We start from the raw sequence: 57,671 nt of genomic DNA, 5'->3' as shown, positions 1-57,671 counted from the left end.
TACAAGCCCCAACTTTTGACCGCCCAGACTATATTCTCAGCACATTAAATGATTTCTTCATAGAATATCCGAAGATAACTGTTACCTCTGAGGGAGAGAGCTACACTGCCGAAGGTGCAGGATACCATGCCAAAGTTGAAGGCGAAATTCTCACCATAACCGGTGAAGGAGAAGAACCCGATGCTTGGAGAGTCGCATGTGCTGCATGGTGGACTGCTTACCCTCAAGAAAGAGAAAGTCACCAACCGAAAGAAATTATTCGTGGCAAACGATAATTCACCCAACGGACTTTCCCTAGAAGAAGCGGAAAGATTAGATTCTTCCTACGTAGAACACTTTATGCATCAGCTGCAACAGGCTGACACAATAAATACTATGAACCAAAAAACTCAAGAACTTTGGTCTTTGGTTCATGGGCTAGAAGACTATCTTAAAAAGGGTGAGTCCTCCGAGTGAGACTCGATAAAGAACTCGTAAATCGTGCTTTAGCACGTTCACGCACCCTTGCTCAGAAACTCATTAACGATGGTTTTGTCTCGGTCAACGGGGTAGTTATCACAAAAAGCTCCTATGACGTACTACCTCAAGACACCATCACAGTGGATGATAACGACCATATACAGTATGTTTCCCGTGCCGGACATAAACTGATGGGCGCACTAAAAATCTTTTCCGAAGTCACAGCAGCTGATAAAAATTGTCTTGACGCTGGAGCTTCCACCGGAGGATTTACAGATGTCTTACTACAACAAGGTGCAGCACACGTTGCTGCCGTTGACGTAGGACACAATCAGCTCGTTTCCACGCTACGAGAAGACCCACGAGTTAGCGTTTACGAGGGCATGAACGTTAGATATCTACGTCCAGAACATATCGGAGGAGTCGTAGATCTTACCGTCTCTGACCTCTCTTTTATCTCCTTAACACTGGTCATGGATGCACTAGCTCAAGCAACTAGAACAGGCGGAGACCTCCTCCTGATGATTAAACCTCAATTTGAAGTAGGCCAACACAACATTGGACGTGGGGGAGTTGTCACCGACCCGATAGCTCATCAAGAAGCCATTAAGAAAGTCTCGTTGAGCGCTCAAGAATGTGGACTTAACATTGCTGGCGTTGAAAAAAGTCCATTACCGGGACAAGACGGAAATCAAGAATTTTTCCTGTGGTGCACTAAATAGTGAAAGCCAACTCAACCTCAACGCAAAAGTACCATAAGATTTATAACGTGAGCACCTCAACAAAAAAGAACTCTTCTTCTCGAAAAATTCTCGTCTTCGCCCATACCGGCCGTGAAGAAGCCCGCAAGGCAGCACGTACTGTCTGCCGTCAACTACATGAATCGGGGCTAGTTCCCGTCCTTGAACGTAGCGACCTCGAATGTCTAGTTGAGGGGTGGCAAAATCCCGTCCCTGTAGCTGTTGCTCGTGAAGCAGTAGCACTCGTTGACGTCGAACTAGGAATTGTGCTTGGTGGCGACGGCTCTATTCTGCGTGCAGCAGAGAAAGTGCGTCATACAGATATTCCACTTGTCGGTGTTAACCTTGGGCACGTCGGATTTCTAGCTGAATCTGAAGAATCAGATCTTCAAGAGACCGTGCAATGCATCGTTGAAAATAATTACACCGTCGAAGAACGCATGGCCATTGACGTAAAAGCATGGCACGGGCATCAAAAACTAGTCGAAACATGGGCCCTGAACGAAGCGAGTGTCGAAAAAGGTAACCGCGCAAAAATGATTGAGGTAGTTATCGAAGTCGACAAACGTCCGTTGAGCACCTTTGGGTGTGACGGGGTTGTTATGGCAACGCCCACGGGGTCAACAGCCTACGCTTTCTCCGGTGGTGGGCCTATCGTCTGGCCAGAAGTAGAAGCCATGCTCATGGTTCCACTATCCGCACACGCCCTTTTTGCTCGTCCTCTTGTCACTGCCCCGACATCTTCCTTAGCTGTTGAACTATTACCCCATAATGGGGTGACTGGCGTACTGTGGTGCGATGGGCGTCGAACCATCGACTTACCTGCTGGTGCAAGAATTGAAGTCTCACGATCAGAAAAGTACGTTCGTCTAGCAAGAATACATACAGCACCATTCTCCGAACGTCTTGTCGCAAAATTTGAGCTTCCTATTCGTGGCTGGCGCGGTCCAGAAAACACTACTCAAGACGAAAAAACAGCCTCATAAGGATAAGAGAGACACTAATTCTATGATTGAAGAAATTCATCTGCGTGACGTGGGCGTCATTACGGATGCTCGTTTGCCGCTAGAACCGGGGTTCTCTGTGCTTACTGGTGAAACTGGAGCCGGAAAAACAATGGTTGTCACTGCTCTTGGCATGTTACTTGGTGCACGCAGTGACGCTGGAACGGTACGAAGCGGCGCGAAGAACGCTTTAGCTGAAGCTGTGATGCGCCTACCTAAAAACCATAAAGCTCTTGCTCTAGCAGAAGACGCCGGCGGTAGTTTCGACCATATTGATCAAGAACAATGTGAACTATTACTGGCACGTACTGTCTCTGCCCAAGGACGTTCACGTGCACACGTTGGAGGCTGTTCGGCACCGATTGGAAAATTAGCTGAAATTGGGCAAACACTAGTGGCAGTACACGGACAATCGGATCAGATTCGTTTGAAATCTTCTGCCGAACAACGACGAGCTCTTGACTCCTACGCTGGAGACGAACTAAGCAAGATACAGCAGAACTATCAGCAACATTATGAGCGTTATCGTCATCTTGCAACGGAGCTACGCCACGTTCGTGAAAATACTCGTGAAAGAGCTCTTGAAGCGCAAACATTAGAAAGAGCTTTAGCTGAGATTAACACGATAGAACCCATCCTCGGAGAAGACGAAAAATTATCTCAAGAAAGTCTACGGCTGACGAACATTGAGTCTTTACGTTCTGCCGCGCATACGGCTTTAGGCGCTTTGACCGGATCAGAATATCTTGAAGCTGATAGCGCTAACGTTTTAGCACTATTAGATACAGCCCGTTCTGCTCTAGAGATGGAATCCTCTTCTGACGAACAATTAGCAACACTCGTTCAACGACTCAATGATGCGCTGATACAGATTACAGATATTGCTGAGGAGCTGTCATCATACACCTCAAATCTAGACAGTGAAGGGCCGCATCGCTTAGCTCAAGTTCAAGAACGTTTAGCACAGCTTAAAACTCTTACTCGCAAATATGGTTCAGATATTGCTGAAGTACTCCAATGGGCAGAAGAATCTCAAGAACGTCTTGTGTCTTTGAACGACGACCCTCACCGTATTGAAGAGCTTGAAGAGGAACTACAAGACCTTCGAGAACGTCTTCAACAACAAGCCGAGCAGATGTTGCAGATTAGGCAACGTACAGCGAAGAAACTTGCTCATGCTGTTTCTGAAGAGTTAAGCGCGTTAGCCATGCCCCATGCCGAACTCGTTGTTGACGTTCAAGAGAATGCAAAATTCACTCCTTCTGGCAAAGACACTATTGAGTTTTTACTTAAGCCACATGAAAAGGCAACGGCTCGTCCCTTAGGAAAAGGTGCTTCTGGAGGTGAACTTTCTCGCGTAATGTTAGCGCTTGAAGTTGTCTTAGCAGAAGTCGATCCCGTCCCTACTTTTATTTTTGACGAGGTAGACTCGGGTGTGGGTGGTAAAGCCGCCGTCGAAATTGGTCGGCGACTAGCGATGCTCGCTCAACATGTTCAGGTTCTGGTGGTCACACATTTGCCTCAAGTTGCCGCTTTTGCCGATCAACATATTCTGGTCATGAAGAACGACGACGCTTCACTCTCTAAAGTCAAAGTGCTTGACGAACAAGAACGTGTCGTAGAGCTGGCTCGTATGCTAGCCGGACATGACGAATCTCTCTCTGCTCAAGAACATGCAAGAGAACTATTGAAAAATGGGAAGAACATCTCACGACCTACTCGCACGCAATAGGTGAGTGGTGTTGGCTCAGAAGAATATCAATGATAAGGTGGAATTCCGTGGCGAATGAAAAAAAGACTTCAGATAACGGCAAAGTAACACACCAGATTTTTGTAACTGGTGGTGTAGCTTCATCCCTCGGTAAAGGACTTTCAGCATCTTCTCTAGGGCGTCTGCTACGCTCTCGCGGTCTATCCGTGACGATGCAAAAGTTTGACCCTTACCTCAACGTAGACCCCGGTACGATGAACCCCTTCCAACACGGAGAAGTTTTCGTAACAGACGATGGGGCAGAAACAGACCTCGACATCGGTCACTACGAACGTTTCCTTGACGAAAATCTCGACCAGTCTTCCAACGTAACAACCGGACAAGTCTATTCTACTGTTATCGCTAAAGAGCGCCGTGGTGAATACCTTGGCGATACCGTTCAGGTCATCCCCCATATTACCGATGAAATTAAACGTCGTATGAGAGTGCCTGCAACACGTGAAGACGCACCAGATATTATCATTACTGAAATTGGTGGAACTGTCGGTGATATTGAGTCTCAGCCGTTCCTTGAAGCTGCCCGACAAGTCCGCCGAGACGTTGGACGAAATAACGTCTTCTTTCTACACGTGTCTCTAGTGCCTTTTATTGGGCCTTCCGGAGAACTCAAAACTAAACCTACTCAGCATTCAGTTGCTGCGCTTCGTGGTTTGGGCATTATTCCTGATGGGCTCGTCCTTCGATGCGAACGAGAAGTTCCAGAATCTCATAAGAAGAAAATTGGGAACGCTTGCGACGTTGACCCTGCGGCAGTTATCTCTTGCGCTGATGCACCTAGCATCTATGACATCCCTAAAACTCTTCACAGCCAAGGGCTAGACACATATATCCTCGATTATCTTGGTCTTGACTATCAAGAGGCTGACTTTACCGAATGGAACAAAGTTCTCACCGCTGTACACCAGCCTCAAGCTGAGGTTAATGTTGCCCTCGTCGGAAAATACATTGACCTACCTGACGCGTATCTTTCTGTCTCTGAAGCCTTACGCGCTGGAGGCTTTGCAAACAACGCTAAAGTGAACGTCAAATGGGTAGCGGCTGACCTCTGCGCCACCGACGAAGATGCTGCACACCAGCTACGCGAGATGGACGCCGTTCTTGTCCCTGGTGGATTCGGTATCCGCGGTCTCGACGGTAAAATTGGGGCACTCAAATATGCACGTGAACACCATATTCCAACACTGGGTATCTGCCTAGGTCTACAGTCAATGGTGATCGAATACGCGCGCAATGTGCTAGAAATTCGTGACGCATCGTCAACAGAATTTGACCCTGAAACACCGTCACCACTCATCGCTACAATTAAAGAACAACAACAATTTGTTGAGGGCGCCGGAGACCTTGGCGGAACGATGCGTCTTGGACTGTACCCCGCAACCTTAAACGCTGATTCTGTCGTGGCGAAGACCTATGGTGCTACTGAAGTTTCAGAACGTCACCGCCACCGTTATGAAGTTAACAATGAATATCGTGAACAGCTAGAAAAAGCTGGTCTCGTTATTAGTGGCGTATCTCCTGACGGCAATCTTGTAGAATACGTTGAACTTCCTGAAAACGTACACCCTTATTACGTTGCGACACAGGCGCATCCTGAATACCGTTCTCGCCCAACACGACCACACCCCTTGTTTGTTGGGCTGATTCGGGCAGCGCTCGCACAACGTGCAAAGTAACGAGGGAACGATATACATTAGTTCTTGAGCCATAGAAAGTCGGGTGTCAGAGGTCATCTCTGACACCCGACTTTCTCTAGCTGGTGTATCTTGGAACCTCACATAACAAGCTTCGGTTGTAGACTGATACATGTTTGAGACAACCTTAGGAAGGCTCCACCATGCAATTCCCATTAGAAGAACTTGCCGACTCTATCGATCCGAGAACCACACATAATAGAACCCTTCTATGTGGCGGGCGTATTTGGGATGTCGTACGAGAGAAGGTCTCACTCACAGAAGAGTCAGCACCTTTTGAACGGGATTTTCTCGAACACCCAGGAGCCGTAGCTATTGCGGTGCTGAACGAAGACCAACAGATTCTTTTAATCCGCCAATACCGTCACCCAGTACGTGCAAACCTTTGGGAGATACCTGCTGGATTATTAGATGTGGCAGGAGAAACTCCTCTCGAAGCAGCACAACGAGAACTTGCCGAAGAAACATCTCTATGCGCTAAACAATGGGACACGTTAATGGAATTCTATAATTCTCCAGGAGGAAGTACCGAGGCCTGTCGAGTATTCTTAGCACGGGACATTGCCCCTGTTGATAAAGAACATCAGCACATTCGAGAAGATGAAGAATCTGAGATTATTATGCGATGGGTAAATCTTAAGGACGCAGTTTCTGCTGTATTATCAGGGTACATACATAACCCTAGTGCGACTAACGCGATTCTTGCTACCTATATCGCTCACCAGCAGAATTTTAGTAGCCTTTATTCTGCTCACTCACCATTTGAAGCACATCCTCGGTACAGAACAAAAGATTGTACAGGGCCTATCTGTCCAGCGAAAAACTCATAAGCCGATATCTCTATGACAACAACTTCAACACAAACAGCTTTACAACGTGGCATAGAACAATATCTGCAATTTCTCACTATCGAACGATCCCTGAGTAAAAATACGGTGGAATCATATCGTCGTGATCTTCATCGGTACGAAATATTTTTGGTACAGAATGCAATCATCTCTCCTCGCTCTATCACCTCAAAACACATTCGTGATTTTGTGACTCAACTAGCCACCGGAGTTTACCCAGAACAGAAGCCACTGAGCGTACGGAGCGTAGCAAGAGCTGTCGTTGCGGTGAGAGGAGTTCACCGTTTTTGGTTCAAAGAAGGTACTACCTCAGACGATCCCGCCTCTCATATCCAGCCACCTAAAATAGCGTCAAGACTTCCCAAAGGTATCTCCTATGAAGATGTCAAGGCTCTTTTAGAAAGCCCCGATCAACATTCTGCAACAGGTCTTCGCGACCGTGCTATGTTGGAATTTTTATACTCAACAGGGGCGCGTATTTCTGAAGTCCTGAATCTTGACCTTGATGATATCTCTGTCCAAGAGCCTGCTTCTGAATCTTCTGAACAAAAACACCGTACTGGTATGGTAAGGCTATGGGGCAAAGGCTCTAAAGAAAGAATTGTTCCCCTCGGCTCATATGCTGTGCACGCTCTGGAAGAATATTTGGTGCGTGCACGCCCAACCCTTGCTCAACAAGGTAAAGGAATACCCGCACTATTTTTGAACGCTCGTGGTGGAAGGCTCGGACGTCAGGGTGCATGGCTCATCATCAAAAATGCTGCTGAACGTGCAGGTATTGTGTCGGATATTTCTCCACATACGCTAAGACACTCGTATGCTACGCACCTGTTAGAAGGTGGGGCGGATATTCGTGTTGTCCAAGAACTTTTAGGGCATGCTTCACTGACAACAACCCAGATTTACACTAAAGTTACGGCAGAAACGTTACGCGAAGTCTTCGCGGCAACGCATCCACGAGCTCTTTAACCAGAGATAATTTGACTCTAGGCTGTACTCTAGAGGGAGAACAATTTTCGGTTTCATAAAGGTAATGCATATGAATAAATCTTTTGATGATCATTCACAGACTGGTCCAACGGGTCGTCCTGTACGGATATATCCTGATCCTGCGCCACTGCAGACTCATGGGCCAGCTCGTATTATTTCTATGGTCAACCAAAAAGGTGGAGTCGGTAAAACCACCTCGACTATTAACCTCGGTGCTGCTCTTGCCGAATGCGGACGACGCGTTCTACTCGTTGATTTTGATCCGCAAGGTGCGTTATCCGCTGGGTTTGGTGCCAACCCACACGAACTGGACCTGACAGTATATAACGTTATGATGGACCGTAACGTTGATATTCGTGAGGTTATTCAAAGTACTAACGTCGAAAATATTGACTTACTTCCTGCAAATATTGACCTTTCGGCTGCAGAAGTTCAGCTCGTCAACGAGGTTGCTCGTGAACAGGTTCTAAGTAGCGCTCTACGTAAAGTTGCTCATGAATATGATGTGATTTTGATTGACTGCCAGCCTTCTTTAGGACTGCTGACAGTCAATGCGTTGACAGCTAGCGACGGTGTCATCATTCCACTTATTTGTGAGTTTTTCGCTCTACGTGCGGTTGCACTATTGGTGGATTCGATTGAGAAAGTTCAAGAACGTCTCAACCCTAAACTTCAAATTGATGGGGTTCTTGCCACGATGTTTGATTCTCGCACTTTACATTCTAAGGAAGTTCTAGCTCGTATCATTGACGCTTTTGGAGATAAAGTTTTCGATACCGTCATCAAACGAACCGTGAAATTCCCCGATGCAAGTGTCTCTGCAGAACCTATTTTGTCGTATGCCACAACTCATCCTGGCGCAGAAGCATACCGCCAATTAGCACGTGAACTCATTAGCCGTGGTGGTGCCGCTTAAACGTGGGCAAAGCTACCTGCTAAGACCCTTGCACTTTTCTTCTGTCCTAGGGCAGAATCGTGATAAGGGAATGACCTATATCTTTTTTCAGAAGGACCTGCTACATCTATGACAACAGAGCCGGTCGCTGCCGTGATGGCACCGACACCCCATACCTCAGACGAGAGAACACCAACGCCTTTTAACCTCACACTAGAGAACTTTGAAGGCCCTTTTGACCTTTTACTCTCTTTGATTACTCGCCGTAAACTCGACATCACAGATATTGCCTTATCTGAAGTAACCGATGAGTTTATCGAATATATTTCGGCTCTCTACCAACAACATCATCGTCAAGCGCTAGATACTGCCAGCGATTTTTTGGTTACCGCAGCAACACTTCTAGAACTTAAAGCTGCCCGATTATTACCGCAAGAGAGTACCTCTGAAAATAACTATGATGCAGCATTACTAGAAGCTCGAGACTTACTCTTTGCACGGCTTTTACAATATCGTGCCTATCGAGAAGTCTCAGAATACCTGAACGCTCGATACGAACAAGAATCACAACGTTTCACACGAGAAGTCGCTCTTGAACCTCACCTTGCAAAAGTTCTTCCCGAACTCGTTTTTAACACGGGAGCTGAAGAATTTGCACGTATCGCCGCCCAAGCACTACAGCTTAAAAAACGAGAAACTACTGGCATACCAGAGCCAACGGTCAATACCGAACATCTGCAAGAACCGCTCACCACTATCGCCACAGAAGAACAACATGTTCAAGAACTTCTACAAGACAGAGAAGAAGCATCCCTCCTTGAACTTCTTCAAGATGCCGGCGTATATGAAATAGCCATTGTTCGTTTTCTCGCTCTTCTTGGGTTATATCAGCAAGGTGCCATTACCTTACACCAAGAAAAGCCTTTAGGAACAATTCGTGTGATAGCTCAACAGCTCCACGAAGGTACAACACACAAACTAGTAGAGCAGGAGCAGTGACGATGTCTGAACGCTCAGAAGAATACGATTACACTGCAGAAGACCTTGCACTTCTGACTTCTGGAGCATGGAGCCCAGATACAGAAGATCACGACCACAACAACGCAGAACAATGCTCTTTCGACAATGCAGATAAGAGTGTTCAAGCTCCTGAGAACCCTTGGGAAGAACCAGAAAAAGCTGAAGAATACGCAGCACAAAAAACTCGACAGAAACCCGTAGTTCTTCTTAACGATGAGGATATCCCCAGCGTTGAACTTCAACCAGGAGGAACAAAAGCAGCTATTGAAGCCATACTTTTAATCGCGCACAAGCCGGTACGAACCCGAGAACTGTCAGAAGCTCTGCTCCTCCCTGAAGATGTGATAGAGAGCGCTTTAGACCAGCTATATCGAGAATATAATGGTTATGTAGAACAAGATACCGTGTATGAACCTCGTGGACTAGAGCTTAGACGTGTAGCAGGGGGATGGCGCATCTATTCACGTTCAGACTTTAGTCCTTGGGTAGGGCGATTCATCGGGTCAAAAGCAAATTCAAAATTGCCAAAAGCCGTGATGGAAACACTCGCAATTATTGCGTATCAACAGCCCGTAACACGAGCATATATTGCCGGCGTCCGAGGAACTAACGCTGACTCTGCGGTACGAACTCTTCTTCAACGAGAACTCATCGTAGAAACCACACCAGAACCCCAAACCCGAGCGCAACAATATATCACTACAGAACTTTTTCTGGAAAAAATCGGTTTAGATTCTTTAGACGAATTACCGCCGTTAGCCCCCTATCTACCCGATGAAAACGACCTAGAAATAGCAACAGAAAACTTTTAAAGAGTAGAAGAAAACAGCGCTATACGGCGTTGAAACACTCTTCACCTCACAATCCATTAACTCAACACACAACGTGCTACTACAGCACGAACAGGAGAAAAACACATGAGTGCACAGAAACCATCCGGTCGTTCACAGAACCGAACCGGAGCTAAAAATAATCGCGGAACAACTCACCGTAAAGGCGGTATTCCCAAAGGCGGTAAAGGTAACGGCGGAAAACGATTCCGTTCTGGAAAACCTTTCGCACAAGAACGTGGAGAATACAGACCACAACGTAACAACTCTAATTACGCTGGGCCACACCGCCCCCGCCGTCCTCGTGCAGAACCAGTAGACCATTACGATTTCTACGAACAAGACGGTGTACGACTACAAAAAGTGATGGCTCAAGCCGGTGTCGCAAGCCGACGAGTCTGCGAACAGATGATTACCGAAGGCCGAGTGACCGTCAACGACGAACTCGTCACCGAATTAGGGGTACGCGTCAACCCCGAAGAAGTCAACATCCGTGTTGATGGAATCACCATTCAAACCGACGAACGTAAAATCTATATGGCGTTAAATAAACCGGCAGGTGTTGTCTCTACTATGGAAGACCCCGACGGGCGCCCCTGCATTAACGACTTCCTACGTTCTTCTATGAGCCAACGTGTCTTCCACGTCGGCCGCCTCGACGTAGAAACTGAAGGGCTGCTACTTCTCACCAACGACGGCGAACTCACCAACCGCCTGACACACCCCAGCTACGAGATTCCTAAAACATACCTAGTTCAAGTTCACGGGCCTGTAGAAGCTGGCGTAGGTGCACAGATGAAGAAGGGCATCCGCCTTGAAGATGGTGTCTCCCGAGTAGATAGCTTCAAACTCGTAGATTCTACTCCCGGGCACGTACTCATTGAGGTAACTATCCACTCCGGTAAGAACCGTATTGTACGACGTCTCTTTGACGCAGCCGGATACCCCGTAGAAAAGCTCGTTCGTGTACAAATGGGGCCAGTTCGTATCGGATCTCAAAAACAAGGAACTATTCGCAATTTATCTAAAGTGGAAATTGGGCAGCTCCTTGCTTCTGTAGGCTTATAAAAGAGAAATATATGATGAGTCATTCACCTCAGGCAGAGACGCACTCGCTCCCACCGGTTCTTATTGTTGGAACCGGACTCTTGGGTGCCTCCGTAGGGCTCTGTCTTCGTAGCCAAGGACGAGACGTCTACCTCGTAGACGTCTCTCCTACGGTGGAAGCTATTGCTGAAGATATTGGTGCCGGAATATCTGTTCATAAACGTGCTCAAGAGCGCGGTCTTAAAAATGTGCCACTTCCACAACTGATACCTGAGGCGCCGTATCTTGTGGTTGTAGCTGCTCCGCCAGATGTTGTGGCGCAAATCGTCATAGAACAATTACAGTGGTGGCCTCATACAACGGTAGTAGACCTGGCCTCAGTGAAAGCACCCATCGCCGAAACCGTGATTGCTTCTTCGTCAGAAGCACACCGTTATGTGGGTGCACACCCTATGGCTGGACGAGAACGATCAGGGCCTGTTGCTGCTCGCGCAGAACTATTTACGTCACGTCCATTTGTTGTGTGTCCGCATCATAGTTCCTGCGAAGAATCCATCAAAATTGCTCATCATCTAGGCATGGAACTTGGTTCTCTTGTGACCATCATGGATGCTCAAGAACATGACCGTTCTGTTGCCCGTATTTCACATGTGCCGCAGGTGATGAGCTCTCTGCTCGCCTCCCGTTTGCAAGAAACTCCTTTACACGCATTATCGTTAGCGGGGCAGGGGTTACGAGACACTGTTCGTATTGCAGGCTCTGAACCAACCTTATGGACCCAGATTTTGTCGGCTAATGCTGAGCACGTTCGAGAGACGCTGCTTGAGATTCGACAGGAACTAGATCGTATTATCTGTAGTCTTGAAGACCCACAAGGGCAGGGCGCTCGCTTGAGTATCGCGCAGATGATGCGTGATGGTAATGCTGGTGTGGCGCGTATTCCTGGAAAACATGGAGGTGCGCCTTCTGCCTTCTCCCAGATTGTAGTATTGGTTGAAGACACCCCGGGGACTCTTGCTCAACTCTTGCAGGAAATTGGTCAGTTAGGGGTGAACCTTGAGGACTTACGTCTTGAGCATTCTCCGGGGCAGCCGGTCGGTATGGTGGAGCTTTCGGTAAATCCTCATGAGCATGAGAAATTAATTGAAGATTTGACGAACGCCGGCTGGAAGGTTGTTCGATAAAGATGAAAGAAGACAAGACGATGAAAGAACTTGTAATCGCGATTGATGGGCCTTCTGGTTCTGGAAAATCATCGGTATCTGAGCAGATTGCACGCCACTATCAGCTGGCATACCTCGATACTGGCGCCATGTACCGTGCCTTGACATGGTACTGTCTAGAAGAGCACGTTGACCTCAACGATACATCAGCAGTGATTGAAGCTGCGCAGCGTTTTCCCTTAGAACAAAGCACCACTGTCGATGAAAAATTCTTGCGGGTCGGCGGTACAGATGTTTCTGCGCAGATTCGTTCTCCACGTATTTCAGAGTCTGTTTCTGCTATTGCTTCTGTGCCTGAGGTCCGTTCTTTGTTGGTTGCCCAACAGCGTCAAATGATTGAAGACTGTGCACGGCGTATTGTTGTTGAAGGTCGAGACATCACCACAGTTGTCGCCCCAGATGCTCATGCGCGTGTGCTGTTAACGGCGTCTGAAGAGGTTCGAATGGCTCGTCGTGGTATTCAGCTTGGTGGAACACAAAATCAGCAGCAGCTACAGAAACAGGTTGCTGAACGTGACGCTAAAGATTCCCGAGTCAATAATTTTATGGAAGCTGCTGAGGGCGTAACTTTGGTTGATTCATCTGAATTAGATTTTGAACAGACGATTCTTGCTGTGCGTGAAGCTATCGAAGACCAAATTCACTCCGATAGTGCATTAGACTTGAACTAAATAGATTATACGAGCGAAGAGAAAAGAATTTTTATGGTAGAGAATACGACGCCAGAGCGCGATGAGTATGAGAAGAAATATTTAGGTGACGGTAACGATAACGTTTCAGAGCGTTTAGCGCAGATCGATGACGAAACCGCTGAACAACGAGCTGAGGCCTTGCGTGCAGGTCTTGAAGACTATGCTCTAGAAGAGGAAGACCGCCAGCTACTTGGTGCATGGGGCTTCGATATTAACGAAGATGAAAGTGAAGAAGCTGACCCCGTTGTCGCTATCGTTGGACGCCCAAACGTCGGTAAATCCACTATTATCAACCGTATTTTGGGTCGTCGTGAAGCCGTTGTTGAAGACAAACCTGGTGTGACGCGTGACCGTGTTTCTTATAAAGCAGAGTGGAACGGAAAAGACTTCACTCTCGTTGATACCGGCGGTTGGGAAGCTGACGCTAAGGGCATTGATGCGCAGGTGGCTGCTCAAGCAGAGATTGCTGTAGCGCACGCTGATGTTGTGTTGTTAGTGGTGGACGCAATGGTTGGTATTTCTGCAACCGACGAAGCGATTGTTCGTATGTTGCGTCGTATTAATAAGCCTCTTTTGCTGATCGCTAACAAGGTAGACGCTGAACATCAAGAAGCTGAAATTCATAGCTTGTGGTCTTTGGGTATGGGCCAGCCCTATCCTGTGTCGGGTCTGCACGGCCGTGGGCTTGCTGACCTTCTTGACGCCTTATACGAAGTGATGCCGGAGCATTCTCAATATGCTGAGCCAGAGGCTTTAGGTGGTCCTCGTCGTGTAGCTCTGGTGGGTCGCCCCAACGTGGGTAAGTCCTCGTTACTAAACAAGCTCGCCGGTGAAGAACGTGCCGTAGTTAATGATCTTGCAGGTACGACACGTGACCCTGTGGATGAGATCGTTGAGCTAGGGGGGCGTCCTTGGCGTTTTGTGGATACGGCAGGTATTCGTCGTCGTGTGCATATGGCAAAAGGCGCAGATTTCTATGCTTCTCTAAGAACCCAAACTGCTATTGAACGTTCTGAAGTATGTGTTGTTCTTCTCGATGTTTCAGAGACCATCTCTGAACAGGACATTCGGATTATTCAGCAGGTTGTTGATTCGGGGCGTGCTCTAGTGCTGGCCTTTAATAAGTGGGACACTCTTGATGAAGAGCGTCGAGATCAGCTAGAACGAGAAATTGACCGTGACCTTGCGCATGTTGCGTGGGCTCCTCGTGTAAATATCTCTGCGCGTACTGGCTGGCATAAAGATAAGCTTGTACCAGCTTTGGAAACTGCTCTTGAATCATGGGATTCTCGTATTCCTACAGGACGTCTTAACGCTTTCTTGGGCGAGATTGTTGCTGCGCATCCGCATCCTTTACGTGGCGGTAAGCAGCCTCGTATTCTCTTTGGTACGCAAGTGTCTTCTCGTCCTCCAAAGTTTGTTCTCTTTACGACAGGTTTCTTGGATCCTGGATACCGTCGTTTTATTATGCGTCGTTTGCGTGAGACTTTCGAATACACAGGTACTCCACTTGAAATTTCGATGCGTGTACGTGAACGTCGTCAGCTTGATAAGAAACGTCAGTCCTCTAAAGGCTCTCGACGCTAAATAGTATTTGTGGTGTGTGTTGTGCGTTGACGACACGGTTGCGACGTGCAGCGCACCTCCATAAGTGTGAGCTAAGACTCTCAAGTTTTTAGGTTGTGAGTTTGTCTTCGCTCTTGTCGGTGCTGTATAGTTGTCTAGGTGCTAGAAACCTTCAGGTTTTCTATACAGCATTTTCGGGTTGTGGCGCAGCTTGGTAGCGCACTTGACTGGGGGTCAAGGGGTCGCAGGTTCAAATCCTGTCAACCCGACCAACAAAGCCGTGATAAAAACAATAAGTTTTTATCACGGCTTTATTTTTATACGATATCTGATGTCTTAGAAAAGACGATCACCTGCTAGATTCTGGGACCGTTCTAACTCTAATAACCACTGTTTTGCAGAAAGACCTCCTGCATAACCGGTTATTTTTCCTCCCGCCCCAAGAACCCTATGACAAGGAATAAAAATAATACAAGGGTTTCGGCCTACCGCTTGGCCTACGGCCTGAGCAGGAGCACCAGGACCAACAACACGGCTAATAGCACCGTACGTATCTGTATACCCGTAACGGATGTCTGAGACGAGATTCCACACTGCTAGTTGAAAATCTGTTCCTTCAGGGCGAAGAGGAATCTCAAAGACAGTACGTTGACCTCGAAAATATTCTTCTAACTCTTGTACAGCCTGAGAAAGAACACTATTCTCATGAGCTTCAACGAACTTTCCCAGACGCTCTTTTTCAGGAAAATGCTTTTGCTTCTCTAACCACGCACCAACAAGAGCGCCCTCTTCAACGCAAAGAAAAATAGTCCCAATCTTCGTAGCACAAGTGGTATAGACACGTGAGAGAACATCATCACCGGCTGCTTCTTCAATCGCGTTGGAAACAGACTCAGTCATAATAAAAACCTTCCGCACCACATAATGATGACAAGTAGAGAAGACACATAACAATATCTCTAGGATAGCGTTATCTTAAGACTGCACTGAACGTACGATTGCTTCTGCTAATGTTAAATCTTCCCAACCCATACCTGATGTTTTAAAAACAATAGGGCGTTCAGACCTTACTTTAAGATCTCCTGAAACAATCTTACACAGAGGATACAACTTGTCTTCTGCCAAGACACCGTCTTCAATTGCGCAGATAACATCACCGCATTCGCGAAGAGCAGTTGCTATATCTTCAACAATCACTTCAGCAACTTCCATCACTGAAGAACTCACTTCTCGTGCCTGCGGAGTATGAGAACCCACCGCAACAATAACAGCGTGAGGGCTAATATCTTCTACCTCAAAAAGGGGAGTGGATGAAGTCGTGGTACAAAGAATGAGTTCTGCCTGTTTGAGGACATCAGCAGCATCCTGAGAATCAGCCTGAACCCACTGTGTTATATCTTCTGGCTGGGTACGGCTAATAAAAGTATGCTCTACTGGACGTATTGCCTCGAGCGTATTTTCGAGGGTCTTAAGGTGGGCGCGTCCTTGTGCACCACAGCCAAAAATGACGGTTTTTAGTGGTTCTGAAGAACCAGAAATATAAGGGTAAACACCGGCAATAGAAACCGCTGACGTGCGGATATCAGTTAGTGCCACGCCATCAAGAACATGTGTTGGTGCAAGGGTCTGCGCATTGAATAGAAGATAAGACCCTTGAATCAACGGCACATCAGGACGTACCGAAGTATCTGCGCAGCTGAGGACTTTCATTCCGAAACTATCACGAGTATAAGAAGGCATCATGAGCAGCTGAGCGTAGGGCATATCCATTTTCTGACGAGGATAATCACAACTTGGATCATAACCATTTTTTAAAGTTTCTCGGAGCGCATGTACTGCTTGTGCAGGAGAAAAATGTTCGAGGATATTCTGATACGAAAGATAAGTAATGCTCATCTTCTCACCCTCTCAAAAACTGGTATAAAAATCTGCTATTAAGCCTAACGCTGAGCCATAAGCGTCATAAATACTCCCATGGAGTACATACAACACCTATGACTCAGCGTTAGTGAAAGTTAGCTATTGAAGAGTGAAAACGACAATAGCTTTAGTCTTGGTCTACATCCTCATCGACCCAGTCGAGAGTCTTTACTACAGCCTTCTTCCAAAGACGGTATTGACGTTCGACTTCGTCAGTTGGCATTTGCGGAGTCCAACGCTGGTCCTCAGCCCAGTTTGCGGTGACATCTTCTTCACCACTCCAGAAACCAACTGCGATACCTGCAGCATAAGCAGCACCCAATGCGGTAGTTTCGATAACTTTTGGACGGATCACAGGTACGCCCAAGATATCTGCCTGGAATTGCATGAGGAATTCGTTTGCCGTCATGCCGCCATCAACACGTAGCTCAGAAAGATCAACGTTAGTTCCTGCAGCTTGCGCATCAGCATTCATTGCGTCGAGAACCTCACGAGTCTGCCAAGCAGTAGATTCAAGAGCAGCACGAACAATATGTGCACGGTTAACATAACGGGTCAGACCCACGATAACGCCACGTGCGTCTGGTCGCCAATGTGGTGCAAAGAGACCAGAGAAAGCGGGGACAACATAGCATCCGCCAGAATCTTCAACGCTTGTCGCAAGAGCTTCTGAATCTGCCGCATTATCAATCATTTTCAGATTATCGCGAAGCCACTGAATCAGTGAACCAGAAACAGCGACGGAGCCTTCCAATGCGTAGACAGGTGCTTGATCGCCAATCTTATACGCAACAGTTGTGAGCAACCCATTCTCAGAGATGACGGGCTCCTCACCGGTATTCATCAACATGAAGTTACCGGTTCCGTAAGTATTCTTTGCCATGCCCTTTTCAAAGCAAGCTTGACCGAAAGTTGCTGCCTGCTGGTCACCGAGAATACCCGCGATAGGGGTGCCGTTGAGAAGTCCTTGAGAACGTCCGTATCCGTAAACTTCGGATGAGGACTTAATCTCAGGGAGCATAGACATCGGGATTCCCATATCTGCTGCAATGTTTTCGTCCCATTCGAGGGTACGGATATTCATCAGCAGGGTGCGGGATGCATTGGTAACGTCTGTGACGTGAACGCCGCCATCAACACCACCGGTCAAATTCCATAGAACCCAGGTGTCAGTATTGCCAAAGAGCAAATCGCCTGCTTCTGCTTTTTCGCGTGCGCCTTCGACGTTATCAAGAATCCATTTGACCTTAGGGCCGGAGAAGTATGTTGCCAAGTTAAGACCAACAATATCGTGGTACTTACCGGGGCCTGCCTCGCCACCTAGCTCATCACAAATTTTTTGGGTGCGGGTATCCTGCCACACAATAGCGTTATATACAGGTTTACCTGTGGTCTTATCCCAGACAACAGCAGTTTCGCGCTGGTTAGTGATACCTACCGCTGCAATTTCGTGGTGGTTGACCTCAGCTTTGGTCATACACTGGCCTACTGCCTGGCGGACATTTTCCCAGATTTCCATGGGATCGTGTTCTACCCACCCAGCCTTTGGGAAAATCTGTTCGTGCTCCAGCTGGCCGATGGACTTGATTTCGCCACTCTTGTTGAAAAGAATCGCGCGAGAGCTGGTTGTTCCCTGGTCGATGGAAAGAATGTACTTCTTACGCTCGGGGAGAGTAGTAGTCATAATGTCACTTCCTTGTGAAGTTTGAGATTTTGATAATGGACAAAAGATATCTCGTACGAGAAAAATTAGTTGTTGTCTGCCATCTCGCGTTGTTGTAGGAGCTCACGTTCTTTACGACCGATAATCCACATGAAAACCAGAGCGAGAACAACGATTCCAAGTAACGCGCTATAGGCTACGCCCCAACCAAAATAGTGGATGAGCAAACCTACACCGGTAGATGCCAGTGAAGCACCAAGTAAGTACCCAAAAAGTCCCGTAAATCCGGCTGCGGTTCCTGCAACGTTACGAGGGGATAAATCGATAGCCTGTAACCCGATAAGCATCACAGGGCCATAGATAAGACCACCGATGATGGCGATGAGCAGATAGAAAACTCCGATAGGTGCAGTAGCTGGTAGCAACGCGTATGTTGCTAACGCTATACCTACACCTGCGAGGAATACCATTCCTGCACCAGAACGCCACCCTTTGAAGACTTTATCGGATAGCCAACCGCACAAAAGTGTGCCGATGATCCCTGCAAGCTCATAGATTGCGAAACCAAGAATGCCTTCTTTGACGTTTGTGCCGTGAATCTTATCGGTGAGATAAATCGGAATCCAGTTGAGAACGCCGTACCGCAGAGTGTAAACAAAGACGTTTGTGATTGCTAAAAGCACGATAACTTTGTTCTTCAAAACATGCTTGAAAAGCATTTCTTTCCACGGAATCTGAGATTCAGAAGCGACCTTTGGAGGATCGTTACGATACTCTTCGATAGGTGGCAAACCAACCGCTTCAGGACGGTCACGAATTAGAAGGAATGCGATAAAAGCAACAACGAGTGCAACGATAGCTGGTGCCCAGAAAGCTGGTCGCCAGTCTGCCTCAGACTGAGCGTAGTGATCGAGTGCCCATGCTGAGATGACGCCAACAGCTGCACCACCGACGTTATGTGCACAATTCCAAATGGAGGTTTTCCACCCACGTTCGTTTGTTGAGAACCAGTGGACGAGAACACGTCCTGAGGGCGGCCATCCCATGCCCTGTACCCAACCGTTGACGAACATTGTCAAAGCAAAAATCATAACGGTAGCTGATAATGCCGGAATGAAGGCAATCATCAGGTTGATTACCGCAGAGAGCGCTAAACCTAGGGGCATAAAGTAACGGGCATTAGCTCTATCAGAGAGCATTGCCATGAAGAACTTTGATAACCCGTAAGAGAAGAGCACTGCGTTTGCGACGATACCAATGCCAACAGCATTGAGGATGTCGTGATCTTTAAGTACTGCTGAGACGAGTGAAACGTTATTACGGATGAGATAGAACCCTGCGTAGCCGATGAAGATTCCCATAAAGACGCTTAGACGCATGCGACGGTAACGCTGCGGGATTTCGTTTTCGGGGATACGTTTGGCTGCTGGTGGGGCATTGAGAATACCCAAGGAGAACTTGTGTTGAGTCAATGTGTACCTCAAATAGTAGATGATGGAAAAATGCAATAACGGTGCGGTGATGAGAAACCCTACAAGGTCGAATTAGATTCCGAGGAACATAGGAACGAGAATTGCTGCTGCAACAGATCCGATGATTGGGCCAACGACTGGAACCCAAGCATAGGACCAGTTGGAATCGCCTTTACCCTTGATAGGTAGCACTGCGTGAGCAATACGTGGACCAAGGTCACGAGCAGGGTTGATAGCGTAACCGGTTGCACCACCGAGGGAGAAACCAATACCTACCACGATGAGAGCAACAGCCAAAGGTCCAAGACCGGAGGGAGTTTGCCCTGACGCTACAACGAATCCGATGAGTACAAAGGTTCCGACTGCTTCAGTAAATACGTTCCAACCATAGGAGCGAATTGCTGGTCCGGTAGAGAAAATACCAAGTTTGACACCTGGTTCGGTTTCCTCATCAAAGTGTTTCTTATAGGTGAGAAATACCATGACAGCACCGGTAAAGGCACCTGTAAATTGACCCGCAAAGTAAATCATCATATTAGATGCTGTTGCAGGTACTTCGCCGACAAGGTTTTCGCCGGCAGCCCACAGCCCGATGGTGACGGCAGGGTTAAGGTGCGCACCAGATGGACCAGATAGGTACACTGCAGCAAAAACTGCCATACCCCAGCCCAATGCAATAGCTACCCAGCCTGCATCTTTAGCGATAGATTTTGGTAGCGAACAAGCAGCGCAAACGCCACCGCCAAGAAGAATGAGGATAAAGGTTCCCAAAAATTCGGAGGAGAATAATCCTAATGCAGTAGGTACTCCATCCGCTCCTACGAGGGCAGATGCGCCCTCCGCCAAAATAGTCTGCATGTATTTTTCCTTTCAACACAGCATTGTGGTGGGGGAAGGAGTAAAAGCAACCATTGCTTTTACACAAACATTCTTGAGGGAAAAAATCCTCAAATAACGACAAGAAAAAGATGAGAGGCACTGCGACATATTGTGTGTGCCTGAGCGGTTGATATGAGAGGGGCAGAAACATTGTAGCTGGGGGAAAGTTTCTGCCCCTTCATCAAAAAAATCAGTATTTTATCTGTATGGGGAGTTCTGTATCTATACCTTTCATGTGAAGTTTTCTATGGGGAAACTTATGGAATACTAGCCTAGAGGTACGCGAGGGCAGACATGCTCGATAGATGTGATGCATTGAGCTGCCTGAACGTCAGAAGTTTTTTCTTCTGCTTGAGCGATTGCTTCTACGCGTTTACGGTAGAGTTCTAGCTCTTTCTCCGCTTCAGCTTCGCTCCAACCGAGTTCTGGCGCCATTACTTGGAGGACTTCTTCGGCTGCACTTAAGCCACGGTCACGCTGTTCAAGGTCTAGACGGCAACGGCGGATGAGCACATCTTCTAAGTGAAGAGCACCTTCGTAACGTACTGCAAAGAGGACGTCTGCTCTGAGGAATTGTGGAGCTTTTGCCAAGGGTTGCGCTAATTCTGGTGCTTCATCAATAAGTGCCACGAGTTCCGTAATATCTGCACCATAGCGTTCGAGCAAATGCTCCATACGGTCTTTGTCCCAGCCGAATCGTTGTGCGAGACGTGGGGAAGATGCTTGTGCTGCAGAAAAACCAGCGGCACCCACCAATTGAATATTTTCAGTGACAGAAGGCTGCTCTTGTGCTCGTTCTTTGAGTGCAAAGTCTACGGCGTCAGCTGCCATAACACGGTAGGTGGTGAGTTTTCCACCCGCGATAGCGCTCATTCCGGGGGCGACTTCGGTGACGGTATGCTCGCGTGAAACTTTAGTAGATGCTGCCTCGGAGCCTTCTTTAAGTTTTGGTTGTAGTAGCGGACGTAGACCTGCATAGGTTCCGATGATGTCATCACGGGTCAGCTCACGTGCAAGGAGCTTATTGGCTTGTTCGAGTACATAGTCAATATCTTGCGAAGTTGCTACAGGGTGCGCGATGTCTTCGGTGTATGGGGTGTCGGTTGTTCCGATAATCCAGTAACGCTGCCAAGGGATGATGAAGAGTACAGATTTTTCGGTTTTGGTGAAGATACCGCTGGAAGCATTAATGCGGTCTCGTGGAACGATGATGTGAATACCTTTGGATGCAAGAACTTTAAGCCCGGCATCTTTATTGGCCATGGACTCAGACTCTTCGGTCCATACGCCGGTAGCGTTAATGATGTGTTGGGTACGAACAGTGTGTTCTTGTCCGTTTTCAAGGTCTCGGATGACTGCTCCGGTAACTTTTCCTTGAGTGTCTTTGAGTACTCGGGTGACTTGTGTACGAGATGCCGCTAGGGCACCGTATCCTGCTGCGGTGCGTACAAGGTCAATGACGAGGCGTGCATCATCAACGCGTGCATCGTAGAACTGGATAGCTCCGGTAAAAGCTGAATCTTTAATATCGGGGAATACGGTTTTCGTGCCTTGCTTTGAGAAGTGGTGTTGTGGCGGTACAGTTTTTTTGCCACGAGCCCCAATAAATGCAAGAGTGTCGTACATTCCAATTCCGATAGCGGAATAGGCGCGTTCGATGACTGGTGTTTTGAGGGGCCATAGGAAAGGCTGTGCTTTAACGAGGTGTGGCGCAATTTTTTCAAGGAGTAGGCCACGTTCTTTGAGTGCTTCTGCTACGAGTTTAAAGTCAAGGTTGTAGAGGTATCGGAGTCCGCCGTGGACAAGTTTTGATGACCATGCTGAAGTTCCTGCTGCCCAGTCGCCTGCTTCGACGATAGCGGTTTTGAGTCCGCGGGTTGCTGCGTCTAAGGCGATGCCGGCGCCGGTGACGCCTCCGCCAATGACGAGAATGTCTACGCCTTCTTCTTTGCTCATTTCGTGGAGAGCTTCAGTACGAGAAGATGCGGTAAGCTGAGACTTCTGAGCGAATTGTGTGTTGGCCATAGTTCCTGTCCCTTTCTACTACGGATGCTTGATATACATTCTGACGTAGTTGTAGTTACTATGACCAAAACATTTGAACGTTTTTTCAGAAGGGGGAAATTTGAATGAACGAACGTCACGACACCGCATACGAGGCAGCGTATCTGTATTACATGGAAAACCTCACCATGGAACAAATTGCGCAACATCTATACACTTCACGCGCAACGGTATCACGCCTACTCAAAACTGCTCGAGATACAGGAATCGTGCAGATTCGGCTCAACGAAAACAGCAAACCGCAAACAGATCTCGCTCAAAGACTTGGAGACAAGTATCGAGTTCGTGTGCATCTGGTGAAAACCTCAAAAGAACAATCTGCTATTTCCCGTATGGAAAAAGTCGCTAAGCGTGGAGCAATTCTTGTGGACTCCTGCGTTGAAGAAGGCACCTCATTAGGTGTTGCGTGGGGATCAACGGTGACAGAGCTAGCCAAACATCTGCCGTATCGTCCGCTCAAAGATGTAGTGGTAGTACAACTTAACGGAGCCGGTAACGCTCGGCATACAGGTATACCTTACTCGGGGTCGATTCTTGGGCAGATTACCGCCGCATACGATGCGCAGATGGTGCATTTTCCCGTTCCTGCTTTCTTTGACCATTCTGAAACTAAAGAAGCAATGTGGCGTGAACGGAGCATTATGGGAGTTCTCGCTACGCATCGTAAAGCTGATGTTGCGGTGTTTGGGATTGGGGCTTTTGGTGGCGCTATTCCTTCTCACGTGTATAACGGAGGGTATTTTGATGCTCAAGAACAACGCGAATTGCGTGCAAGTGGTGTTGTCGGAGATATGTGCACGGTACTTCTTCGTGAAGATGGAAGCTATCAAGACCTTGCTGTGAACCAACGTGCAACGGGGCCAACCGCAACAGAATTGGCACGGATTCGTCGCCGGATTGCGGTAGTTTCTGGCAATCACCGAGTCCTTGCTTTACGAGGTGCACTGCGCACTGGCGCTATTACAGATGTGGTGATAGATACTCAACTTGCTGAAGCGTTGATGGACTGCCCTTAAAACTGTTAGATGCTATCGCTGGGGCACATGCTCTCTTGATGATGTTTGAGGGCACCGGCTGCATATGATAGTGCCCTTCTGACCATGGCAATGTTGGGTTGTCCTGCACTGTCAATTCTAGAGGCGGTAAAGATTTGACGTTCGGGGTGTTCTGGTAAACAGATGAGTTTAATAGAGGTCTTGTGGTGCGTGGAAGATGTGACAAAACCGGGCAGAATAGCTGCTGCATAACCTTGTTCTGCAAGACGTACATGAGTGAGTAAATCTTCGATGCTATAACGAACTTGCGGTTCGAAGCCTGCCTGACGGCATTGATTAATACCCCAAATACGGCTGGTATTGTGTTCTCGTTCAAAAACCCATGGTAGAGATTTTGCTTCAGTGAGGGTTGTGTAGGGAGAATCTTGTGCTAAAACAAGGTGAATAGGGTCTGCCGTGAGTAGTTCAAGTTGTAGGTCCTCATGTTCAGGTACAAAATGGTGCGGATAGGACTCTGTAATAGCAAGGTCGAATTGTCTGCTTCTTGTGAGTTCTAAACCTGTTTCGGGGTCTATCTGCACAACTTCTAAAATGAGTTGCGGTGCGTTCTGCTGTAAATACGATAGTGCTGTGGGTAAGAGCGCTATCGCTGCTGACTGAAAAATTGCTAGCCTTACGGTGCCTAGCGGTTCGCCAGAAAACTGTGCAATGCGAGTGGCGGTCTTATCCATTTCTCTGAGGATAGCTCGTGCGCCGTGGACGAGGATAAGTCCTTCGTCGGTCAGTCGTACTGAACGTCCTGATCTGCGAATGAGGGGAGCGCCAGCTTCTTTTTCGAGTGCTGTCATCTGTTGTGAGATAGCAGAAGAGGTGAGGTGTAGTGTTCTTGAAGCTGCTGCGAGGGATCCGCGTTCGTGGATTTCAAGAAGGATGCGAAGCCGGTGAATATCGTACATTGTGCTAAACCTCATCACTAGTAGTTAAGCTTTTCTTAACTATTATGCTGAGAAATAATTATTTTTACTAATAGTGTGTTCGCCACCATAACGTGGTCAAATAGAACAAAAGCACAATGAGTGCCAATTCACACAAACACAGAAGATGGGAGCACAGGAATGACAACCAATCCCTTTGCTGCAGAACGCTACCAAGAACTCGCACAAGAAGCCCGAACCCTCGTGCGCCAGTGGCTCACCGAAGCCCAAGACGTCCCCGCAGACTCCTCCGCACAAATGCTCGCAGGCGTCCTCAAAGACCCCAACGGGCTAGACTTTACCGTCGGATTCGTCGACACCGTCGTTCGCCCTGAAGACAATAATGTTGCTGGAGCCAACCTCGCAAAAATCGCACCCCTCGTACCATCATTCCTCCCGTGGTACATGAAAAGTGCAGTAGCCGCCGGCGGAAAAATTGCTAGCAAAGCATCATGGCCCACCGTTGGTATCGCACGACGAGTCCTCCGAGAAATGGTCGGACACCTCATCGTAGATGCCCGCGACGAAAAACTTGGCCCAGCTATTGAACACCTCACCAAAACCGGCAACAAACTTAACGTCAACCTCCTTGGCGAAGCCGTCCTCGGCGACAAAGAAGCAGAACGACGACTCAACGAAACCAAGCGTCTCCTCGCACGAGACGACGTCGATTACGTCTCCATCAAAGTCTCTGCTGTCTCTGGCCCACACTCTCACTGGGCCTTCGACGAAGTCGTCGAAGAAGCAGTACAACGACTCACACCACTTTATGAACTTGCAGCAAACTCTCCTGAAAAGAAGTTCATTAACCTCGACATGGAAGAGTACAAAGACCTCGACATGACCATCGACGTCTTTACCAAAATTCTCGACCAACCACAGCTCAAAGACCTCGAAGCAGGAATCGTTCTACAGGCATACTTGCCCGACACCCTCGCAGCAATGCAAAAACTCCAGCAATGGGCTAGCAACCGCGTAGCCTCCGGCGGAGCACGCATTAAAGTGCGACTGGTCAAAGGCGCTAACCTCTCCATGGAAATCGTTGAAGCCCTCACCCACGGTTGGGAACTGACCACCTGGGATTCCAAACAGCTCAGCGACACCAACTACAAACGAGTCCTCGAATACGCGCTACGCCCCGAACACACCAAAAACATTCGACTAGGCGTCGCCGGACATAACCTCTTCGACGTAGCATTCGCGCTACTCTTGAGCGAAGAACGCGGAGTCAAAGACGATATCGAATTTGAAATGCTCATCGGTATGGCCGCACAACAGGCAGAAGTCATCCGCCGACGTGTCGGACATCTTCTGCTCTACACTCCAGTTGTTCGCCCCGAAGAATTCGACGTAGCAATTTCCTATCTCGTTCGACGTCTTGAAGAAAATGCTTCGAGCGAAAACTTCATGTCAGCAGTATTCGACCTGCATGACAACGCTGAACTCTTCGAACGAGAAGAACAACGATTCATGCGCTCGCTTAACTCTGTTACTGATGAAGTGCCTGAGCCCAAACGTCAGCAAAACCGTCAGACAGAAACCGTCGATAACGTTTTCCGACCCCGTCAAGGATTTGAAAACGCACCAGATACTGACCCTTCGCTTGCTGCAAACCGCCAATGGGGACGAGAAATCCTCGAACGTTCAAAAACAACGAGCTTGGGCATAGAAACTCTCGAAGCCTCACAGCTTAGCTCTAGCGATGAGGTTCAACCACTTGTGGATTCTGTGATTGAAGCATCCAAAGTCTGGGCTGAACGTAGTGGCGCCGAACGAGCTAAAATTCTGCGTCAAGCAGGTATCGCACTCGGTGTGAACCGTGCAAAACTACTTGAAGTGATGGCAGCAGAGGCAGGAAAAACTCTCGACCAAGGCGATACTGAAGTCTCAGAAGCAATCGACTTCGCAAACTACTATGCGACGTTGGCAGAGAATATCGAACACATCGACGGGGCAACCCCTGTACCTGTTCACCTCACACTAGTAGTGCCACCGTGGAACTTCCCAACGGCTATCCCCGCAGGTGGTGTTCTTGCTGCACTGGCGGCCGGGTCTGGTGTCGTTTTCAAACCTGCAACGAACACTGCAAGAACGGGTGCTTTGATTGCTGAGATTCTTTGGGAAGCTGGAGTCCCTCGCGAGCTTCTCCGCCTCATCAAAATCACAGATCGTCAGGCCGGAAAAGAGCTTATCTCTCACCCAGCAGTAGACCGACTGATTCTCACGGGCGGATACGAAACAGCAGAAACTTTCCGTTCATGGCGTCAAGACTTACCATTATTTGGTGAGACCTCTGGCAAAAACTCCATCATCGTTACGCCTAACGCCGACCTTGATTTAGCGGTTAAGGACGTTGTCTATTCTGCTTTTGGGCATGCTGGACAAAAATGTTCTGCAGCATCAACGGTGATTCTCGTTGGAACTGTTGCACAATCTGAACGTTTCAAGAATCAGCTAGTCGATGCTGTATCTTCCTTGCACGTAGCCTACCCACAAGATATCGAATCTCAGATGGGGCCGATTATCGCACCGGCAGAAGGCAAACTGCTCAGCGGACTAACCACTCTTGGAGACGGCGAAAGCTGGCTAATTGAACCTAAAAAGCTTGATGAGAGTGGCAAACTCTGGTCACCAGGTGTACGTGTAGGAGTTAAGCCGGGAAGTGAATATCACCTCACCGAATATTTTGGTCCGATTCTCGGCATTATGGTGGCGCAAACTCTTGAAGAAGCCATTGAATTGCAAAATGCAACTGACTACGGTCTTACTGCAGGGCTTCACTCTCTTGATTCTGATGAACTGGCATTATGGTTATCTCGTGTTGAAGCAGGAAACCTCTATGTCAACCGCGGAATTACTGGTGCAATTGTTCGCCGTCAGCCCTTCGGCGGTTGGAAGAAATCCACTGTGGGCAGTGGAACTAAAGCTGGAGGACCTAACTATTTAGTAGCCCTCAGCGATTGGAAGAGCGCTCCTTCGACAGCTACTGCTATGCCAACCTCTCGAGCTGTCCGCGAGACTCTGGCTGCTACCCGCCAACCTACTGCTGTAGACCATGAAAAACTAGAATTCTTGGTTCGTTCTGCATCTTCTGATGCTGAGGCCTATAACAGCGAGTTCGGCATTGCTCACGACCCCTCACAGTTAGGTGTCGAACGCAATATTTTGCGTTATGTTCCTCAAACTGTACAAGTTCGTGCGGATTCTTCTGCGAACGTAGCTGATACTTTACGTGTACTCCTTGCTGGTTTGGCAGCTGGTGCACCTATCTACCTATCAACTGCTCAGCAGCTGCCAGTAGCTGTTGCTGGAACATTAGAAAACCACGGAGTAAAGATTGCTCTTCAAAGCGATGAGGAATACCGTCAGTGGCTCAACTCTTATGCTTCAAAGAGCACTGCAGACTTGCAAGGTACGCCTCTAGAAGGTAGCCGTATCCGTTATATTGGAGATCAAGCAACAAGCATTTTTGCCGCGTTGAATGGACGTCCTGATATCGGTATTTATACGGCTGCAGTCACTGAAGCCGGACGTATTGAGATGCTTCCATTTGTTAAGGAGCAGGCAGTCTCGATTACTGCGCATCGTTTTGGTAATCCCAACAGATTCTCTGAACACGTCATCTAATACTCCTGTTAGGCGTGGTGTCGTAGAAACGTTTTCTGCGACACCACGTGCTTTAAACATCAAAATAGTTTTCTTCTACAAAGTAAGATATGGCTGCCTGTTTGAGAATAATTCTTGTGAACGCGCTGTTGTTGAACCTATCTGAATGAGATGTGGAATACTATAGAGTGTGTGACGGGTCAAACGTATAAGAAGATGTATTGTCGTATCATCTTGTTGCGTTAAGAACAGCACACGCCACTGTTCTTCCCCGTTGCTGAACATGGTTTATTTTCTGGGGCTAGCAGCCCCGGGCATCTTGGTGGTCGTATCGCCACACGCACGAAAGGAAAGCCACTATGAGTGACGTACCCGCAAATCTGCTATATACCTCAGAACACGAATGGGTGACCGCTGTAACTGCAGAAGGTACCGTAAAAATAGGTATTACCGATCACGCACAACAAGCTCTTGGCGACGTCGTGTATGTTGATCTTCCTGAGGTGGGGGAGAACGTCGTCGGCTCAGAGACTTTCGGAGAAATTGAATCCACAAAATCTGTCTCAGATTTATTTGCGCCCGTTAGTGGTGAAGTCGTTGCCATCAACGAAGAAATTGAAGCAGATCCTGCTCTTGTGAATACCGATCCCTATGAGAAGGGGTGGCTGATTGAGCTACGTCCCGATAACGTAGAGGATCTCTCTGCACTTCTTGACGCAGAAGCTTATGCTGCAGAAATTGCTGAATAAGTAGCGACTCTTCTGGTTGTTGGTGCCGGTCTTTAACATCAGTAAAAGACCGGCACCAATACTGTTTAACGGCATATTATGAGGGAGCGTCTTAGAGAACTACCTGATGATCCCTTCAAGAAAATCCTTGAGGAGTTTTGTATGCCATCGTGTTTTATATAGCTAACTCTTATACTTGCCTATAAGATTAGACGGTAGGTTCAATGTTTACCGAATCGTTATCATTATGAGCGGATAAGATTCAATCAAAATTTGACCTACAGGGAAGAATACTATGGCGAAGGATCCCCCATGACTGAACAGAACGAAGCGCACCCACCGACAGCTGCGCTCAACGCTATCACGCAACAAGAGATGCGGATTGCTGCGAAAGTTTTTGCAGAATTTAAAGATGCTAACCACAAACCCACAGTAGAAGAAATGGACGTTTTAGCAACCATTCCTCAAGGCTCAGGGCTACTCATCTGCACTAGCACAGAACTTGAAGGCGCTCGTTTCTTGCTCAACTCTGAGCTTGACGAAAACGGTGCGGAGAAACAAATCGTTGTGGGTCGTAGCCCAGATTCTGATATCTTCCTCGACGACGTTACCGTCTCTCGTCAGCACGCTGTTTTTACGCCTAACGCTGGATCTTTTGTTATCACGGATAATAATTCGCTCAACGGAACATACCTCAACGGCGACCGCGTAGACACTGCTTTCCTTAAAAATGGGTCTGAACTTCAGATTGGAAAATACATTTTTGCATTCTTCTTGGGAGTCGGAGAATAAATGTCAGACTCTGCACAAAAGCTCTCTGATAGTGAAGGTAAAGACCGCACTATCGGCCAAGTTCTTAGTGCTCTTGACGTCAATTTTAAAGGCATTAGCGCTTCAAAAATTCGCTTTTTAGAAGATAAAGGCTTAGTACAACCTCACCGCACAAACACCGGATACCGGAAGTACTCTGCCCGAGACGTTGAACAGCTACGCTACATCCTATCGTTACAACGGGACCAATACCTGCCGCTGAAAGTTATCAAAGATAAACTTCAAGCAGGGGAGTTCGAACAGTATTATCGGGAAAAGACACAAGGCGACACGACAGCTGAATCTTCGCCCCGTAATACACAAGAACAACATGCCCAAGTACACGGTGAAGAACAGGACGCCGTCGCTAGTTTTGTTCCCTTACCGGAGCAAGAACGAAGCTATACTCTTCGAGAGCTTTCTACTGCTGCCGGTGCGGATATGCCGCTGCTCCGTGAACTTATCAATTTTGGTCTGATTCGAGATGTCGACGGAAACTATAGCGAATATGATGTCGCTATTACCAAAATTTGTTCTCAGCTTACCTCTCATGGCTTGCAACCCCGACATTTACGTCAATTCCGCGCAACAGCAGAACGAGAAGCTGAACTTGTCAAAAATGCGGTAGCGCCCTTAGCCCTGAGAAAAGATAAAGATTCTCTGTCACTAGCAAAAACACGTGCACGAGAGATCTCTAATCTTTGCCTTCGCCTACATATGGCACTCGTTATTTCTTCTATCCCTGACTACGACTCCTAAAACTCGTATTAGGGGAATCTCTGAAGAAAAACAACTGTTCTTTATCGAGAATGACGACGTTTTGCCGTATCTACCGGTAATATGTCAAGAGGTCAGTAAAAAAGTATCTACGGTTAGGAAGTCCTTATGGTAGCTCACAAGAATGGGGGCACGCGTCGCCCTAGTTCTGCGGTTCAGCCCTTGAACCTAGCTACACAGAACTCAGAAACTATACCGATGGATCAGCCTATTCTGGGGTTTGAGCAAGTGATGCCCAAGCAACCTCCTCAGCAAGGTGAACAAGGGGTACTCTTCACTGACTCCGTCTCACTGGTTGACGAAAACCTCGGATACCGTGGACCAGTGGCTTGCAAAGCCGTAGGAATTACCTACCGCCAATTAGACTACTGGGCGCGCACCAAACTTGTAGAACCTACTGTACGTTCAGCCTCAGGCTCAGGATCTCAACGTTTATACTCTTTCAGAGACGTCCTTGTCCTTAAAATTGTTAAGCGTCTTCTTGATACTGGAGTCTCTCTACAACAAATCAGAACTTCGGTGAAACATCTACGTACTCGCGGAATCGAAGACCTCTCCGGCATTACCTTGATGAGCGACGGGGCAAGCGTCTACGAATGTACTTCACCTCATGAAGTGATTGACCTTGTACAAGCTGGGCAAGGCGTTTTTGGTATTGCTATTGGTAGAGTCTGGCGTGAACTCGAAGTTAACCTCGCCAACCTTCCAGGCGAAAATACCTGCGCAATCTCTGACGATGAAGAACTCGCTCAAACAGATGAGCTTTCCCTGCTTCGCGCTAAAAAAGCAAACGGAAAATAACCTCAACATACTTAAAACATTCAGCGAGGGGTTTTATACAAAATATCTTGTATAAGACCCCTCGCTGAATGTCTAAAGAATTATTTAAGTCCTTGAAGAATATCAGAGAAAACCGCTGCACAACGTCGCACATCATCGCTTGGCCAATAATGCACAGGATAGGCAGAACCTTGAACTCGTTGGAATTCTTCAAAATCCTCTAAAAACTGGTCAGCAACAAGATCCCCAAATAAGACCTTCATCTCTTCAACACGATAAGAATGCTCACTACTGTGAGGACGAACCTTATTCAAAATAACTGAAGCAGAGGAAACTGAATACTGACTATTTTCCTCAAAACGAGTAATAGCACGCAACGTACGTTCTGTACCGGCAACCGAAAATAAAGAAGGTTCAGCTACCGAAATAACACGGTCAGAAGCTGCCCATGCCATCGAGGTGAGAACACCTAATGTTGGAGGGCAATCAATGAATACCACATCATAATCATCAATATTTCCTTGAAGCAGGTTCAACAACCGTGGCAGATACTGAGACAAAGGTGCTTGCTCCAGGGGAGTAGAAGACGCACTACCACGGACAACGTGAACAACTCCACCCGAATTTTCATGTTCCTGAGCAATAGCGTTCCACCCAGAAGAAACAATATTATCGGTGAAAGAGAACCGATCTGGGGCAGCAAGCATACTGCCAATATCGGCTCCCGTCGTTGGAACACCCAAACCTGTGCTTGCATCGCCGTGAGGATCTAAATCAATCACAAGGACCTTCTGTCCAGCGTGCAAAGCTGCTGAGGTAAGACCAAGAGTAACTGAAGTTTTACCAACTCCACCTTTAAGGCTGCTGATACTCACAATCAGTGGCATAAAAATGGCCCCCACCCAAATCCAGAACACAAAACTAACGTGCAATTTTTACACAGTTAACATAATGCTACCGAACTTTAGAGGTAACTCCTGCCAAAGATCACTGAAAATATCGCATTGTGGGCTTAAATGTAGATAATCACAGTACACACCCTGTAACTATGTAAACTTTAGGTATTCTTGGCTTCACCAAGAACAAAAAGGGCAAAAACTAGCAATGATGCATATAGTAGAGCTAGTCACACACCGTGAAAACCTCTACCAAGAATGCCTCCTATGCTAGGCAGATTGGAACTAAACACATGTTTGAAAAGATTCTTGTCGCAAACCGTGGCGAGATTGCCATTCGTGCATATCGCGCCGCCTACGAACTTGGTGCAAAAACAGTTGGCGTATTCCCCTACGAAGACCGCCACTCCATTCACCGTCAGCAAGCCGACGAAGCCTACCCTATCGGTGAAGAAGGACACCCCGTTCGTGCGTACCTTGATATCGAAGAAATTATCCGCGTCGCCAAAGAAGCCGGAGCAGACGCTATCTACCCAGGATATGGTTTTCTCTCAGAAAACCCAGACTTAGCACGTGCCGCAGAGAAAGAAGGAATCACCTTCATCGGACCACCGCCAGAAGTTCTAGAACTTGCCGGTAACAAAGTCGAAGCACTCCGCGCCGCACGAGCAGCCGGAATACCCGTCCTCAAATCTTCCGAACCATCTAAAGACACCGAATACCTACTGGCAGAAGCCGAAAAAATTGGGTTCCCCATCTTCGTCAAAGCAGTAGCAGGCGGTGGCGGGCGAGGAATGCGTCGAGTCGAAAGCAAAGAGGCTCTACCTGACGCACTCGCATCGGCAATGAGAGAAGCAGACACCGCATTTGGCGACCCCACCGTATTCCTAGAACAAGCAGTACTGCGCCCGCGCCATATCGAAGTGCAAATCCTTGCCGATGCACAAGGGAACATCGTGCACCTCTTTGAACGTGACTGCTCCTTGCAACGGCGACACCAAAAAGTTGTCGAAATCGCACCAGCACCACAACTTGATGAGAACATTCGTCAAGCTCTCTTCCGAGACGCCGTAAAATTTGCTCGTGAACTCGGATACCAGAACGCTGGAACCGTAGAATTTCTTGTCGATACCGCAGGTGAACGCGCCGGAGAACACGTCTTCATCGAAATGAATCCACGCATTCAGGTTGAGCACACCGTCACCGAAGAAGTCACAGACGTAGACCTCGTCCAAGCTCAAATGCGCATCGCTTCAGGGGAATCCCTTGAAGACCTCGGCATCAGGCAAGAAGAACTACACGTTCGAGGCTCAGCCTTACAATGTCGCATCACAACTGAAGATCCTGCCAACGGATTCCGACCTGACGTCGGAAAAGTGTCATACTACCGATCAGCAGGTGGCTCTGGCATCCGCTTGGACGGCGGAACAGTCTACACTGGAGCTCAAATCTCACCGCACTTCGACTCCATGCTCGTAAAACTCACCTGCCGTGGACGAAACTTCTCAGCGGCAGTACAACGAGCTCAACGCGCACTTGCAGAATTCCGTATCCGCGGAGTCGCAACGAACATCCCCTTCCTTCATGCCGTCCTTGAAGACCCCACCTTCCAAGCTGGAGACGTCTCAACACCGTTCATCGACGAACACCCAGAACTGTTACGTAAACGTCCCTCCAGCGACCGCGGCACAAAAGCCCTACAATACCTAGCAGAAGTGACCGTCAACCAACCTCACGGTCCACGTATTGAAGGGCCAGACCCCCGTCATAAACTTCCTCGATTCCCCGGGGACAAAATTGACGAGCCTTTCCGCTCACCCTTCGACCACGGCGAACACGAACGACCCCGAGGATGGCGGCATATCCTGCAAGAGCAAGGACCAGAAGGATTCGCACAAGCACTACGCGAATACCAGCCAGTCGCTATTACCGATACAACGTTCCGAGACGCCCACCAATCTCTGCTTGCAACACGTCTAAGAACCCGAGACCTGCTAGCAGCAGCACCAGCAGTATCACATGTACTACCAGAACTATTCTCGGTAGAAGCATGGGGTGGAGCAACCTACGACGTGGCGTTACGTTTCCTCTCAGAAGACCCGTGGGAACGTCTAGCACATCTTCGTGCGGCCATGCCAAATATCCCCATCCAGATGCTTCTACGCGGACGAAACACCGTCGGATACACTCCTTATCCGGTAGAAGTAACCGATGCTTTCGTCCAAGAAGCGGCTACTACAGGCGTCGATATCTTCCGTATCTTTGACGCTCTCAACGACGTCTCACAAATGACTCCTGCAATTGAGGCAGTACGGAAAACCGGAACAGCCGTTGCAGAAGTCGCCATGTGCTACGCCGGTAACCTCCTAGACCCTCAGGAGAATGTATACACTCTTGAGTATTACCTTGAGCTCGCACAACAAATTGTTGACGCGGGTGCACACATCCTTGCTATCAAAGATATGGCAGGGCTACTACGTCCAGAAGCTGCACGACGCCTCGTAAGTGCCTTACGCGAACGTTTTAGCCTACCAGTACATCTGCACACCCACGACACTGCGGGTGGACAAATCGGAACACTACTGGCTGCTGTAGAAGCAGGTGTAGACGCTGTTGACCTTGCCTCTGCCACATTAGCTGGTACAACCTCACAGCCTCCTTTCTCTGCCTTCATCGCCGCGATGGACGGCACCGCGCGCCAACCAGAAGTAAGCCTTGACGCAGCGCTCTCTCTAGAGCCTTATTGGGAAGCTATTCGTGCAATTTACCGTCCCTTCGAAAATGGCTTGAGCTCACCTACTGGGCGAGTCTACGATCATGAGATTCCTGGCGGACAACTCTCAAACCTCAGAGCACAAGCCAAAGCCCTTGGCTTGGCTGACCGATTTGAAGATATCGAGAATATGTACGCTGCGGCAGATAAGATGCTGGGACATATCGTCAAAGTTACTCCCTCCTCAAAAGTTGTTGGCGATCTAGCTTTACAACTGGTAGGAATGGGAGTAGACCCTGAAGAGTTCGAGAAAAACCCTCAGAACTTTGATATTCCTGACTCCGTTATCGGTTTTCTGAACGGGGAGCTAGGAACCCCACCAGCAGGCTGGCCAGAGCCTTTTAGAACCCGTGCTCTTGAAGGGCGAAAACTAGCGAAACCGACGGTCAATGAACTCTCTGAAGAGGACAGAAAAGCTCTACAAGAAGGTGGAGACACACGTCGTAAAACGCTAAATAGGCTACTTTTCCCTGCCCCGACACGAGAATTTGAACGTGTCCGTCAAGACTACGGTGACGTTTCTATCCTTCATACTCGAGATTTCCTCTACGGTATGATCGAAAACCGAGAACACGTTATCTCCCTAGGCAAAGGGGTGCGCCTCATCGCCAGCCTACAAGCAATCTCTGAACCAGATTCTAAAGGTATCCGGCACGTCATCTGCACCCTGAACGGTCAATCTCGAACCGTCGAAGTTCGAGACCTCTCCATCGAATCCGACGTCAAAGAAGCAGAAAAAGCTGACCCAACCAACCCCGGTCACATTTCTGCACCTTTTGCCGGTGGCGTAACGATTACCGCCACCGTAGGAGAGCGTGTCGAAGTCGGTGAACAGATTGCTACTATCGAGGCAATGAAGATGGAAGCATCTATCACGTCGCCGGTAGCCGGCGTCGTAGAACGAGTCGTCTACCAAGATGTTACTCAAGTGGCAGGTGGAGACTTGCTCATCGTAGTTAACACCAACTCATAAAAACACAACTCACTAGGTGATGAGGTCTTTCTTTAACAAAACTTCTTTTTTGTTAAAGAAAGACCTCATCTTTTATCAACGTCGTAGCATAAACACATCAAAGGCTGTCAACGAGGGAATAGAAGCACCACCAACATCGTTATAGTCAGCAGAATCTATCCCGAACACTCATTTCACGGAGGAAACATGACCGAAGAATACGACCTCATCATTATTGGATCAGGCTCAGGGAATTCCCTCATCGATGAACGCTGGGAACATCAAAAAGTTGCCATCGTGGATGGTGGAACGTTCGGAGGAACCTGCCTGAACTTCGGTTGTATCCCCACTAAACAATACGTTTATCCCGCAACTCTTGCCTACGAAACAACTCATATGCAACGCCTCGGTGTGCAGGCAGAGCTTGTGAATGTTTCATGGAAACAGATGCGAGACAGAATCTTTACACGCATTGACGCAATTTCTGAAGGAGGACTTAACTACCGTAAAACTCTAGACCATGTCACGGTCATTGAAGAATACGCTCATTTTGTGGATACTCATACCCTTCAAACCGATAGTGGACGTCAACTACACGCACCAAAGATTGTGAATGCTGCCGGCTCACACACCACCATTCCCGAAAATATTGATGGCGTGAATAGCCCTCTAGTACACACTTCAGACACTATTATGCGTATCGAGAAGCTACCGCAAAGTCTGATTATTATTGGGGGAGGATTCATTGCAGCAGAATTTGCCCACGTCTTTAGCTCTTTAGGCACTGAGGTGACTCAACTTCACCGTTCAGAAACTCTGCTACGCGGTGCTGACGAACTCATCTCAGAACGTTTTGAACACAACGCACGTAAACAATGGAGCGTATACACGAATACTCCCGTCCATGCCATCGAGACAGATGAGAACGCTCAGCAAGTCACGGTTCGTGCTGAGCATGAAGGAGAAGAAAAAAACTTTAACGCAGAGCTTGTGCTCTTGGCTGTTGGACGAACCCCGAACAGTGCATCGCTTAACCTTAAAGATGCTGGTTATGACGTATTAGACGGTGGTTTCCTCGCCGTTGACCAATATCAGCGGGCACTATCGAAGGGGAAAGTCGTAGAGGGCGTATTTGCTTTAGGAGATATTAGCTCACCGTGGATGCTCAAACACGTTGCGAATGCACAGATGCGCGCCGTGCAACACAACCTCTGGGCGAGTGAAGACCTCCACAGCGCAGAAGACAATATTGTTCCGGCAGCGGTCTTTACTCACCCCCAAATTGCTAGCGTCGGACTCACCGAAAAACAAGCTATGCAACGAGCCGAAGAAGAAGGCTTCAACATCGTGACCAAAATTCAAAAGTACGGTGATACTGCTTATGGGTGGGCGATGGAAGACGATGAAGGATTCGTCAAGCTCATTGCTCGTACAGATACGGCTGAGCTCCTAGGGGCACATATCATGGGTGCTGAAGCGTCATTGCTGATTCAGCCGCTGATTCAGGCAATGAGCTTTGGACAAGACGTAAGAACCTTAGCTCGTGGACAGTATTGGATTCATCCAGCACTTACAGAAGTTGTCGAAAACGCTATCCTAGGCCTTGAGCTACATGCCTAAATAGCCCCTAGAGGCATCAACTAAAAAGCGAAGGGTGTTGGCGGTGCCCCTCAGTTAGGGGAATGCCAACACCCATCGTGTCTTACAAGAAAAGACTAATCTTCAGTGGAAGAGTCTTCCTGCCCTGCACTATGTTTAGGAGTATAGTCCTTAATCTGTTCGCCTAACTCAATGAGCTTATTACCGGTCTCTTGACGGAACTCATCAAGTTTCTCAGCACGCTCAGCACGTTTAGCTTCAGCACGCTCAGCACGTTCTGCCCTGAACTCCTCAAATTTCTTGGACTGTTCGTTAACAGATTCTTTTGTCCTGTTATAAATATCCTCAATATACGAGGCAAAATCATGTGAGACTACGGCACGTTTAATTTTTTGCGAAGGAGTCAGATGCCCTTCTTCTTCGGTAAAATCACGGTTCATAATACGGAACTCACGAATAGATTCTGCACGCGAAACAAAGGTGTTTGCTTCATCAATGAACTTCTGAATTGCTTCACGAACCTTAGGATTAATCGCAGCATCCGAGATGGACATTTCGCGTGGCAAGCCAAGATGCTCTAGTTCGTCGGGTAAAGCGTCAGGGTCCAAAGTAATCAATGCCGCAATAAAGGGTTTTTCATCGCCGATAAGCATGGCATTAGAAACGAGTGGGGAAGTACGTAGACGCTCTTCAGCAACTGAAGGAATAACGTTCTTACCGCCAGCTGTCACAATAATTTCTTTTTTACGTCCGATAATCTTAATAAAACCACGCTCATCAATTTGAGCTAAGTCACCACTGCGGAACCATCCGTCCTCAGTGAACGCGATAGCATTCTCTTCAGGATTATCAAGATATCCTGTGATGACACCAACGCCTTTAAGCTCTAGTTCGCCATCTTCAGCAAGGCGAGCAGCACCACCGGGGAGTAACGTCCCAACATTTCCGACTTCAAAATCGCGGGTACGTCCGACACAGATAGGACCGGTGCATTCGGTCAGACCATAACCTTCAATGACCATCACCCCTACAGCATGGAAGAAATGACCCAAACGAGGAGCTAACGGGCCACCACCAGATACCGCATAGCGAAGGTTGCCACCCATTGCTTTACGTAGCTGAGAATAGACCAAACGATCATAAAAGGCGTACTGCATCGCTAACGTGCGCGAGACTTTTCCGGCGATAGAAGCCTGAGACCACTTAATTGCTACATCAACAGAACGGTGGAAGAGCTTAGCGTTAACCTTCCCACCTTTTTCTGCTTTACGTACTGACGCCTCATAAATCTTCTCAAAAAGGCGCGGTACAACCAACAAAAAGGTTGGTTTAAACGAACCTAAATCAGAGGTGAGGTTTTTGATATTGGAAGAATGTCCGACAACGACGCCAGCATCCAACGCCGTAATCTGAATGATACGCGCCATAACGTGAGCTAAAGGCAAGAACAATACCGTCGAACCACCTGGTTTAGAAACATTTGGTTCACCCACCAAGATATTGGCTGCAACACGCGCAAACATGCCATGAGTTAGAGGACAACTCTTAGGTTTTCCCGTTGTGCCAGACGTATAAATAATTGACGCGATAGAGTCTAAAGTGGCGTAGGAACGGCGCTGTTCAACTACCTCATCACTAATATCTTGGCCTCGACGAACTAGCTCTTTAAGGTCGCCTTGATCAATAACCCACGTATTCTCTAGGGAGAGGGGAGCAAACTGCTCACCTTCAGCAACGGTATGTGCAAGTGCTTCTGTCTCTACGAACACTGCTTTTGCTCGCGAATGTGAAAGTGCCCAAGCAGCCTGAGCTGGTGAAGAAGTTTCATAGACAGGAACCGAAACAGCGCCAGCATACCAGATGGCGAAGTCAATCAGCGTCCACTCATATCGGGTGCGGGACATAATCCCGACAGTGTCACCGATTTCGATGCCCGCCGCAATCATACCCTTAGCGAGGTCTACTACTTGTTTTTTAAATTCGTTGGCACGAATAGGCACCCAGTTGCCAGGGGAATACTGAACACGGTAAAGAACAGGGTTCTCACTATGCTGCACTTTACGTTCCAAAATATCGGTAACGTTGAGCTGTGGGTCACAGGTGACAGCTTCTGGTACTGAAACATACTTCATAAGGTAACTTTCTGGCTCAATTCACATGACGTGAGAAAAACAGTAGCATGTTCAAAGATGAACGGTGCATCATAATCAAGAGTTGCCACATGATAGCTATTCTCAAGCTCAATAAACTCTACTGGACAAAGGGCATTTTTGAGAAAATAACGGTGCGAAGCATCTGACACCACATGATCTTGCCGTGAACGAAAATACAAAACTGGTTCAGACAAACTCGGTATCACTGAACGCAACTGCCGACCCAAAAAATGTAACTGCGCCGCAGCAGCAGTAGGAACTCTATCATAAGCACCCTCATCAACACCTTCTACGGCAATATCAGAAGCAATAGAAGACGTACTCGAAATAAAAAACTTCGCATACGGACTCAGCGACAATAACGGCGTCGGGTCTACAACATAAGGATTAATAACAATTGTTCCTATCACCGGACGACGAGCAGACTGATAAAGAGCTAACGCCCCACCCATCGACAAACCTGCGATAACAACGTCACAACCTTGAGCACGTAAACGCCAATACGCCCGATCTACCTCCGCCAACCAAGCATGACGAGAAAACCGCGACATATCCTGCCATGACGTGCCATGACCCGGCAGACAAGGAAGTTCCACGGAATATCCCAGACTCATCACATGCTCAGCTAAAGGACGCATACTCCACGGAGAACCCGTAAAACCATGCAATACAAGCACACCGATAGACTTTTGACCACGAAAAGACATCGGCTGATGGTTGAAAAGACCGGCCAAAACTATATCTCCTGAAAGAGCCCTCATCGGAATGCGAACACCACTCATTATAAGGTCACTGAACAGCATTCACCTCGTATCAAAGACACAACTGTCACAAAAACACTCCAGCAAAAATAAACCTGCACTACTTAGGCCATGACAGTTCTCAAGTCACGCAACCAAAACGAGATGCAGACAGAACCCTGTTAGGGAGATTATTGATTTTTTGTTTATGAAGTCCCTAGCTGTAGCCTATAAAACCAAGAAAATGAAAAATACTATCTCACTATATTTCTTAACCCCTAAAGTAGTGAGTAGAATACTCTCCACCAAGCTAGTCTAGAGCCTCAGTAAAATAAGCCTTACCCATACGCTCGATATAAGCATTACGAGCCATATCTATGCCTTCATGCGCCATCTGCAAAGAAGTATTTCAACACCGCTAACGCTTTGTCAGGGTGAGTCGTTACCATACATCAAGAGGTATTAAAATAACCCACCCATATTTTTCGGAGCGTCTGATACTCGACTGTGTAAAGAACCGGAGAGTCGTGCCCTAGAGTTTAAAAGAAACTCAATCAGGTTAGCAAAATAAAAACTTGGCTTCGCGTTTAAGCAGGCAGAAAAATGTTCTGTGCGCCACAGCCCAATTTTTCGCCATATCCGAGAATTGCATGCGCTTGCTAATCTGCTGGCTTTTGAGAGATACATATCTATATCTTTTCCATCAGCCTAATGAGATAGTCTTTCTCTAGGCATCGAGATATGCCCCTAGTTCATCTAGCATCAGGTGTGCGCGGTGGAGGGTCTCAGTAGGCATATTAATAAGTCTGCCGTCTTTTTCTTGCGAGTAGAGTCCTAACTCTTCTGCCACTGCCAGAATGACCTTAATAGGGGGTATGCCCAGAAAATCAGAGCAATGCTTTATGGTGGGTATGCTTGGCAGGCTGGTTATCTTATCGTTTGCTAACCGGTATAGACGTTTTTCTCCGCCATGCAGTTTGCCGATTTGCGTCCAGCTCATGCCGGTTTCGCGTTTTTTCTCTAAAAGCATGCTAGAAATTTTCATTATTTATTAACTTTCGGGGTTATTGCGTTGTATATATCGGTTGGGAGCGCCAAAATCTCTTGCTGAGTTAGATACGCCAGCCTTATTTTTAGCACTTTGGGAGGGATGCACAGGTTGTAAGCCCATTGTGAGAAATCGTCGGAATAAAGCCGTGTGTCTGAGATTGATTCGATAGGTATAGAGCATTTCGAGGCGTATTTATCACAGCAAAGCTCGATGTGTTTTCTTTCTGCTTTGGTAGATATGTGGGAAGAGCGGGAGTGATAATGCCCTATTTCATGCCATAAAACCCAATTTTCCATATGGGGGTGTTGATTCGGCTGAATAAAAATGCTGTTTGTTTTGGGTAAGTAGAGTCCTCTTAGCTCAGGTTTTAGAGGGTCGTAGTAGATATTTATGCCGAGTTTTTTAGCGTGCTCTTTGGCGTTAGTTATATGAGTCGTAATCGAGTTCATCATCGGGGCTGTGTCTGTATACGGCAAGGTCTAAATCTGATTTTTCTAGGGTTTCGTAAAGTTCTGCTCTTGCTAAGTCTTCGGCGGTTGGTTTGCGTCTTTTTATAGCTGTTTTGGGGTCTTTTGCAGGGGTAGTGGTTTGGTTCAGGGCTTTTATAGTTTCGGCTTTGCTATCTAGCAAGGCATTTACTATGGCTAGAACTGCTTGGCGTTCTCTTCGATTGAGGGCGCTGGCTTCTCTAGGGAGTATGAATGGGTCTTCTAATATCTGAGGTTTTCCTGCTAGAGATAGCAGATTATCGAAATCTAGGCTTAGGACTTCCGCGAAAGCCTTAAGCACCTCGTTATTAGGCTTTTCTGGAAGTTGTCCCGATAGATACCTATGCACAGTGGATTTTCCGACCTTGTAACCAAGACGATGCGCGCGGTTGGTTATGTCGTGAATGGAGTAACTGCGTTGTTGCGACGCTTCTTTGAGCGTTGTAGAAAGTTTTTGCACATTCCTATTTTTGACATAAAAAGGATGTTTTCGCAAGCTTTTTAGACGTTTTTTGTCTGCTTTTCACGGGTCCTCTTTCCCCTTAAACAAGGGAAAAGTAAAAATATCCCAGAAAGAGTGGACAAATGGACTGAAAACTTATGTAGTGTTTTAAAGATTTAAGATTCACCTACCGTAATCTAACAAAAATGACAGACGTTTTGAAATCTTCGATAGTAGGAGTGGCTACAGGTAAACTATGAGTGCATTCGACGCTCGTGTAGAGAGGCACACCCACAAGAATGAAAAATACCCAAAGCACCCGCCTATATATGGTCCTCAAAAAAGTTTGCACTCCACTTCTTGGACGAATCTATCACCACAGCGTCCAAGGACAAGAAAACTTACCAGCAGGGGGAGCCATTCTTGCCAGCAACCACTTAGCGTTTTGCGACTCTCTCTTCATCCCCATGTCCGTACCTCGACAAGTCTTCTTCCTCGCAAAATCTGATTATTTCACCGGAACTGGACTCAAAGGCCGTATCATGCGTTGGTTCTTCAGCGGAGTCGGACAAATCCCCATGGATCGATCCGGCGGAGCTAAAAGCCAAGCTTCTCTCAACCAAGGAATCAAAAAACTACATGAAGGCTGCTACCTAGGTATCTACCCAGAAGGAACAAGAAGCCCCGACGGCAGAGCCTACCGCGCAAAAATTGGTGTTGCAAAACTTGCCCTCAGCGCTCGCGTACCAGTTGTACCTATCGGCCAGATTGGAACAGACCGTGTCCAACAACTTGGAACAAACGCTGTACGCCTCAAAAATGACGATGGCTCTGCCATCACGGTCGAAACTCGTATCGGAAAACCTCTCGACTTTTCCGAATATTGGGACCGCGCCTCCGAACACAAAATTCAGCGTCTCGTTGCCGACCGCATCGTTGAAGCAATTCGAGAGCTCAGCGAACAAGAGTATGTTCCTGTCTATGCAGCAGACGTCAAAGAACGCATGAAGAAACATAATGTAACAGCACAAGAAGCTATTAGTGAGATAATGTCCTAATTTTTTGCAAACTACTCAAGATACCGGTAATGTTCACCAAAATACTCATACCCTTCAGGGTGTATCGAGTCACTTGCTTACCAAGCAGCAGCTACAAAAAATACCGTTCTTATCAACACCAAAGACGATAAGAACTGCATCTTGTAGCACCACCTCATTTTTCTGATACCGCAGAACTTTCGTACTCTCGAAGGAAACCTAATATGTCACTAGAAAACAGCCAACATGGTCAGACACTGAACTCCAACGATCTGCCAAAGCTTGACGAATGGCGCAATCTACACATTGACCAACAACCAACGTGGCATGAACACCCTGAGTATCCTTCCTCCATTCAAGAACTTAGCTCACTTCCACCTCTCGTGTTTGCCGGTGAAGTGGACCGCCTACGCAGAAGACTAGCGAACGTCGCTGAAGGAAAAGCTTTCTTCTTACAAGGTGGCGACTGCGCTGAAACCTTTAACGATGCCACCGCTGATAAAATCTCAGCACGAGTAAAAACACTTCTACAAATGGCTGTCGTACTCACCTACGGTGCCTCTATGCCCGTCGTCAAAATGGGCCGTATGGCAGGACAATTTTCAAAACCTCGCTCCTCAAACGATGAAACACGCGATGGAATCACCTTGCCCTCGTTCCGTGGCGAAATGGTTAACGGCTTTGACTTCACGGAAGAAGCTCGTGCTCATGATCCGCGACGCATGGTACGTGGATACCATACCTCCGCATCAACGCTTAACCTTGTCCGAGCTTTTACAACAGGAGGGTTTGCTGACCTTCGTTTAGTCAACCAATGGAATAAAGGTTTTACCGCTAACCCTGCACATGCACGCTATGAATCCTTAGCACGAGAAATTGATCGCGCACTTAAATTCATGGAAGCTTGCGGAGCCGATTTTGAAGCTCTTAAAGCAACCGAAATGTACGTCGGACATGAGGGCTTACTTCTCGACTACGAGCGTGCTATGACACGGATTGATTCACGTACTCAAAACCCATATGACACCTCTGCACACTTCATCTGGATTGGTGAACGAACCCGAGGACTAGACGATGCACACGTTAACTTCCTGTCTAAAGTGCGTAACCCCATCGGTGTTAAGCTTGGGCCAACGACATCTACGGAAGAAGTCCTCCGCCTCATCGACATTCTAGATCCAGAACGTGAACCAGGACGTTTGACCTTTATTACCCGCATGGGGGCGCAGAAGATTCGAGAGAATCTTCCTCCCCTCGTTGAAGCGGTTAAATCTGAAGGCTCAAAGATTGTGTGGGTAACAGACCCCATGCACGGTAACACTATTTCTGTACCATCAGGATATAAGACAAGACGCTTTAACGATGTTGTCGATGAAGTTCGTGGTTTCTTTGAAGTGCACGAGGCCTTGGGAACATTCCCCGGTGGGCTACATATCGAGATGACAGGCGACGACGTCGCTGAATGTCTGGGAGGCTCAGACCCCGTTGATGAATCAGCGTTCTTAGATAATTATGAGTCTCTCTGCGACCCCCGACTAAACCATCGCCAGTCCCTAGAGATTGCATTCTTAGTCGCAGAATACCTTGCACGACGATAAAGTACCCGTTGAGACTGCTCAAGAATAATTTTTCTAGAGCAGATAGTTAAGGGGCGATAGAAAAATCTATCGCCCCTTAACGTTTAAAACCTTTTAGTGACTCCTATAAAAAATTACCGAGGAGATGCTCATCCCCATGTGCTGTCAAAAATGTATTGAGCTGGGGGATTAACGGGGAATCTACGAGAATTCTTGCTAGTTGCCATCCTAATAAACTGAAGACGGTAAAGGCGATAATAAAAAGAATGCCTATTCCCAGTTTCATAACGTTAGAAACTCTTGGACTCCAAGGACTTTGGGGCTTACGAGGGTTATGCGGAGGTGGAGTAATAGACTGCTGAGGAAGGGGAGAATACTGAGCGGAAGATTCAAAAGCCTCTCTCGGAAGATGATATTGAGCACTCAGTACGGACGTCCTATCAAAAAAGTTATTTGCTGTATCTCGTACTGAATTGGCAGAATCATCAGTATTTTCGGAGTCTGTATATGGGTCTGTGGGAGGTTCTGTGAATCTTATACTTTTGTCGATGTCTTTAACCGCAGTAGATATGAGGCTCTGAGACTCCTCTAGAGAGTGACCTGCCTCCGTGATATGCGCTACGTCCTCCCATAGGTTTCTACCCATCGGAATATGACTGAACCAACGGTAGTTTAATGCTTCATCTGATAGCTCTGAACGGGTTTGTTGAAGAATCTCAAATAACTCTGTCGCATTTGATGGGCGGAATCTGGGGGGTTTACGGGTACACCATTTAATGATTCCGGAAATGTTTTGATCAAGTTGCGGGGCATATTTGTTAATATCTGGTAGCTCCGTATTAACATTATGGTAGATAATCTGCTGATCATCTGAACACTCTGCGAAGGGGAGTCTGCCACTAAGCATACGGTACATGATAATGCCCAGAGAGAAAATATCTGCTTGAACCCCTACCTCAGCTCCGGGCGTGACAATCTCTGGGGCAACAAATGACGGTGTACCCATCAGCTCACCTGTCCACGTTTGGTTAGCACGTCGCGTCAAACCAAAATCTGTCAGTTTAATATCCCGATGATCTGCCGAGAGAAGAATATTGCTCGGTTTGAGATCACGATGAATCAAATCGTGTGCATGAACCTCAGAAAGCCCCTCAACTGCTGGCAGAATAATCTCAAACATTTCTGCTGGTGTGAGTACTTTGCGCTGGTTTAACAGATGCTGCAATGTGCAACCATGCACATAATCAAGGACGAGAAACATGAGCTGATAGCCTTGCTCCTCTTGAACGCCAGAATCAATCACACCCACGACATGTTCATGAGATATATTGCGAAGAGAACGTTCTTCCCTAAAAAATTTTTGCTGCTGTGAGATATCTGAACAAAATCGAGAAGACAAAACCTTAATAGCCACAGGATTATGGGAGAACACGTCCGTGGCATAATAGACCTCTGCCATACCTCCTTCACCGATTTTTCTGCCAAGTTGATAGCGTCGGCTAAAAGTTCTTCCGGTGAGCCATGGGGCAGAACGTGATTTACTCATGTAGCTATACTACTAGGGTCAAAACTGCCGATAGGGTGAAAATATCTTCATTCTTAGCGAATAAAATCTGTTCAGGTGCTCTAAAGCACGGAAAAACTTCTCAATATCTGGCAGACTCATTAACTGTGACTGAAGAAAAAACTACTGCACAGATTTTTGACTTTGTGGGCAATTGGCTCACGATTCCCGATATCGCTGAGTTACTTGATATTAAGGTAACTCGCGTGCACTCTCTTATCGCAGAACGTGCGCTTTTAGCTCTTCGCGATCCCGAAACTCAGGTTCGTAAAGTTCCAGAACTCTTCTTCCGAGAAGAACACGTTTTGGAATCTCTCAAAGGAACGCTTATCGTCCTTCAGGATGCTGGATTCAGCGATGAAGAGGCCATCACTTGGCTATTTACTGAAGATGAATCCCTACCTGGTCGCCCTATTGATGCGTTGCATCAAGGACGTAAAACGGAGATTCGTCGTCGTGCTAGCGCACTAGCATGGTAGTGCCTTATACAACGTAAAAAAAACAACAGATTCATTATGCGTATGGTGTGGTTACCGTAGAAGCTATGGTAACCACACCATACTTTTTATGAACCTTGTACCTCATCGCATGATGTACAAAATATATGAGAACTTATGAACGTCGATGCAGCATCTTCGACACAATACTACCTAGTGCAGTGCGAGTGAGCTCATCAACTTTCATGCTTTCTAATGCTGAAAATACTTTGTCTCCCGTATTCTCAATATATTTTTCGACTTCTGCAAGTGCCCCTGAGCGAGTAATGATTGTTCGTAGCTGAGTAATCTCATTATCGTGGAGTTCAGGATTCCCTAATTGTGAGTTAAGTAATTCCCATTGCGCTGGGGAAGCGTTCTTTTCTACAAGGGCGATGAGTACGGTACGTTTTCCTTCTTTGAGGTCATCACCTGCAGGTTTTCCTGTCTCACGTGGCTCTCCAAAAACGCCTAATACATCATCTCGAAGTTGGTATCCTTCTCCTAATGGCAACCCAAAAGAACGGTATTGTTCAAGTAAAGGGTTTGTCTCGGCAGAGGATATGTTAAGTGCGAGCGCACCGCCTAAAGATAAAGGATGCTCGCATGAATATTTTGCAGATTTATAGCGGATAATATTGTGCGCGTATTGTAAAGATTGTTGATAGCCCTGTGACGGTAATACTTCGTTGAAAATGTCGAGATATTGTCCAGCCATTACTTCGGTACGCATCAGATCAAAGATATGTCGGGCTTCAGAACCCCATAGAGCCTTATTTCCGATAGAACTAAACATCATCTCGGACCAAGACAAACATAGGTCGCCAGCGATAATGGCACTAGAGATGCCATAGTTCTCTGAGGAGGTAAGCCACTGTTGTCTTTGGTGTTCATGCTCAAATTTGCGGTGTACTGACGGTAACCCTCTGCGAGTATCTGAACGGTCGATGATGTCATCGTGAATGAGCGCTGCGGTTTGAAATAATTCGATGGCTACGCCTGCTTTAACAATCTCGTCAGAGACTCCAGTAGCTCCTGCTCCGCGATAACCCCAGTAGCTTAGCAGAGCGCGGATTCTTTTTCCGCCTGAACAAAGTCTGCGGATAGCGTTCAAAAGTTCAACTGATTCGGTAGAAATCTTGTGAAGAAGCTGTTCTTGGCTCGTAAAAAACTCTTGCATGTGGTCTTCTACGGCTTGAAGATAAGCTTCTTGTTCTGCGCGGACCTGTTCTGCAATTGTTTGAGTTGGAGGGTTCTGAGCCAATGGTGCTCCTTGAGCATGAGGGGAGTAAACTCTCCCATTTTAGGTGAGGTCTTGAAGGAAAATCTACTGTAATGCAGGAACTCTCGGGGTGTTGATGTGTAGAAGCCACTAAAAGTTATATGCTCTTAGTAGAACTTTATCGAATATATGTTCTAACTGGGTGGTGTTGTTATGTCGGAAAGTCCTTCGAAGATTATTATGCACCTTGATATGGACGCTTTTTTCGTTAACGTTGAGTTGCTTCACCGAAATTGCACAATCGACGCGCCTGTTATCGTGGCGAAAGAAGGCGCTCGCTCTGTTGTGCTCTCTGCGTCATATTCTGCGCGAGCTTATGGTGTGCGTTCAGCAATGCCGCTTCTAAGAGCACGATCTCTTTGCCCGCAGGCTGTCATTATTCCACCGAGTGCAGATTATGCCCAGTATTCTCAGCAGATGCTCAATATCTTGAGAAGTTATAGCTCTCTCGTCGAAAAAATTAGTATCGATGAAGCTTTTGTGGATTTAAGTGGTACTGTGCGAACTTTAGGGCATCCTGTGCATACTGCTCAACAGATGCAACGAAGAATTATGAGTGAATTATCTTTGCCGTGTTCGATAGGGCTAGGTCCTACGAAATTTATTGCCAAAATGGCTTCATCTGCGAGTAAGCCGCATGGATTATGGGTGATTGAGCCTCATCAAGTTCAAGAGTTTTTGGATCCTCTTCCTGTCGAGAAATTATGGGGAGTTGGGTCTAAAACCCAACAGCTATTAGCTGATATTGGGGTGCGTACGGTATCCCAGCTACGGGAGCATTCTCGTTCTTTTCTTATGTCTCGTTTTGGTACCAGTGCCGGTTCTCATCTTTATGATATTGCTCGAGGTATTGACCTTCGAGAGGTAATTCCTGAGCGCCCAACAAAATCGGTGGGTGCAGAATATACCTTTTATCAAGATGTTTCATCCTATGAGCAGGTGCAACAGGAATTACTTAAATTGTCTTTATCTGTCGGTGCTCGACTGCGAAAAATTGGTAAATATGCATCAACTATTTCTATTAAAATTCGTTATGCAGATTTTCAAACGGTCACCCGCTCTACCTCTTTAGAGAGTATTAACTCTGGTCAAAAAATTTATGCTGTTGCTTTAGAGAAAATACGTGAGCTTTCTGTGTTTGATAGTCATGGATTTTCTTATCGAGGGATTCGATTGATTGGTGTTAGAGCGGAGAACCTTCGCGATGTAGAGAAAGGCATTCAATGTTCCCTCTTTGAGACGTTCTCGGGCGAGAATTATTCCGCTGAGTCGATGTTGTGTAGTGGGAATGAGCGCTGGTCTCGTGCAGAAGAAATTATGGATCAGATTCATGAACGTTTTGGGTCTCAAGGTATTATGCCCGCCAAATTATTAGGCCCTTTCCCTCTCTGTGAAAATCATGAGAAATCGTAGGATATATGTGAGAAGAAAATAACCCTAAGTATTCTTGATATATCCATAGCACCATAGGTTATGGTTCTGTATGATGAGGGGAGAGTTTGAGAAAGAGATACTTTGTCTCTTCTATCCCATTGATGATTATGAAGACAGGGGAGCAATATGCCACTTTCGGAACGTGAGCAACAGCTGTTAGCACAGCTTGAACAACAGCTCAATGCGGAAGATCCAAAGTTTGCAAGCTCTATGTCTTCGGCGGACGCTCCACCTGCGGTGACCTATTCTGCTCGGCACGTAGTTCTTGGTGTTTTAATTGCTCTTGTTGGTTTAGGCGTTGTTATAGCAGGCGTTAGTACAAAGCTAATTCTTCTTGGTGTTTTTGGTTGTATCATCACTGGCGTGGGAGTTTATGTTGCAACGTTGAAAAATTCCTCTGGTGTCGGAAAATCTTCTCCGAAGGTTCGTTCTTCTGGCAAAAATACTTCGCGGTTTATGAAAGATTTAGAAGAGAAATGGGATAAGCGTCAAAACGGCGGTCTATAAGTTTTCTCAACAAGTTATTGAGAAAAGCGGCGGTATGGGTATCCATACCGCCGCTTTTGTGTTGAGGCGCTGGGGTGTGTGAGAAAAATGCTGTTGGTGTCGGCTTTGGTGAGTCATGATGCAAAAGAAATGTGAAAACTCTTAAAAACATCGAGAAATGCGGGTATTTGGGTAGACTGGGGAGGAAAGTGGAGTAAAGTGGGGTAAGGCGAAACAACACGGTTGTAGTTTTCATTCTTTAAGCGCATGAAGAAACTAGAGAAATGTGAGGTGTACTAATGTTTCTAGGAACATATACGCCTCGTCTTGACGCTAAAGGGAGGGTTATTCTCCCGGCTCGTTTTAGAGAATCTCTAGCTGACGGACTTGTCCTAACTCGAGGGCAAGAACGTTGCCTCTACGTTTTCCCCTTAGAAGAGTTTCAGCACATTCATGAGCGAATGAGAATGGCCCCTATCTCATCCAAACAGTCTCGTGACTATATTCGTGTATTCCTATCGGGTGCTTCTGATGAAGTTCCCGATAAACAAGGAAGAGTCACTATACCTACCAACTTGCGTGAGTATGCAGGTTTAGGGAAAGAACTAACTGTTATCGGTGCTGGTAGCAGAGCTGAGATTTGGGATTCTCAGGTATGGGAAACCTACCTATCAGAGAAAGAACACGAATTTTCAGCAACGGATGAAGAAGCTTTAGACGGTTTCATTGTATAACTGTCAAAGGTATAGCCACTAAGAACCACCCCACATCATGAAAACGTTATAGGCCATAACGTGAAGGAGCAAAAGTGACTGACGGTGCCGCACTCGGCAAAGAAGCCCATCAGAGGCATATCCCCGTTATGCTTGACCGCTGCCTTGAGCTTCTTGCGCCTGCCATCAGCCGTGATGACGCCTACGCCATTGATGGCACATTGGGGATGGGAGGGCATACCGAAGCAATGCTTGAACGATTCCCCCGGCTAACCGTTATCGGTATCGACCGTGACCTTGAAGCTCACCGTATCGCGGGAAAACGACTTGAACGTTTTGGTTCAAGGTTTAAGCCCGTCCATGCGGTATACGACGAAATTCCAGATGTTCTTTCATCTCTAGGGCTGAGCTCCGTTGATGGCATACTTTTTGACCTTGGCGTTTCTTCTATGCAATTAGATGAACGTGAGCGAGGTTTCGCTTATTCTTATGACGCGCCACTTGATATGCGTATGGACTCTACTGAAGAACTGACTGCTGAACGTATTGTCAACGAATATTCTGTTGACGATTTGCGTCGTATCATTCGTTCTTGGGGAGAAGAAAAATTTGCATCACGTATTGCTGCAGAGATTGTTAAAACACGACAAGAACAACCTTTAACAACGACAGGGGAGCTTGTTAATGCGATTCAGCGTGCTGTTCCTGTTGCTGCTCAACGTCAAGGTGGACACCCCGCAAAAAGAACATTCCAAGCTCTACGTATCGAAGTTAATCATGAGCTAGATGCTCTCTCTCGTGCAATCCCTTCAGCTATCGAGGCGTTGAACCTTGGCGGGCGTCTTGTTGCGATGAGCTATCACAGTTTAGAAGACCAACTGGTCAAAAAGGCAATGGTCGCAAAAGCGACTTCTAGCGCACCTAAAGGTTTTCCGGTTGAACTTGAAGAGCATCGACCGGAGCTAAAAATTATTACTCGTGGGGCAGAACCGCCGAGTGAACAAGAAATTAGCGAAAATTCGAGAGCAGCTAGTGCAAAGCTAAGAGCTGCTGAAAAGATTAAGATGCGTCAGGGAGGAGGACGATAAATGAGCGCTGAACCTCAATTCCCTCGTCGAGGGCGGAGCATGAAAAAATCTTCATCAAAACGTCATTTACGTCTTGTCTCTGATTCTGTACCAGCGGACTCTCCTAAATCCCGACCAGCGTTGGTACCCGGTGCTGCACCTAAAAACCGGAGAATGCTGATTATTCTGGGATTCCTTGCTATTCCTTTCGCTCTTGGCATCATCCTATGGCTTAATATTCTTACTGCTCAAGGACAATACGAACTCTTAGATCTTCGAGCGCAGGAGAAGAGCCTGATTGAAAAGAATGAGGCGCTCGTCCAAGAAATTGAATACGATAAAGCTCCTCAAGATTTGGCTGTGCGGGCCTCTCAACTAGGGCTTGTTGCCACAGACGTGACAACAACACTAAACTTGCAAACAGGACAGCTTAGTGGAACTCCTACTCCTGCTACAAAAGTTGAAGGTCAAGAATATCGTAAAAACTTGATTAGTCCACCTGCCTTGTACGACACTGAAGCATACGCTAAAGCGAGCGAACGAGCTGCTGAACAGCTTAAAAAAGAGCGTGCAGAACAGAAACGTAAAGAAGATGCCGCACGCCAGAAGAAAGAAACTGAACAAAAAGCTCAGCATCAACAATCTGAACAACAGGGTGATTCTCCTCCTTCTTCAGCGCCATCACAACAGCCTGGCTTGAACACCTCTTTACTGCAGCCTGCGCCAGATACAAACCACTAATAGCTGGAATGTGCCGTCTTCGTATATACCGGATAGAGGTTTTTAGTGATATTGCTTGTCAGTAGGAGATTATCCAAAGATTCTACGTGTTATTAAGTAGGGCAAATACTTTTCGCGTGAACTTGAGAGTGCTGCGGAAAAATAGGTATGGTGTTAGCCGGCTATCGTAATGCTAAGACCAGAGGTTGAGAAAGTTTAAGGGAAACGCGATGAACGAAAAAGAAACTGGGAAACCTGCACCTAGTTCGCGCCCGATAGAACGTCGGGCAATCGGGCGTCGTGCTTTTTTAGCAAGTGCTATCGGTACTGCTGGACTGGGACTCTTCAGCGCTCGTCTCTTATACCTTCAAGGATTTGATCCTAACGGTATTGCTGCAAAGGCGAAAGAACGACGAATTCGAACACAAGAAATTCCGGCTCTAAGAGGTCAGATTCTTGATATTAACGGAAATATCCTTGCTCGAACCGTTCAACGTTACACTGTTGTTGTTGATCAAAGTGCTGTTGCGCCATTCCGTCGTTATATTAAAGGCGATAAAGACCAGAATAAGACGGAGCTGGTTACTCCCAGTCAGCTAGTGTACGAGTTAGCTGATCTGCTGAAAATGTCAGACTCAGATGTTAAAGCTGCACTTGACGGTGATAGAAAATATTCGGTTGTTAAAGATAACGTCACACCAGAGGTGTATAACGCTGTTAGTGATTTAGGCGCAACATTTGTCTATGGAAAAGTCACTTCTGAGCGCCTGTATCCTAATGGTGCAGTAGGTGGCTCTGTCGTTGGACGCTTCCAGATGGTTGAAGCTAAAGTTGAAGGTTCGGATGAGGTTGAACTCCAAAATAACTCCGTAGGAATAGAACGCGTATATGGAGAAACCCTCGCCGGAAAAAATGGAGAACGTAGCTTCGAAATCAGTGCAACTGGGGTACGTATTCCCGTTGGGGATGAGCATAACGTTCCCGCCGTCAACGGAAAAAATGTTCGTCTGACTATCAACCAAGATATTCAATATTTTGCACAACAAGTCGTTAAAGCACGTGCCGACGAGCTTAAAGCCGAATGGGCAACAGCCGTTGTTATGAAGGTATCAGACGGGTCAATTCTGGCTTTAGCAGACTCTAGCACCATGGATCCGGGGTCACAGAAATTTACCTATGCAGATATGAACCCTCGAGCCATTACCCAAGCGACTGAACCAGGATCCACTGAAAAAATTCTTACATCAACAGCTTTACTTGAGATGGGGTTGGTCACCCCAACAACGGTATTTGATGTACCTGCTGAACTCGTAATCGACGGGCAGACCATTACCGACGCGTTTGAACATCCTCCCCAGAGACGCACATTCTCTGGTATCATCACCGATTCTATGAATACCGGAACTGTTCTTGCGGGAAAGAAAATGACTCCTGAACAACGTTATGACTGGCTGAAGAAATATGGTTTGGGTGAATATACGGGAATTGAGCTAACCGGCGAAAATCAAGGAATCGTAGCCTCTTGGAAAGATTGGGATGTCCGCCAACAATACACCGTACTCTTTGGTCAAGGTGTTGCTCAAACGCCTCTACAAACAGCCATGATTTACCAAACCGTTGGTAACTTAGGCATCAAACTTAAACCACGAATTGTTGATGCTATTATCGATGCGGACGGTACAGAAGAAGTCATACCTGTTGAACCTGGTACACGAATTATCTCAGAAAAGACAGCGCGTACTACTTTATCTCTAATGGAAAATGTGGTTCTCCAAAACGCAAAAGGCGCTCAAATTGCAGGATATCGTGTTGGCGGAAAAACAGGTACTGCAGAGGCACCGAGTGAAACCAAAGCAGGGTACGACGGTTACACCACTTCTTTTGTGGGGGTAGCCCCCCTAGAAAATCCACAATTTTTGGTAAGCGTAACGATTCAGCGTCCAGATGCTAACGCATATAACGTTGGTCTTGCTGGTGCTGCTACACAGTTTTCTCAAATTATGGAGAAAGTACTGAGCACTTATAATGTTCCATACTCGGTAAGTGAGCCTGTAGAAATACCAAAATTTGCTGAAAAAGACGGAGAGGGATAAAACTCGATAGGGTAAAAGAGTCTTTAATTCACGAAAATTCCAGCAACCTTATAAAATAAGAACATTATGAAAGCGCAGAATACTATGAGCACCGAGGAACCAACCGATCACGGAACGGCTCAGAGCCTCCGTCCGCATAATATCGTCGGTCGCTCCGCACAAGAGCTGGTGGATTACCTCATACGTGCTGGACACTCGGTACAGTTACTCACTGATACACCACATATCACCGGAATCACCATGGACTCTCGAGAAGTCCAAAAAGGAGACCTTTACGTCGCTATTGCTGGAGCTCAAACTCACGGCGCAAACTTTGTTGATACAGCAATCAACCAAGGAGCATCCGCAATACTTACCGATGCTCAAGGGCTAGAAATCCTTAACACGAAAAACCTATCAGCCCAAAAACTGACGCTAGGGCTCATCAGCTGTGAAGAACCACGGTCACTCATTGGCCCTCTATCCGGATACATCTACCAATCTCAACCCCAAGATGGCAGCGCCCCAACTCTCTTTGCGGTAACCGGAACGAATGGGAAGACCACCACAACATATATGGTGAACTCCATCATGCAAAGCCTCGGAAACACGACTGGGCTCATCGGAACTATCGAGATTCTTGCAGGCCAAGAATCCATTCCTTCAAAACTCACCACACCAGAATCTCCACACGTACACTCACTGATTGCACTGATGAGAGAACGTGGCATTAGCGCAACTTCTATGGAAGTCTCCTCCCACGCTCTAGACTACCGCCGTGTAGACGGTATCCGATACGACGTATCAGGATTTACCAACCTGACTCAAGACCATCTTGATTTACACGGGGATATGGAAAACTACTGCGCCTCTAAAGCAGAGCTCTTCACCCCAGAACGTTCAGCTAGAGCCGTCATTACTGTTGACGACTCTTGGGGCAAGACCATCTACCAAAAAGCCTGCCAAGCCATGGGCACAGAACACGTCGTCGCCCTGTACACCAACACAGGGGCCGGATACAAACAAACACCCACCTGGCTTAACCCACAGGACTGGGCACTTCTTAACGTAGAACGTTACGGCATCGGGCATCGTTTCACCGTCGCTCGGACAGACGGCACCCAATTACACTTACAAACACAACTACCAGCAGACTTCAACGTATCGAATGCATCCCTAGCTGCAGTGATGGTTTACGAATCAGGGCAGAACTTCGCAGAACTAACACACGCTTTGGAACAGCCACAGACCCTCACACCTGTGGTGCCAGGACGCATGCAACTTATCGGCAATGCACCCACCGCAATCGTCGACTTTGCTCATAACCCTGACGCGCTCAAACGAGCATTAGAAGCCATCCGACCTGCCAACGAAAAAGGGCGAGTTATTGTTGTCTTTGGGGCGACCGGCGACCGCGACCAAACAAAACGCCCCATCATGGGTAGTATCGCTGCACAATACGCAGATATCGTCATCGTCACCGACGATGACCCACACTCCGAAGACCCAACACCTATTCGTCAAGCTGTTGTTCACGGCGCTGAACAAGAAAAAGCGCGAGGCGCTCGCGTTGAGCAGATACTTAACATATCTCCTCGTGCAGAGGCTATTGACCGCGCATTTTCTTTGGCTCAAGAATACGATTCAGTACTTGTAGCTGGCCGCGGACACGAAACTGCACAAGATATTGCCGGTGTTGATATCGAACTTGACGATAGGGTAGAAGTAGCTCGCGCGCTTAACCACTATGGGTACAGCGTACTCGCTGAGTATCAGCTGATGTTGGAGGCATAAACATATATGATTACGTTAACCGTGGCAGAGATTGCTCAGGCAACCGGCGGTTCCTTAGAAGGAATCTCTGCAGAAGCTGCTCATCAGATAACTTGTAATTTTGCAACAACTGATTCTCGTGAAGTACGCGAAGGTACGCTCTTTCTTGCTAAGCCTGGGGAAAAAACAGATGGACATCTTTTCGTTCCCTCAGCTTTTAGTGCTGGTGCGAGCTTAGCGCTAGTAGACCATCTCGTCTCGAAAGAAGATGGCAGCTATTACCCACAAGTTCGCGTGAACGATGTTGTGTTGGCAATGGGAAGCTTAGCTCAATTCTGCATCGAGAAAATGCGCAAAAATGCTGAGCTGACAGTTATTGGTATCACCGGATCTGCCGGTAAAACAACGACCAAAGACCTCCTCTCCAATATTTTTGCTACAGCAGGAGAAACTGTTGCTCCGATTGGCTCCTACAACGGAGAAGTCGGTGTCCCGCTGACCATTTTCCGAGCCGATGAGAATACCCGTTACTTAGTAATTGAGATGGGGGCTGATGGTCTTGGACATATTAGATACTTAGCGAATATCGTTCAACCTGACCACGGTGTCATACTCAAGGTCGGTACAGCTCATGCCGGAGAGTTCGGTGGCGTTGAAAACATCGAAAAAACTAAAGGTGAACTTGCCGAAGGCGTTAAACTGAGTCTTTGCCTCAATGATGATGACTACCGTGTTCGCCGTATGGTTTCACGTGCTATAACTCCAGTAACCTATTTTGGTATCGGTGCAAAGAACGAACAGGACGATCGACACTACGAACGTGTATATGCACAAGACGTCCGAACAAGTCATGACGGATGCCCAGAATTCACGATAGTCTTCCCTAATAATGCCTCCTACGAAGTGTGCTCACAACTTATCGGAGAGCACCA

The 57,671-nt window shown here is 47.3% G+C and carries 49 protein-coding genes and 1 tRNA gene (2 of these 50 only partly in view); 35 read left to right on the top strand and 15 right to left on the bottom strand.

The window, feature by feature from the left end:
• The 16 genes from ACN083_RS06065 to ACN083_RS05990 all read left to right on the top strand — a co-directional run.
• On the top strand, positions 1-275 hold the final stretch of the coding sequence (locus tag ACN083_RS06065; RefSeq protein ID WP_419101934.1) for an HAD-IIA family hydrolase. It extends 721 nt beyond the left edge of the window; 275 of the gene's 996 nt are visible here — the last part of the coding sequence; its start codon lies off the left edge, out of view; it ends in the stop codon at positions 273-275.
• Positions 262-456: a hypothetical protein gene (locus ACN083_RS06060; RefSeq protein WP_419101933.1), complete on the top strand. Its 195-nt coding sequence runs from the start codon at positions 262-264 to the stop codon at positions 454-456. The genes ACN083_RS06065 and ACN083_RS06060 overlap by 14 nt, the downstream gene beginning before the upstream one ends.
• Positions 453-1,181, top strand: a complete 729-nt coding sequence (locus ACN083_RS06055) for a TlyA family RNA methyltransferase (protein WP_419101932.1) — start codon at positions 453-455, stop codon at positions 1,179-1,181. Before ACN083_RS06060 ends, ACN083_RS06055 begins: the two co-directional genes overlap by 4 nt.
• 47 nt (positions 1,182-1,228) lie before the next feature.
• The gene (locus ACN083_RS06050) at positions 1,229-2,185 is read left to right on the top strand and encodes an NAD kinase (protein WP_419101931.1); all 957 of its coding nucleotides are present in this window, start codon (positions 1,229-1,231) and stop codon (positions 2,183-2,185) included.
• Between the two features lie 22 nt (positions 2,186-2,207).
• Positions 2,208-3,935, top strand: coding sequence for a DNA repair protein RecN (gene recN, locus ACN083_RS06045; protein WP_419101930.1), 1,728 nt, complete (start codon positions 2,208-2,210; stop codon positions 3,933-3,935).
• A gap of 29 nt (positions 3,936-3,964) precedes the next feature.
• Positions 3,965-5,647, top strand: a complete 1,683-nt coding sequence (locus ACN083_RS06040) for a CTP synthase (RefSeq protein ID WP_419101929.1) — start codon at positions 3,965-3,967, stop codon at positions 5,645-5,647.
• Between the two features lie 161 nt (positions 5,648-5,808).
• Positions 5,809-6,495, top strand: coding sequence for an NUDIX domain-containing protein (locus ACN083_RS06035; protein WP_419101928.1), 687 nt, complete (start codon positions 5,809-5,811; stop codon positions 6,493-6,495).
• Positions 6,496-6,507: 12 nt separating this feature from the next.
• Positions 6,508-7,482 (top strand): site-specific tyrosine recombinase XerD, encoded by a 975-nt coding sequence (xerD, locus tag ACN083_RS06030; protein WP_419101927.1) that lies wholly within the window; start codon positions 6,508-6,510, stop codon positions 7,480-7,482.
• A gap of 70 nt (positions 7,483-7,552) precedes the next feature.
• Positions 7,553-8,419, top strand: coding sequence for a ParA family protein (locus ACN083_RS06025; RefSeq protein WP_419101926.1), 867 nt, complete (start codon positions 7,553-7,555; stop codon positions 8,417-8,419).
• Positions 8,420-8,527: 108 nt separating this feature from the next.
• Positions 8,528-9,397: a segregation and condensation protein A gene (locus tag ACN083_RS06020; protein WP_419101925.1), complete on the top strand. Its 870-nt coding sequence runs from the start codon at positions 8,528-8,530 to the stop codon at positions 9,395-9,397.
• Positions 9,398-9,399: 2 nt separating this feature from the next.
• Positions 9,400-10,230 carry an SMC-Scp complex subunit ScpB gene (gene scpB / locus ACN083_RS06015; RefSeq protein WP_419101924.1) on the top strand — a complete coding sequence of 277 codons (831 nt, stop codon included), beginning with the start codon at positions 9,400-9,402 and terminating at the stop codon, positions 10,228-10,230.
• A 105-nt stretch (positions 10,231-10,335) separates the two neighbouring features.
• Positions 10,336-11,316, top strand: coding sequence for a pseudouridine synthase (locus ACN083_RS06010; RefSeq protein ID WP_419101923.1), 981 nt, complete (start codon positions 10,336-10,338; stop codon positions 11,314-11,316).
• Positions 11,317-11,327: 11 nt separating this feature from the next.
• Positions 11,328-12,479 carry a prephenate dehydrogenase gene (locus ACN083_RS06005; RefSeq protein WP_419101922.1) on the top strand — a complete coding sequence of 384 codons (1,152 nt, stop codon included), beginning with the start codon at positions 11,328-11,330 and terminating at the stop codon, positions 12,477-12,479.
• A gap of 20 nt (positions 12,480-12,499) precedes the next feature.
• Positions 12,500-13,189 (top strand): (d)CMP kinase, encoded by a 690-nt coding sequence (cmk, locus tag ACN083_RS06000; RefSeq protein WP_419101921.1) that lies wholly within the window; start codon positions 12,500-12,502, stop codon positions 13,187-13,189.
• Between the two features lie 33 nt (positions 13,190-13,222).
• Complete coding sequence (der, locus tag ACN083_RS05995) at positions 13,223-14,797, top strand: ribosome biogenesis GTPase Der (RefSeq protein ID WP_419101920.1); 1,575 nt, start codon at positions 13,223-13,225, stop codon at positions 14,795-14,797.
• Between the two features lie 174 nt (positions 14,798-14,971).
• Positions 14,972-15,048, top strand: a tRNA-Pro gene (locus tag ACN083_RS05990).
• A gap of 64 nt (positions 15,049-15,112) precedes the next feature.
• On the opposite strand, the gene ACN083_RS05985 is transcribed toward ACN083_RS05990, so the two are convergent.
• The 6 genes from ACN083_RS05985 to ACN083_RS05960 all read right to left on the bottom strand — a co-directional run bounded on the left by ACN083_RS05985 (position 15,113) and on the right by ACN083_RS05960 (position 22,735).
• Complete coding sequence (locus tag ACN083_RS05985; RefSeq protein WP_419101919.1) at positions 15,113-15,676, bottom strand: methylated-DNA--[protein]-cysteine S-methyltransferase; 564 nt, start codon at positions 15,674-15,676, stop codon at positions 15,113-15,115.
• A 75-nt stretch (positions 15,677-15,751) separates the two neighbouring features.
• On the bottom strand, positions 15,752-16,672 hold the full coding sequence (locus ACN083_RS05980; RefSeq protein WP_419101918.1) for an ornithine cyclodeaminase family protein: 921 nt from the start codon (positions 16,670-16,672) through the stop codon (positions 15,752-15,754).
• A gap of 151 nt (positions 16,673-16,823) precedes the next feature.
• Positions 16,824-18,380 (bottom strand): glycerol kinase GlpK, encoded by a 1,557-nt coding sequence (gene glpK, locus ACN083_RS05975; protein WP_419101917.1) that lies wholly within the window; start codon positions 18,378-18,380, stop codon positions 16,824-16,826.
• 65 nt (positions 18,381-18,445) lie between these two features.
• Entirely contained in the window at positions 18,446-19,831 is a 1,386-nt protein-coding gene (locus tag ACN083_RS05970; protein ID WP_419101916.1) for an MFS transporter, read from the bottom strand.
• Positions 19,832-19,903: 72 nt separating this feature from the next.
• Entirely contained in the window at positions 19,904-20,689 is a 786-nt protein-coding gene (locus tag ACN083_RS05965; protein ID WP_419101915.1) for an MIP/aquaporin family protein, read from the bottom strand.
• Positions 20,690-20,977: 288 nt separating this feature from the next.
• The gene (locus ACN083_RS05960) at positions 20,978-22,735 is read right to left on the bottom strand and encodes an FAD-dependent oxidoreductase (RefSeq protein WP_419101914.1); all 1,758 of its coding nucleotides are present in this window, start codon (positions 22,733-22,735) and stop codon (positions 20,978-20,980) included.
• 104 nt (positions 22,736-22,839) lie between these two features.
• Here ACN083_RS05960 and ACN083_RS05955 point away from each other — a divergent pair, with 104 nt between their 5' ends.
• Positions 22,840-23,790 carry a sugar-binding transcriptional regulator gene (locus tag ACN083_RS05955; RefSeq protein WP_419101913.1) on the top strand — a complete coding sequence of 317 codons (951 nt, stop codon included), beginning with the start codon at positions 22,840-22,842 and terminating at the stop codon, positions 23,788-23,790.
• A gap of 5 nt (positions 23,791-23,795) precedes the next feature.
• Here ACN083_RS05955 and ACN083_RS05950 read toward each other — a convergent pair whose 3' ends face one another.
• Positions 23,796-24,725 (bottom strand): LysR family transcriptional regulator, encoded by a 930-nt coding sequence (locus ACN083_RS05950; RefSeq protein ID WP_419101912.1) that lies wholly within the window; start codon positions 24,723-24,725, stop codon positions 23,796-23,798.
• 159 nt (positions 24,726-24,884) lie between these two features.
• Here ACN083_RS05950 and ACN083_RS05945 point away from each other — a divergent pair, with 159 nt between their 5' ends.
• The 5 genes from ACN083_RS05945 to ACN083_RS05925 all read left to right on the top strand — a co-directional run bounded on the left by ACN083_RS05945 (position 24,885) and on the right by ACN083_RS05925 (position 31,465).
• Entirely contained in the window at positions 24,885-28,370 is a 3,486-nt protein-coding gene (locus tag ACN083_RS05945; RefSeq protein WP_419101911.1) for a bifunctional proline dehydrogenase/L-glutamate gamma-semialdehyde dehydrogenase, read from the top strand.
• 338 nt (positions 28,371-28,708) lie between these two features.
• Positions 28,709-29,098: a glycine cleavage system protein GcvH gene (gene gcvH / locus ACN083_RS05940; RefSeq protein ID WP_419101910.1), complete on the top strand. Its 390-nt coding sequence runs from the start codon at positions 28,709-28,711 to the stop codon at positions 29,096-29,098.
• A 291-nt stretch (positions 29,099-29,389) separates the two neighbouring features.
• A complete protein-coding gene (locus ACN083_RS05935; RefSeq protein ID WP_419101909.1) occupies positions 29,390-29,869 on the top strand; it encodes an FHA domain-containing protein in 480 nt (159 codons plus the stop codon).
• Positions 29,870-30,646, top strand: a complete 777-nt coding sequence (locus tag ACN083_RS05930; protein WP_419101908.1) for a MerR family transcriptional regulator — start codon at positions 29,870-29,872, stop codon at positions 30,644-30,646.
• Between the two features lie 216 nt (positions 30,647-30,862).
• A complete protein-coding gene (locus ACN083_RS05925) occupies positions 30,863-31,465 on the top strand; it encodes a MerR family transcriptional regulator (protein ID WP_419101946.1) in 603 nt (200 codons plus the stop codon).
• An 80-nt stretch (positions 31,466-31,545) separates the two neighbouring features.
• Here the strand turns inward: ACN083_RS05925 and ACN083_RS05920 are convergent, their stop codons facing one another.
• A complete protein-coding gene (locus ACN083_RS05920; protein WP_419101907.1) occupies positions 31,546-32,319 on the bottom strand; it encodes a ParA family protein in 774 nt (257 codons plus the stop codon).
• Between the two features lie 314 nt (positions 32,320-32,633).
• Here ACN083_RS05920 and ACN083_RS05915 point away from each other — a divergent pair, with 314 nt between their 5' ends.
• Complete coding sequence (locus ACN083_RS05915; protein WP_419101945.1) at positions 32,634-36,086, top strand: pyruvate carboxylase; 3,453 nt, start codon at positions 32,634-32,636, stop codon at positions 36,084-36,086.
• Positions 36,087-36,272: 186 nt separating this feature from the next.
• Positions 36,273-37,685, top strand: coding sequence for a mycothione reductase (locus tag ACN083_RS05910; RefSeq protein WP_419101906.1), 1,413 nt, complete (start codon positions 36,273-36,275; stop codon positions 37,683-37,685).
• Between the two features lie 95 nt (positions 37,686-37,780).
• On the opposite strand, the gene ACN083_RS05905 is transcribed toward ACN083_RS05910, so the two are convergent.
• From ACN083_RS05905 to ACN083_RS05885, 5 genes are all read right to left on the bottom strand, one after another.
• On the bottom strand, positions 37,781-39,796 hold the full coding sequence (locus ACN083_RS05905; RefSeq protein WP_419101905.1) for an AMP-dependent synthetase/ligase: 2,016 nt from the start codon (positions 39,794-39,796) through the stop codon (positions 37,781-37,783).
• Positions 39,793-40,551 (bottom strand): alpha/beta hydrolase, encoded by a 759-nt coding sequence (locus ACN083_RS05900; protein WP_419101904.1) that lies wholly within the window; start codon positions 40,549-40,551, stop codon positions 39,793-39,795. The genes ACN083_RS05905 and ACN083_RS05900 overlap by 4 nt, the downstream gene beginning before the upstream one ends.
• Before the next feature lie 733 nt (positions 40,552-41,284).
• The gene (locus tag ACN083_RS05895) at positions 41,285-41,602 is read right to left on the bottom strand and encodes a hypothetical protein (RefSeq protein WP_419101903.1); all 318 of its coding nucleotides are present in this window, start codon (positions 41,600-41,602) and stop codon (positions 41,285-41,287) included.
• Positions 41,602-42,057 carry an ImmA/IrrE family metallo-endopeptidase gene (locus tag ACN083_RS05890; protein ID WP_419101944.1) on the bottom strand — a complete coding sequence of 152 codons (456 nt, stop codon included), beginning with the start codon at positions 42,055-42,057 and terminating at the stop codon, positions 41,602-41,604. Before ACN083_RS05890 ends, ACN083_RS05895 begins: the two co-directional genes overlap by 1 nt.
• On the bottom strand, positions 42,029-42,556 hold the full coding sequence (locus tag ACN083_RS05885) for a hypothetical protein (RefSeq protein WP_419101902.1): 528 nt from the start codon (positions 42,554-42,556) through the stop codon (positions 42,029-42,031). The genes ACN083_RS05890 and ACN083_RS05885 overlap by 29 nt, the downstream gene beginning before the upstream one ends.
• Before the next feature lie 281 nt (positions 42,557-42,837).
• Here ACN083_RS05885 and ACN083_RS05880 point away from each other — a divergent pair, with 281 nt between their 5' ends.
• Both ACN083_RS05880 and ACN083_RS05875 read left to right on the top strand, forming a co-directional pair.
• Positions 42,838-43,596 carry a lysophospholipid acyltransferase family protein gene (locus tag ACN083_RS05880; RefSeq protein ID WP_419101901.1) on the top strand — a complete coding sequence of 253 codons (759 nt, stop codon included), beginning with the start codon at positions 42,838-42,840 and terminating at the stop codon, positions 43,594-43,596.
• Between the two features lie 203 nt (positions 43,597-43,799).
• Positions 43,800-45,173 (top strand): class II 3-deoxy-7-phosphoheptulonate synthase, encoded by a 1,374-nt coding sequence (locus ACN083_RS05875; protein WP_419101900.1) that lies wholly within the window; start codon positions 43,800-43,802, stop codon positions 45,171-45,173.
• 103 nt (positions 45,174-45,276) lie between these two features.
• Here ACN083_RS05875 and ACN083_RS05870 read toward each other — a convergent pair whose 3' ends face one another.
• Positions 45,277-46,698, bottom strand: coding sequence for a protein kinase domain-containing protein (locus tag ACN083_RS05870; protein WP_419101899.1), 1,422 nt, complete (start codon positions 46,696-46,698; stop codon positions 45,277-45,279).
• Between the two features lie 164 nt (positions 46,699-46,862).
• On the opposite strand from ACN083_RS05870, the gene ACN083_RS05865 reads away from it, so the two are divergent.
• The gene (locus ACN083_RS05865; protein ID WP_419101943.1) at positions 46,863-47,195 is read left to right on the top strand and encodes an Rv2175c family DNA-binding protein; all 333 of its coding nucleotides are present in this window, start codon (positions 46,863-46,865) and stop codon (positions 47,193-47,195) included.
• Between the two features lie 133 nt (positions 47,196-47,328).
• Here the strand turns inward: ACN083_RS05865 and ACN083_RS05860 are convergent, their stop codons facing one another.
• Complete coding sequence (locus ACN083_RS05860; protein ID WP_419101898.1) at positions 47,329-48,456, bottom strand: polyprenyl synthetase family protein; 1,128 nt, start codon at positions 48,454-48,456, stop codon at positions 47,329-47,331.
• 171 nt (positions 48,457-48,627) lie between these two features.
• On the opposite strand from ACN083_RS05860, the gene dinB reads away from it, so the two are divergent.
• The 8 genes from dinB to ACN083_RS05820 form a co-directional block, all read left to right on the top strand.
• Positions 48,628-49,887, top strand: coding sequence for a DNA polymerase IV (gene dinB, locus ACN083_RS05855; protein ID WP_419101897.1), 1,260 nt, complete (start codon positions 48,628-48,630; stop codon positions 49,885-49,887).
• Positions 49,888-50,034: 147 nt separating this feature from the next.
• Entirely contained in the window at positions 50,035-50,415 is a 381-nt protein-coding gene (locus tag ACN083_RS05850) for a DUF3040 domain-containing protein (RefSeq protein WP_419101896.1), read from the top strand.
• 278 nt (positions 50,416-50,693) lie between these two features.
• On the top strand, positions 50,694-51,128 hold the full coding sequence (gene mraZ / locus ACN083_RS05845) for a division/cell wall cluster transcriptional repressor MraZ (protein ID WP_419101895.1): 435 nt from the start codon (positions 50,694-50,696) through the stop codon (positions 51,126-51,128).
• 74 nt (positions 51,129-51,202) lie between these two features.
• On the top strand, positions 51,203-52,195 hold the full coding sequence (gene rsmH / locus ACN083_RS05840; protein ID WP_419101894.1) for a 16S rRNA (cytosine(1402)-N(4))-methyltransferase RsmH: 993 nt from the start codon (positions 51,203-51,205) through the stop codon (positions 52,193-52,195).
• Positions 52,196-52,915 carry a hypothetical protein gene (locus ACN083_RS05835; RefSeq protein ID WP_419101893.1) on the top strand — a complete coding sequence of 240 codons (720 nt, stop codon included), beginning with the start codon at positions 52,196-52,198 and terminating at the stop codon, positions 52,913-52,915.
• A 209-nt stretch (positions 52,916-53,124) separates the two neighbouring features.
• Positions 53,125-54,987, top strand: a complete 1,863-nt coding sequence (locus tag ACN083_RS05830) for a peptidoglycan D,D-transpeptidase FtsI family protein (protein ID WP_419101892.1) — start codon at positions 53,125-53,127, stop codon at positions 54,985-54,987.
• An 84-nt stretch (positions 54,988-55,071) separates the two neighbouring features.
• Positions 55,072-56,760 (top strand): UDP-N-acetylmuramoyl-L-alanyl-D-glutamate--2,6-diaminopimelate ligase, encoded by a 1,689-nt coding sequence (locus ACN083_RS05825; RefSeq protein ID WP_419101891.1) that lies wholly within the window; start codon positions 55,072-55,074, stop codon positions 56,758-56,760.
• Positions 56,761-56,766: 6 nt separating this feature from the next.
• Positions 56,767-57,671, top strand: the 5' portion of a protein-coding gene (locus ACN083_RS05820; protein ID WP_419101890.1) for a UDP-N-acetylmuramoyl-tripeptide--D-alanyl-D-alanine ligase. Its footprint extends 685 nt past the window's final position; only the first 905 of its 1,590 coding nucleotides appear in the window; it begins with the start codon at positions 56,767-56,769; its stop codon lies off the right edge, out of view.

The organism is Rothia sp. CCM 9418 (genome assembly GCF_048512825.1).
In the GTDB taxonomy this organism is placed as follows: domain Bacteria; phylum Actinomycetota; class Actinomycetes; order Actinomycetales; family Micrococcaceae; genus Rothia.
Note: the sequence above shows the minus strand (reverse complement) of the source record. Positions and strands in the feature narration are given on the sequence as shown.

What these genes read in the sequence shown, in the direction of transcription:
- ACN083_RS05850 (WP_419101896.1), top strand. Translation starts at nt 50,035, where the DNA reads ATGCCACTTTCGGAACGTGAGCAACAGCTGTTAGCACAGCTTGAACAA.
- ACN083_RS05880 (WP_419101901.1), top strand. Translation starts at nt 42,838, where the DNA reads ATGAAAAATACCCAAAGCACCCGCCTATATATGGTCCTCAAAAAAGTT.
- dinB (WP_419101897.1), top strand. Translation starts at nt 48,628, where the DNA reads ATGTCGGAAAGTCCTTCGAAGATTATTATGCACCTTGATATGGACGCT.
- ACN083_RS05965 (WP_419101915.1), bottom strand. Translation starts at nt 20,689, where the DNA reads ATGCAGACTATTTTGGCGGAGGGCGCATCTGCCCTCGTAGGAGCGGAT.
- ACN083_RS05905 (WP_419101905.1), bottom strand. Translation starts at nt 39,796, where the DNA reads ATGAAGTATGTTTCAGTACCAGAAGCTGTCACCTGTGACCCACAGCTC.
- scpB (WP_419101924.1), top strand. Translation starts at nt 9,400, where the DNA reads ATGTCTGAACGCTCAGAAGAATACGATTACACTGCAGAAGACCTTGCA.
- ACN083_RS06010 (WP_419101923.1), top strand. Translation starts at nt 10,336, where the DNA reads ATGAGTGCACAGAAACCATCCGGTCGTTCACAGAACCGAACCGGAGCT.
- ACN083_RS06035 (WP_419101928.1), top strand. Translation starts at nt 5,809, where the DNA reads ATGCAATTCCCATTAGAAGAACTTGCCGACTCTATCGATCCGAGAACC.
- glpK (WP_419101917.1), bottom strand. Translation starts at nt 18,380, where the DNA reads ATGACTACTACTCTCCCCGAGCGTAAGAAGTACATTCTTTCCATCGAC.
- ACN083_RS05930 (WP_419101908.1), top strand. Translation starts at nt 29,870, where the DNA reads ATGTCAGACTCTGCACAAAAGCTCTCTGATAGTGAAGGTAAAGACCGC.
- der (WP_419101920.1), top strand. Translation starts at nt 13,223, where the DNA reads ATGGTAGAGAATACGACGCCAGAGCGCGATGAGTATGAGAAGAAATAT.
- ACN083_RS05915 (WP_419101945.1), top strand. Translation starts at nt 32,634, where the DNA reads ATGTTTGAAAAGATTCTTGTCGCAAACCGTGGCGAGATTGCCATTCGT.
- ACN083_RS05890 (WP_419101944.1), bottom strand. Translation starts at nt 42,057, where the DNA reads ATGAACTCGATTACGACTCATATAACTAACGCCAAAGAGCACGCTAAA.
- gcvH (WP_419101910.1), top strand. Translation starts at nt 28,709, where the DNA reads ATGAGTGACGTACCCGCAAATCTGCTATATACCTCAGAACACGAATGG.
- ACN083_RS06005 (WP_419101922.1), top strand. Translation starts at nt 11,328, where the DNA reads ATGATGAGTCATTCACCTCAGGCAGAGACGCACTCGCTCCCACCGGTT.
- ACN083_RS05895 (WP_419101903.1), bottom strand. Translation starts at nt 41,602, where the DNA reads ATGAAAATTTCTAGCATGCTTTTAGAGAAAAAACGCGAAACCGGCATG.
- cmk (WP_419101921.1), top strand. Translation starts at nt 12,500, where the DNA reads ATGAAAGAACTTGTAATCGCGATTGATGGGCCTTCTGGTTCTGGAAAA.
- ACN083_RS05870 (WP_419101899.1), bottom strand. Translation starts at nt 46,698, where the DNA reads ATGAGTAAATCACGTTCTGCCCCATGGCTCACCGGAAGAACTTTTAGC.
- recN (WP_419101930.1), top strand. Translation starts at nt 2,208, where the DNA reads ATGATTGAAGAAATTCATCTGCGTGACGTGGGCGTCATTACGGATGCT.
- ACN083_RS05950 (WP_419101912.1), bottom strand. Translation starts at nt 24,725, where the DNA reads ATGTACGATATTCACCGGCTTCGCATCCTTCTTGAAATCCACGAACGC.
- ACN083_RS05925 (WP_419101946.1), top strand. Translation starts at nt 30,863, where the DNA reads ATGGATCAGCCTATTCTGGGGTTTGAGCAAGTGATGCCCAAGCAACCT.
- ACN083_RS06025 (WP_419101926.1), top strand. Translation starts at nt 7,553, where the DNA reads ATGAATAAATCTTTTGATGATCATTCACAGACTGGTCCAACGGGTCGT.
- ACN083_RS05830 (WP_419101892.1), top strand. Translation starts at nt 53,125, where the DNA reads ATGAACGAAAAAGAAACTGGGAAACCTGCACCTAGTTCGCGCCCGATA.
- ACN083_RS05910 (WP_419101906.1), top strand. Translation starts at nt 36,273, where the DNA reads ATGACCGAAGAATACGACCTCATCATTATTGGATCAGGCTCAGGGAAT.
- ACN083_RS05955 (WP_419101913.1), top strand. Translation starts at nt 22,840, where the DNA reads ATGAACGAACGTCACGACACCGCATACGAGGCAGCGTATCTGTATTAC.
- ACN083_RS05960 (WP_419101914.1), bottom strand. Translation starts at nt 22,735, where the DNA reads ATGGCCAACACACAATTCGCTCAGAAGTCTCAGCTTACCGCATCTTCT.
- ACN083_RS05985 (WP_419101919.1), bottom strand. Translation starts at nt 15,676, where the DNA reads ATGACTGAGTCTGTTTCCAACGCGATTGAAGAAGCAGCCGGTGATGAT.
- xerD (WP_419101927.1), top strand. Translation starts at nt 6,508, where the DNA reads ATGACAACAACTTCAACACAAACAGCTTTACAACGTGGCATAGAACAA.
- mraZ (WP_419101895.1), top strand. Translation starts at nt 50,694, where the DNA reads ATGTTTCTAGGAACATATACGCCTCGTCTTGACGCTAAAGGGAGGGTT.
- ACN083_RS05935 (WP_419101909.1), top strand. Translation starts at nt 29,390, where the DNA reads ATGACTGAACAGAACGAAGCGCACCCACCGACAGCTGCGCTCAACGCT.
- ACN083_RS06020 (WP_419101925.1), top strand. Translation starts at nt 8,528, where the DNA reads ATGACAACAGAGCCGGTCGCTGCCGTGATGGCACCGACACCCCATACC.
- ACN083_RS06040 (WP_419101929.1), top strand. Translation starts at nt 3,965, where the DNA reads ATGATAAGGTGGAATTCCGTGGCGAATGAAAAAAAGACTTCAGATAAC.
- ACN083_RS05835 (WP_419101893.1), top strand. Translation starts at nt 52,196, where the DNA reads ATGAGCGCTGAACCTCAATTCCCTCGTCGAGGGCGGAGCATGAAAAAA.
- ACN083_RS05980 (WP_419101918.1), bottom strand. Translation starts at nt 16,672, where the DNA reads ATGAGCATTACTTATCTTTCGTATCAGAATATCCTCGAACATTTTTCT.
- ACN083_RS05825 (WP_419101891.1), top strand. Translation starts at nt 55,072, where the DNA reads ATGAGCACCGAGGAACCAACCGATCACGGAACGGCTCAGAGCCTCCGT.
- ACN083_RS05875 (WP_419101900.1), top strand. Translation starts at nt 43,800, where the DNA reads ATGTCACTAGAAAACAGCCAACATGGTCAGACACTGAACTCCAACGAT.
- ACN083_RS05945 (WP_419101911.1), top strand. Translation starts at nt 24,885, where the DNA reads ATGACAACCAATCCCTTTGCTGCAGAACGCTACCAAGAACTCGCACAA.